Raw genomic sequence first — 42,302 nt, forward strand, 5'->3', positions numbered from 1 at the left:
GGTCTTAGCCGATTCCGGGGCGATTGGCGGGAAGGACACGCAGGAATTCATGGTACTTTCAGAGATTGGTGAGGATACCATTGCCTATTCTGATTCCTCATCCTATGCTGCAAACATAGAAATGGCAGAAATAAACCAGGAGTATGTGAAGCCTGACGCCCCTCCAAAGGACTTGGAAAAAGTCGAAACACCTGATCAAAAAACTATAGCTGAAGTATCAGAGTTTCTTCAAGTATCAGCCTCAGATGTTATAAAGTCATTGGTCTTGCTTGTCGATGAAGAACCTGTGATGGTGCTCGTCAGAGGTGACCACGAAGCCAATGAGGTGAAAGTAAAAAATGCTCTGGATGCCAAGGCTGTTGAATTTGCAGACGAAGAAAAAACGAAGGAGCTGCTGAATTGCTCATTTGGATCAATCGGTCCCGTTAATCTTCCGGATAATGTAAAGATCATTGCCGATCAAGCGGTTGAATACATGATAAATGCGGTGTGCGGAGCAAATGAAGACGGCTTTCATTATAAGAACGTGGTTCCGGGGCGCGATTTCCAAGTGGAAACCTATGCCGACCTGCGATTTATTCAGGAAGGGGATCCTTCGCCGGACGGGAAAGGAACAATTAAATTTGCCCGTGGTATTGAAGTCGGGCACATCTTTAAACTGGGCACGACATACAGTGAAGCAATGTCTGCCAAGTATTTGGATGAAAATGGCAAGGCTCACCCCTATATCATGGGCTGTTACGGCATCGGTGTATCCAGGACGCTGGCTGCCATTGCCGAACAATTTAACGATGAAAACGGATTGATATGGCCTGCCAACATTGCACCATATGATATTCACCTGATACCGGTAAATATGAAAAATGAAGATCAGAAAAACCTTGCTGAGAAACTATACAGCAGCCTCCAAGAACATCAATATGACGTACTGTTTGATGATCGGAACGAGCGTCCGGGCGTTAAATTCAATGATTCCGATTTAATCGGTTTGCCTGTGCGTGTAACGGTGGGCAAGAAAGCAGCCGAGGGGATCGTGGAAGTTAAAATCCGTAAGACCGGTGAAATGATAGAAGCGAAAGCTGAGGAACTGAATGGCGTATTGGAGCGCATTTTTAAAGAACTTGAATGAATAGGAAAAAAGGTACCTTGATTTAAAGGTGCCTTCCTTATTTCCTATCGACTAGATGAGGGGGAGAATCAAATGACGTCCAGGACGGATCATCCCGCCGAAAAAAAAGAACGCTTTTTACTTTTACTCCAGCAGATCGGTTTAACTGATGATGCATATATAGTGCATTTACGGTCCGGGCAAATTGAAAAGCTGGTGGTTGATAAAACGAATAAAAAATGGCATTTTTATTTTTCATTAGACAAGCTGATTCCCAGCAGCATCTATACAATGTTTTCCAAAAAGCTCCAGCAGGCCTTCCAGCATATTGCCCAAGTGAACTTTTCTCTATCTTATGCCGATCCAACGTTTAACGAGGAACTCGTTATTGATTACTGGCGGGACTGTCTAAAAGAGATTGAGGGTATGTCTCCCATGCTGCTCGGTTTATTGAAAGGCCAACTGCCAAGAGTTCAAGGGAATAAATTGGTCGTTACGGTCAGAAATGACATGGAGGCAAGAACCCTGCAGGAAAAATACGGAAGGTTTATTTCTGAAATCTATCAAAAGTTTGGTTTTCCTTCTATGATGTTGACAGCTGAAATTGGCAATGCGGAACAATCACAAGAAGAATATGAAAGATTTATGGAAGAAAAGCAAAAAGAAGATGAAGAACGAGCTCGTCAAGCCGTAGCAGAAATGAAGAAATTGGAAGAAGAGAAGAAAAACAGCAGCGATGTTGAATTAAACGGTCCACTGACCATTGGTTATGCTATTAAAAACGATGAAGACATTCGGAAGTTGGAAGATATTGTAGATGAAGAGCGCCGGATTACAGTGGAAGGATATATCTTTTCCGCCGAAACCAGAGAACTGCGAAGCGGACGAACACTCCTGTTGTTTAAACTGACCGATTACACCGACTCTATCTCCGTGAAAATGTTCTCAAAAGATCAAGAGGATGCGGCCATGATGAATTTGGTTAAAAAAGGCATGTGGGCAAGAGTACGGGGAAGTGTTCAAAATGACACCTTTGCCAGGGAACTTGTCCTCATGGCACAGGATATCAATGAAGTGAAGGCAAAGGAAAGAATGGATCATGCTGATGGAGAGAAACGTGTTGAACTTCATTTACATTCACCCATGAGCCAAATGGATGCAGTGACCTCTATCAGCAGTTATGTAGCCCAGGCGAAAAAGTGGGGCCATACCGCGTTGGCTCTTACAGATCATGCAGTTGTACAGTCTTTTCCTGAAGCCTACAGTGCGGGAAAAAAGAACGATATGAAAATGATCTATGGACTCGAAGCCAATCTGGTCGATGATGGAGTTCCGATTGCTTATAATAGCGCCCATCGGTTTTTGGAGGAAGAGACATATATTGTGTTTGACGTAGAAACGACAGGGCTATCAGCAATCTATGACAAAATTATTGAATTGGCAGCAGTTAAAATCCGGAACGGTGAAGAGGTTGACCGTTTCGAGCGATTTGCCAATCCTCATCATCCGCTGTCAGCAACAACCATAGAATTAACCGGTATTACAGATGATATGGTTGAGAATGCTCCGGAAATAGAAGAGGTGCTGCAGGATTTCCATCATTGGATAGGTGATGGGATCCTGGTCGCCCATAATGCTTCGTTTGACATTGGATTTTTAAACACAGGCAATCAGAGGGCTGGTTTGCCTAAAATTGATAATCCGGTAATTGATACATTGGAGCTGGGAAGATTCTTGTATCCGGAATTTAAAAACCACAGGCTGAATACTTTGGCTAAGAGATTCGACATTGAACTCGTTCAGCACCACCGGGCGATTTATGATGCGGAGGCTACCGGGAAAATCCTATTAAAAATGCTTGCAGATGCAAGAAAAAGAGAAATCCTATACCATGATCAATTGAATGATAACATGGGACAAGGTGATGCCTATAAACGGGCAAGGCCCTCACACTGTACACTGCTTGCACAAAATGATGAAGGTTTAAAAAACCTTTATAAATTGGTTTCCTATTCCCATTTAAATTACTTTTATCGCGTTCCCCGGATTCCGCGATCACTTTTGGAGAAACACCGGGAAGGAATTTTGGTTGGTTCCGGGTGTGATAAAGGTGAAGTCTTTGAAGCCATGATGCAAAAAGGACGGGCAGAAGCCGAAAAAGCTGCTTCTTTTTATGATTACCTGGAAATTCATCCAAAAGCGGTGTATGCTCCTCTCATTGAGATGGAATTGGTCAATGATGAGAAAAACCTTGAAGACATTATTAAAAATATTGTAAGCATGGGAGAGGACCTCAACATTCCGGTTGTCGCTACCGGAAATGTTCATTATATGAACAAGGAGGATAAAATTTACCGTGAAATTCTCATCCGCTCCCAAGGCGGTGCGAATCCGATGAACCGGCATCATCTGCCGGATGTTCATTTTAGAACAACCGATGAGATGCTGGAAGAGTTTTCCTTTTTGGGGGATGAAAAAGCATACGAAGTCGTTGTGCGCAACAGCAATTTAATTGCTGGAAAGATCAGTGATGTCAAACCGATTAAGGATGATTTGTATACTCCGAAAATTGATGGAGCCGAGGAAGAAATCCGGTCCATGAGCTACGAAAGGGCGAAATCAATCTATGGGGAGGAACTTCCGGAAATCGTGGAAGCGCGTCTTGAAAAAGAATTGGCCAGTATTATCGGACATGGGTTTGCAGTTATTTATCTGATCTCTCATAAACTAGTAAAAAAATCATTAACAGATGGGTACTTGGTAGGTTCCAGAGGATCCGTGGGTTCTTCATTTGTAGCGACCATGACCGAAATTACCGAGGTTAATCCGCTTCCGCCGCACTATGTCTGTCCGGAATGCAAGCATTCCGAGTTTTTTGATGACGGGTCCGTTGGTTCAGGTTTTGACCTTCCGGACAAAAATTGTGAAAAATGCGGAGTGGAATATAAAAAGGATGGCCATGACATCCCGTTTGAAACATTCCTTGGGTTTAAGGGAGACAAAGTTCCGGATATTGACCTGAACTTCTCTGGGGATTATCAGCCGATTGCCCATAATTATACAAAAGAATTGTTTGGTGAAGATTATGTGTATCGTGCAGGTACAATCGGTACTGTAGCTGAAAAAACAGCATACGGATATGTCAGAGGATATGAACAGGACCACAATCTCATGATGCGCAATGCGGAAGTGGACCGGCTTGTACAGGGATGTACAGGAGTTAAAAGAACAACCGGGCAACATCCCGGCGGTATTATTGTTGTACCGTCCCATATGGAGATATTTGATTTTACTCCGATACAGTATCCTGCTGATGATACGTCTTCTGAATGGAGGACAACACATTTTGATTTCCATTCCATCGATAGCAATCTGTTAAAATTAGATATTCTCGGCCACGATGATCCGACAGTTATACGCATGCTGCAAGAATTGAGCGGAATCGACCCTAAAACCCTTCCGATCGATGACCCTGAAGTTATGAAGATTTTTAGCGGTACAGAGTCCCTTGGTGTAACGGAAGAGCAAATAATGTGTAAAACCGGAACACTGGGAATACCTGAATTCGGTACTCGATTTGTCAGGCAAATGCTGGAAGATACGAAGCCTACGACGTTTTCCGAGCTTGTCCAAATTTCCGGCCTTTCACACGGGACGGATGTATGGCTCGGAAATGCGCAGGAACTGATCCGTTCGGGAACCTGTACATTGTCGGAAGTGATCGGATGCCGGGATGATATTATGGTATATTTGATTTACCAGGGGATTGAACCATCTCTTTCCTTTAAAATTATGGAATCTGTCAGGAAAGGAAGAGGCCTGACGCCTGAATGGGAGGAAGAGATGCGCAGGAACAATGTGCCGGAATGGTATATCGATTCATGTAAAAAAATAAAGTACATGTTTCCTAAGGCGCACGCTACAGCGTATGTACTTATGGCAGTGCGTATAGCTTATTTTAAGGTGCACCATCCGCTTTTGTACTATGCGTCTTACTTTACAGTCAGAGCCGAAGATTTTGATCTGGAAACGATGGTTCGGGGATCACAGGCCATCCGGTCCAAAATTGAAGAAATTAATGCCAAAGGCCTGGATGCCACACCGAAGGAGAAAAATCTATTGACTGTGTTGGAACTGGCTTTGGAAATGTGCGAGCGAAAATATAAATTTCAGCGTGTAGATTTGTACCGTTCCAGTGCCACTGAATTCCTTATTGACGGTGACTCTTTGATTCCGCCGTTTAATGCCATACCCGGCCTGGGCACCAATGCTGCAATCAATATCGTTAAAGCGCGGGAAGAGGGAGAATTCCTTTCCAAAGAAGACCTCCAAAAACGGGGGAAAGTATCTAAGACGGTAATTGAGTATTTGGATCAGCAGGGCTGTCTCGAGTCACTTCCTGAACAAAACCAGCTGTCTCTCTTTTAAGACATCTTCACCTTCTCACGCTGCCAGTGATTTGCAAACAATAAATGGTTATGGTATATTTTTATTGGAAATACTATGAATAACCTCTGCGCAAAAAGAGTGGGTGCCCCCCACTCTTTCGTATTGTTGCGGATAAATATACGGAAATGAACAAGAAACTCTATATTTTGGAGGTTTTTATGAGTAAAGTGACAGACATTGTGGAAGAGCTGGCAGTTCCGATCCTCGATGATTTGCAGTTGGAGCTAGTGGACATTGAATATGTAAAAGAGGGGAAAAACTGGTATCTTCGGCTTTTCATCGATAAGGAAAACGGTGTAGATATCGAGGAGTGCGGCATTGTCAGTGAACGGCTTGGAGAGAAGCTCGATGAAATGGATCCCATTCCACACAATTACTTTCTTGAAGTCTCATCACCTGGTGCCGAAAGGCCATTGAAAAAAGCTCAGGATTTTACAAAAGCTGTTGGAAAGCAAGTGAATATTAAAACATATGAGCCGGTCGAAGGCGAGAAAGAATTTGAAGGCAAACTGACAGAGTTTAATGGAGAAACGTTAAAAATCGACGTGAAGATCAAAACCCGGACCAAAACAATTGAAATTCCATATAACAAAGTGGCAAAAGCCCGTTTAGCCGTCGTTTTTTAAACAGTACAGGAGAATGATTGAAAAAGGGGAGGACATGGTCATGAGCTCAGAATTATTGGATGCTCTCGTTTTATTGGAAAAGGAAAAAGGAATTTCCCGGGATGTATTGATTGAAGCGATTGAAGCTGCACTTGTTTCTGCATATAAAAGAAACTTTAATCAAGCGCAGAATGTACGTGTGGATATGAATTTGGAAACCGGGACGATGAGGGTTTTTGCCAGAAAAGAAGTGGTTGATGAAGTATTTGACTCCAGATTGGAAATTTCAATTGATGAAGCAAGATCCATCAACCCTTCCTATGAGCCTGGTGATATGGTCGAGCTGGAAGTTACTCCGAAGGAGTTTGGGAGGATTGCGGCCCAAACGGCCAAACAAGTGGTAACCCAGCGTGTAAGAGAGGCGGAACGCGGGATTATTTATTCAGAATTTATCGATCGGGAAGATGATATCATGACAGGTATTGTTCAACGGCAGGATTCCCGCTTCATTTATGTAAGCCTGGGTAAAATCGAGGCGCTTCTCCCTCAAAGTGAACAAATGTCCACTGAAACCTACAAGCCGCATGACAGAATTAAAGTATACTTGACAAAAGTGGAAAAAACCACAAAGGGCCCGCAAATATTTGTTTCAAGAACCCATCCGGGGCTGTTAAAGAGATTATTTGAAATAGAGGTTCCTGAAATATACGATGGGACAGTTGAAATCAAATCGGTTGCAAGAGAAGCCGGTGACCGCTCCAAAATATCTGTTTTCACCGACCATGAGGATATTGATCCGGTCGGTGCATGTGTCGGGCCAAAAGGGGCAAGAGTTCAGGCAGTTGTCGATGAACTTAAAGGTGAAAAAATTGATATTGTTGAATGGTCTTCGGATCCGGTTGAATTTGTCGCCAATGCTTTAAGCCCCTCAAAAGTTCTGGATGTGATCGTCAGTGAAGAGGAGAAAGCGACGACGGTCGTTGTCCCGGATTACCAGCTTTCTCTTGCCATTGGAAAGCGGGGACAAAATGCTCGCCTGGCAGCAAAGTTGACCGGCTGGAAAATTGATATCAAAAGTGAAACGGATGCCCGTGAAGCCGGACTTTATCCAAGAGATGAGCTTTTTGATTTTAATGAAGATGAAATGGATGAAACATTCGATTTAACAGAAGAAGAAATCGAATAGGGGTGAAGCAGATGGCAAAACAAAGAAAAATTCCAATGCGAAAGTGTGTAGCCACCGGTGAAATGAAGCCTAAGAAAGAAATGATCCGGATTGTCCGTTCCAAAGAGGGAGAAGTCTCGGTAGACTTGACCGGGAAGAAATCCGGTCGGGGCGCTTACCTTTCCATAGATAAGGATGCCATCTTAGCGGCAAAAAATAAAAAAGTACTCGAAAATCATTTGCAGGCCGAGATACATGATAACATTTATGATGAATTGCTGGCACTGGTGGAAACGAATAAAAATGACAAATGAAAAGTGGGTGTCGCTGCTCGGCCTGGCCAATCGTGCGCGCAAGGTTATTTCCGGTGAAGAATTGGTTATCAAAGAAGTGAGAAACGGGAGAGCGAAACTTGTGATACTTGCCAAAGATGCATCCAAAAACACGTCCAAAAAAGTTCTGGATAAATGTAAATATTATCGGGTCCCTGTTGTTTATTCAGAGACCAGGGAGCAGCTGGGACGGGCCATTGGAAAAGAGTCAAGAGTGGCAGCGGCTGTTATCGATAGTGGATTTGCAAAAAAATTGGCAACGATGTTTTACGATTAATTGCGGGGGTGAACATATGAGTAAAATGCGAGTATATGAATATGCGAAAAAGCACAATACTTCAAGCAAGGAAGTTATAGAAAAGTTGAAAAGCATGAATATTGAAGTGACCAATCATATGTCAGCGATTGACAGCCATGCAATCGGCAGGCTGGATCATGCTTTTAACAATCAACCTAAGGAAAAAGGACATTCACAGCGTAGGGGACAGCAAAACCGGGGTCCGAAACAGGAGAACCGTTTGCCCAAAAACACAGAGAATGAAAATAACCGGTCAGCACAAAGTAAGAATGGATCCAACAAAAACAGTAAGCCAAAAGGAAATCAAAATAATACGGGCGTACGAAACCAAAAAACAAACAATCACCGGAATGACGGCGGACAACATAAGCCAAACGGAAAGGGAGGCCGCGGCGCCGCCGGAAATAAAGGTCAAAATAAAGGGCCCAACCGTAATCGGAAACAGAACCAAAATCGCCAGCGGCAGAAACCGCAGCACCATCAGCCTGCTCCTCCCAAGCAAAAAGAGCTTCCGGAAAAAATCACATTTACAGAATCCTTAACTGTAGCGGAACTTGCTAAAAAGCTCCACAGAGAACCATCCGAAATTATTAAAAAACTCTTTATGCTCGGTGTGATTGCCACAATCAATCAGGAGTTGGATAAAGATGCGATCGAATTAATTTGTGCAGAATATGGTGTGGAAGTTGAAGAAGAGATTCAAATTGATAAAACAGACCTGGAAATCTATTTTGAGCAGGAAGTCAATGAGGAAGAGCTTGTAGAAAGACCTGCTGTAGTAACAATCATGGGCCACGTGGACCATGGTAAAACCACTCTTCTCGATTCTTTAAGACATACGAAAGTGACAGCTGGCGAGGCCGGCGGAATCACTCAGCACATTGGTGCTTATCAAATTGAAGCAAGCGGCAAAAAAATTACATTTCTGGACACCCCTGGGCACGCGGCATTTACGACAATGCGTGCAAGAGGAGCCAAGGTAACGGATATCACAATCCTTGTTGTAGCCGCTGATGATGGTGTAATGCCACAAACGGTTGAAGCCATTAACCATGCCAAGGCTGCTGAAGTACCAATCATTGTAGCAGTAAATAAAATTGATAAACCGACAGCGAATCCGGATCGAGTCATGCAGGAACTGACAGAGCATGGGCTTGTACCCGAAGATTGGGGCGGAGACACAATATTCGTACCTATCTCAGCGCTGCAGGGAGAAGGAATAGATCAACTGCTCGAAATGATACTTCTCGTGAGTGAAGTGGAAGAGCTAAAGGCGAGCCCTAATAGGCAGGCTTTGGGAACAGTGATCGAAGCCCAGTTGGATAAAGGCCGCGGGTCAGTCGCTACACTGCTCGTTCAGGATGGAACTTTAAGGGTGGGAGACCCCATTGTGGCAGGAAATACCTTTGGCCGTGTGCGTGCAATGGTCAATGACATGGGCCGCCGTGTAAAAGAGGCGCCTCCTTCCACGCCAGTTGAAATTACCGGTTTAAGCGATGTGCCTCAGGCAGGAGATCGGTTTGTCGTATTTGAGGATGAAAAAACTGCACGGCAAGTTGGTGAATCACGTGCCCAACAGGCGTTGCAGGCGCTAAGGAACGAAAACTCCAAAGTTACTCTGGATAATCTTTTTGAACAGATGAAACAGGGTGAAATGAAAGAACTGAATATCATCATTAAAGCTGATGTTCAGGGGTCAGCTGAAGCACTTGCGGCATCTCTAAGAAAAATTGATGTAGATGGAGTGAACATTAAAATCATTCACTCCGGCGTTGGAGCAATTAATGAGTCTGATATTACATTGGCTGCTGCTTCCAATGCGATCATAATCGGCTTTAACGTACGCCCTGATGTAAATGCCAAGCGGGCAGCCGAGTCTGAAGGGGTAGATATTCGCCTTCACCGCATTATCTACAAAGCCATCGAAGAGATTGAAGCAGCCATGAAGGGGATGCTGGATCCTGAATATGAGGAAAAAGTCATCGGCCAGGCTGAAGTAAGACAGACATTTAAAGTGTCCAGAATCGGAACGATTGCCGGCTCCTATGTAACAGACGGAAAAATAACACGCGACAGCGGAGTTCGCCTGATCAGAGACGGAATCGTCATTTATGAGGGTGAAATCGATGATTTAAAACGATTCAAGGACGATGTCAAAGAAGTGAGCCAGGGATATGAGTGTGGCATTACCATTAAGAATTTCAATGACGTAAAAGAAGGAGATGTCATTGAGGCATTTGTCATGGAAGAAGTGGAGCGCAGTTGATCGGATTCGCTCAATGTGAATTTCGGATCTATCATTCCCAATCGTTAAAAGATAAGCGCTCAGTCGTCAAACGGGTGTTGACGAGAGCAAAGCAAAAATTTAATGTTTCTATTGCCGAGGTTGCTCACCAAGATGTTTGGCAGCGTACCGGTATCGCGATTGTAACAGTTGCTGCAGCACGGAAACGAGCTGAGCGTGAGCTTGAGGAGACAATTGAATTCCTTGATTCTTTTCCGGAATGGGAAAGAATCGGGGGAACCCATTATGAGTGGCTGTAATGTGAGGTGTCATACATGAGTTTACGGGCCAACCGCGTCGGAGAACAGATGAAGAAGGAACTGGGAGATATCATCTCCAGGAAAATTAAAGATCCGAGAGTAGGATTTGTAACTGTAACGGATGTGGAAGTCACGGGGGACCTGCAGCAGGCAACCGTATTTATATCAGTTCTGGGCACAGACCAGGAGAAAGAAGACACGCTAAAGGGTCTAACAAAAGCCACCGGGTTTATCCGGTCGGAAATCGGCCATCGAATCCGATTGCGTAAGACTCCTGAAATCAGTTTTGAATTTGATGAATCTGTAGAATATGGAGACAGAATCGAGAAACTTTTAAAAGACATTCACGAAAATGAGGATAGACAGTAGAGTCTATCCTTTTTTAAGGTAAATGTAAATGACAATGTTTATCGCCAGGATTTCATCTCGTCATTTCGGCCTCCTTGGAAACCACAAGCTTTACCATAGGACGAGAAGCGTTTTTGCATTCAAAGGAGGAGATAGCCTGTGGAAGGAATATTACCACTATGGAAACCGAAAGGCCTGACATCCCATGACTGTGTTTTTAAAATCAGAAGGCTCCTCGGCATGAAAAAAGTCGGGCATACGGGCACGCTGGATCCTGAAGTAACAGGCGTGCTGCCCATTTGTCTGGGACGGGCTACAAAAATTGCACAATATATCACAGATGCAGGAAAAGAGTACGAAGGTGAAGTAACGATCGGGTTTTCCACGACAACGGAAGATGCTTCCGGTGAAATTGTAAAAGAAAAGCACGTTCCTGCTGCATTTCATATACACGATATACAACAAGTGCTGGACTCTTTAACTGGTGAAATCCGGCAAACACCGCCGATGTACTCTGCCGTTAAAATAAAAGGAAAACGTCTCTATGAGTACGCCAGGGCTGGTATTGAGGTAGAGAGACCTACAAGGACTGTACACATTTATCAGCTGACTTTGCATGAAGATACCATTTCCTTCCATGAGGGGCTTTATTCTTTCCGATTCTCAGTACGTTGCAGCAAAGGAACGTACATTCGGACATTGGCTGTCATGATAGGGGAAAAGCTAGGTTTTCCTGCACATATGTCTGACTTGGTTCGGACGGCCTCCGCCACATTTACAAAAGAAGATTGTGTGACTTTTGACCAGCTCCATCATATGTTGGATCAAGGAGAGATTGTAGAAGCGATATTACCTTTGGAGGACGGGCTTTTACATTTGCCCTCCATAGAGATTAGTGATACATTAGCGATGAAAGTCCGAAATGGTGCCGTCATAAATAAGCCTGAATATTGGAAAGACGGCGAAACCGTTCTTTTATATAAAGGAAAAGCGATGGCCATTTATCGGGAACATCCGGTTAAAAACTGGTTGATCAAGCCGGTGAAGGTATTAAGAAACGTATGAAACAGGTGACATATCTTGAAAGTAATCAATATACAGCACCCGCATTCTTATAAAAAACATGATTTTCCGCCTCTGGCTGCGGCCCTGGGTTTTTTTGACGGAGTTCACAAAGGACACAAAAAAGTGATTATGGCTGCTAAAAGAGCTGCGGATGAGCATGGAATCAAAAGCGCAGTAATGACATTTGATCCACACCCCTCTGTCGTATTATCCCAGGAGGCAGGTTCTGTTAACTATATTACTCCATTGGAGGATAAAATAAAGTATATTTCAGAACTTGGTATCGACTATATGCTGATCATCAGATTTACATCCGCTTTCGCCAATTTATTGCCAGAACAATTCGTACAAACATACCTTGTTGATTTAAACGTTCGATATGTATCGGCGGGTTTTGATTTTACATATGGTAAATTTGGAAAAGGTAAAGTATCCACCATCTCTGAGCATTCACAGGGAACTCTCCAAGTGATGACCGTCCCCAAGCTTGAAAAGGACGGGGAAAAAGTCAGCTCGACTTTGATTAGGGAACTTTTGGCAGAGGGCCGGGTACATGAGGTGTCCAGTCTGCTGGGAAGATTTTACACAACCAACGGAACAGTTATTCACGGTGAAAAACGAGGACGACTGCTGGGGTTTCCCACCGCTAATGTTCATTTGGGTCATGATTACATCGTCCCGAAAAAAGGGGTTTATGCCGTTCGTTTGCTTGTCAATCAACAATGGGAAAATGGAGTGTGCAATGTGGGCTATAAACCGACATTCCATGACCCCGAAAAGGTGGAAATGTCAGTGGAAGTTCATTTAATGGACTTTGACCGTTCCATATATGGGGAAAAAGTTATAATAGAGTGGCACTTGAGAATAAGGGATGAACAGAAATTTAACGGTTTAGATCAGCTGAAAGAGCAAATTCTAAAGGACAAAGAGACTTCCCTCAAATATTTTCAGCGGGATATAAAATTACTTGATTTTTCCTAAGCAAAGTTGTATTCTATAACAGTATTAAGGAACCTTTGCTTGGCAGTGCGATTCACCAACGACTGCTCGGTAACAGGGGATGAAAAATAGGAGGTGACGGACAAATGTCCATTTCGCAAGAACGAAAAAACGAAATTATCAATGAGTACAAAATTCATGAGACTGACACAGGTTCTCCTGAAGTTCAAATTGCTGTATTGACCGAAGAAATCAACAATTTGAACGGCCATCTTCGCGTTCATAAAAAAGACCATCACTCCAGACGCGGATTGATGAAAATGGTTGGACGCCGCAGAAATTTACTGACTTACCTGCGTAATAAAGATGTACAACGCTATCGTGTATTGATTGATAAACTTGGCCTGCGTCGATAAGATGAAAAGGTACAATGAAAAGCGGGATACATTCCCGCTTTTTTGTTAGGGTGAAAAGCGCAGGCAGCCTGTGCACAGTTCAATGAAAATGCGTCGGCAGTGTTTGCCGTGCATATTCGAACTGAACATTGGACATGGATAGGAAAAGCTCCTGTCTATGTCTAATGTTCAGTTACGTAACAGGCAGCGCTTTTCACCCTTCAACGACTAGCTAAATGAATAACATGATCAAGAAAGAGAGGCGTAATGTAATGGACCATGAGAAAAACATATTTTCCATGGACTGGGCAGGCCGTAAGTTGACCGTTGAGATCGGTCAACTGGCAAAGCAAGCAAATGGTTCTGCACTTATCCGATATGGAGATACAGCTGTTTTATCTACAGCAACTGCTTCCAAGGAAGCAAAGTCAGTTGATTTTTTTCCGCTGACTGTAAACTATGAAGAAAGACTATATGCAGTGGGTAAAATCCCCGGCGGTTTTATTAAAAGAGAAGGCCGTCCAAGTGAAAAGGCTATTTTGGCCAGCAGGCTGATTGACCGTCCAATACGTCCGCTGTTTCCGGATGGCTTTCGAAACGAGGTGCAAGTAGTCAGCATGGTCATGAGTGTGGACCAGGACTGCTCATCGGAGATGGCAGCCATGTTTGGATCATCTTTGGCACTGTCTGTGTCTGATATTCCGTTTGCCGGACCAATTGCGGGTGTCATTGTCGGCCGCGTGGACGGAGAGTTTATTATTAATCCAACCGTTGAACAAATGGAAAAAAGCGATATTCACTTAACCGTTGCCGGCACGAAGGATGCTGTAAACATGGTGGAAGCAGGCGCAGAAGAAGTATCTGAAGAGGATATGCTGGAAGCCATCATTTATGGTCATGAGGAGATCAAGCGGCTGATTGCCTTCCAAGAAGAAATTGTCGGGAAAATTGGTAAAGACAACATAGAAGTGGAATTGTTTGAGATTGATGCTGATTTGGAGCAGGAAGTCCGTTCAATGTGTGAACAGGCACTCATTGCAGCCATTCAAGTGGAAGAAAAGCATGCGCGAGAAGATGCCATCCAAGAGGTAAAAGCCGAAGTGATTGAACGGTTTTCCGAACGTGAAGAGTCGGATGATGATTTGATTAAACAAGTGAAACAAATTTTGGACAGCCTTGTTAAAGAAGAAGTCCGCCGATTAATCACAGTAGAAAAAATCCGCCCCGATGGAAGAAAGCCCGATGAAATCAGGCCCATCGATTCTGAAATCAACTTACTGCCAAGAACCCATGGGTCTGGTTTATTTACCAGAGGCCAAACACAGGCTCTCAGTATTTGTACACTGGGTGCCCTTGGAGATGTTCAAATCTTGGATGGCCTGGGAATCGAGGAATCCAAGAGGTTCATGCATCATTATAACTTCCCGCATTTCAGCGTGGGGGAAACCGGTCCAATCCGGGGACCCGGACGAAGAGAAATCGGACATGGCGCACTTGGTGAGCGGGCACTGGAGCCGGTCATTCCAAGCGAGGCAGAATTCCCGTATACCATTCGATTAGTATCGGAGGTATTGGAATCCAACGGATCAACTTCCCAGGCAAGTATATGCGCAAGTACGCTGGCCATGATGGATGCAGGTGTACCGATTAAAGCACCTGTTGCCGGTATTGCGATGGGATTAGTTAAATCCGGAGAACATTACACAATTTTAACGGATATTCAAGGCATGGAAGACCATCTGGGAGACATGGACTTTAAAGTGGCTGGAACGACGAATGGAATTACAGCCCTTCAGATGGATATCAAAATTGAGGGACTATCCCGTGAAATACTCGAAGAAGCTTTGTATCAGGCAAAAGAAGGCCGTATGTATATACTTGAAAAAATGAGTGAAGCTATTTCCAAGCCAAGGAAACAACTGTCACCTTATGCGCCCAAAATTCTTACGATGCATATCAATCCGGATAAGATTAGAGATGTTATTGGGCCGAGCGGAAAACAAATCAATAAAATTATTGAGGAAACTGGCGTAAAAATTGATATTGAACAAGACGGCACTGTATTCATTGCATCTGCTGACGAAAAGATGAATGATCAGGCCAAGAAGATCATTGAAGATTTGGTACGTGAAGTGGAAGCCGGTCAAATGTATCTGGGCAAAGTAAAGCGCATTGAAAAGTTTGGTGCTTTTGTTGAGATTTTCCCAGGAAAAGATGGTCTTGTGCACATTTCTCAATTGGCTGAGGAAAGAGTAAATAAGGTCGAAGATGTAGTTTCGATCGGTGATGAAATACTTGTAAAAGTGGTTGAAATTGATAATCAGGGAAGGGTAAATCTTTCCAGAAAAGCTGTACTGAAAGAACAAAAGGATAAAGAAAAACAGGGCCAAGAAAAGAAATAATGCCCAAAAGCCAGGTAACCCTGGCTTTTTTCATGTATACATGAACCAGTGTACGTTTCAGTGCAGTTCTACCATGCCCGCTCGTTTCATAGAATCATGTGAAGGGGGAATGGACGGGCATGAAAACAAAACACTTGCTAGGAATGGGGCTTATTGCTATTCTAGCAATATTGATTGTCAACAATCCCTATACAACAACTTATTTAAATGATTTAGTGCATGATTCATTTCCAGTGAATGCCAAACCTGATGATCTATATGAGCAAATATTGGAGGCCGCAAAACATTATGACGCGCCTCCTCAAGATGCAAAAATAGACAGAGTATGGAAGGCAATGCCGGGATATAATGGAATTAAAGTAGATGTCAAGGCTTCCTATAACAAAATGAAGGACGGAAAATTTGACAGCCGCAAGCTTGTTTTTAAGCAAATTCCGCCAAGTACTCATTTGAAAGACTTGCCCCCGGCTCCCATCTATCGCGGTCATCCTGACAAGCCGATGATCGGTTTCTTAATCAATGTAGCGTGGGGAAACGAATACTTACCAGATATGCTGGCCACATTGAAGAAGCATCATGTACAGGCGACTTTCTTTTTAGAAGGCCGCTGGGTAAAGGAAAATCCCGATCTTGCCCAAATGATAGCTTCAGACGGTCATGAGCTGGGAAATCATTCATACAGCCACCCGAAAATGGAAAGGCTTGGAGCGGCCCAAGCGCGTGAAGAACTCGTAAAGACCAATGAAATTATTGAGGCAACAACAGGAGAAAAGCCGGTCTGGTTTGGACCTCCGAGCGGCGGCTTTAATGATCAAACTGTCTTTGTTGCCAGTGAGTTAGGGATGAGTACCGTTTTGTGGACTGTAGATACAATTGATTGGCAAAAGCCTTCACCTGAAACAATTTTGGAACGGGTAATGTCAAAAATTCATCCCGGTGCAATGATCTTAATGCACCCGACGGATTCAACCGAAAAAGCACTTGATTCACTTATTGGACAAATAAAGGAAAGAAATTTAAAAATCGGCTCAGTTTCCAAGCTAATGGATGAAGAGTACATGATTAAATTGGAACCATAGGCCGTTTTCCAGAATTAGCAGTTTTCAGCAATCAAAGGTTAGGGCAGGGACTCGAGGCCGCTTCAAAAAATTCACTGAAGGCAAACCCGCCTTCACTGATTTTGTCTCCGGCGCTTAGTCGCCCGTAGCAGCCGACCAGCCGCTTCTGAAGGCAACCTGTGCCTTCGTCAGCACCCGTCTTATGCTTCGGGGCTGAGCAAGACGCCTGCGCTTTTCTGTTTTTCTGTTGTCCAGCTACGGGCTTCAGCAACTAGCAGACTTCGCGCTTCCTCCTGCGATAAGTCAACATCGGCTCCTTTCGTCGCCGAGTTTCTTTTATCCCGTCGGAGGCACTACAGTCTGTACGTCGCTAAACGTCGCCCTGCGCTTTTCTTTTCACCATGAACAGGAGGAACTTCAGTGATAAAAAAATATACTTGCCAAAATGGAGTTAGAGTTGTACTTGAGAAAATCCCTTCTGTCCGCTCAGTTGCTATCGGCATCTGGGTGGGAACCGGCTCACGTGATGAAAATCCGGTGAATAACGGTATTTCACATTTTCTCGAGCATATGTTTTTTAAAGGAACAGAGACACGTAACGCCAAGGAGCTTGCTGAAGCCTTTGATTCGATCGGCGGGCAGGTGAATGCTTTTACATCGAAAGAATATACTTGTTACTATGCCAAGGTTCTTGATAACCACTCCACCTATGCTTTGGAAACATTGGCCGATATGTTCTTTCATTCCACCTTTGCAGAAGAAGAACTAAACAAAGAAAAAAATGTTGTCTTTGAAGAAATTAAAATGTATGAAGATACACCAGATGATATTGTTCACGACTTGCTCAGTAAGGCAGCATATGAAAAACATCCCCTTGGTTATCCCATACTTGGGACAGAAGAAACATTGTCATCCTTTACAGGAGATCTGCTTCGTGAATATGTAGAAGACATGTACACACCTGATAAAGTTGTTGTTTCTATTGCAGGTAATTTAGAAGAATCTATTCTTCATGAAGTAGAACGTCTTTTTGGCTCTTTTGAAAGAAAAGGGAGACCGCAGGCCGAATCAAAACCCGTCTTTCAAAAAAACCATATTTCCAGGCAAAAAGATACGGAGCAAGCTCATTTGTGTATGGGCTTCGAGGGGTTGCCTATCGGAAATTCTGATATATACAGTTTGATTGTCATGAATAATATTTTTGGCGGCAGTATGTCGTCGCGGCTCTTTCAAGAAGTCCGGGAGGAAAGAGGGTTGGCCTACTCCGTATTTTCTTACCATTCCTCCTATAAGGACAGCGGCATGGTAACCGTATACGGCGGGACTGGGGCGGAACAGGTCGATGACCTGTTTGAAACCATTCAACAAACCCTTGAACAATTAAAGCAAGATGGAATTTCAGAAAAAGAATTAAAAAATAGCAAAGAACAGCTTAAAGGAAATTTAATGCTGGGCCTGGAAAGCACGAACAGCCGTATGAGCAGAAACGGAAGAAACGAGCTGTTGTTAAAAAAGCATAAAACGCTGGATGAAATCTTGGACGACATTGACCGGGTCGATATTCACAGTGTAAATAATATGGCTCTTCGTATTTTCACTAAGGATTATACACTTGCTTTAATCAGCCCCAAGGAAAAAATGTTATTGCAGACCAGTTGACCAAGCTCTCCATTTCTCCCTTCTAAAAATGGAAACGCCCATATATATTGTAATAATAGTGGGAGAAGGGGGAGAAACATGAGATTAAGCGAACTGGGTGGAAAAGAAATTGTTGATTTCAAAAAAGCTGAAAGAATGGGTGTTTTGGGCCAGACAGATTTGGAGATTAATACCCATACGGGTGAAATCCATCATTTGATTATCCCGACTGGTAAATGGATCCGAAAGAACAGCGGGGAAATCAGGGTTCCCTGGAGAAATATTCGTACCGTTGGAGCAGATATGATTATATTGGAGGTCCCAGAACGCTAAAGTTTACGATCCGGTTCTTGTCTAAAAGACAAGAACCGGATTTTTTTGTTTGATCCCTTAGAGATACAAATAAAGTATGAAATCTCTTTTACCATTGGAGCCTCAGATCGCTTCGATTTTAATAATTCACGGCTTTTTCCGTTTCATCAGGTTATCAGATCCCTTTCAATGGTTGGAGCTCCCTATTTTTACTGTTGGACAAATGAAATTTGTTATAGTGCCGGGCCATTAATTTTAAGTCCTGAAGAGGCAGGGGTTACATTTAAGAGATACCCATTGTTCCTTCATTCAGAAAATATCTTTGAATTGAAATAGGCTTTTACATCAGTAACAGCCACCTAAATCGATCATATTGTGTTGAGGAGAGCTGACGTTTTTAATGACAAAGAATTCAACTCTCTTATCGGGTGTCAGTTTGCCCTGTTGAACAAATACAAAGGGGAGGACCAAAGTGCAATACTTTCAAAACGACTTACAAGGGTTGGAAATGGATGATTATCATGTAGGTGAGCTAATTCCTATGAATTATCAGAGCCAAGTTCCGGTTGAGTTTGACAGCAGGCGTTGTGGCCGTTGTGGTGGCTGTTTCCATTGTGGCGGGTGTTTCCGTTGTGGCGGCTGTTTCCGCTGTGGCGGTTGTTTTAGTTGTTTTGGCGGTTTTGGAGGATTCTTTATTTAAAAAAGAGAAAAATGGCTGGTTTGAAAAGAAATGGCTCTGCATGATCTGGTGCAGGGCGTTTCTTTTCTTGTTTATCATACTGGACAGCCAAGAGTACATAAAATGATTAGGGGAAATCGGAATGATGAGAAATAAGGAGGAGCTGAATGTCTATACTTAACCCGTCCACACGTCTGAAGGTAAAAAGGGATACATTTTTCCTCCCGGACTCAAAGGGTGGTGTGTATTTTCGGAATAATTCGAGTTCATTTCGAATGGAAGGCAGTACGATTTATCAATGGATTGAAAGATTGATACCGATGTTTGACGGCGAGAATACAATGGAAGATTTGACAAAGGGATTAACGGCACCATACAGGAAGAGAGTGTATGAAATTGGAGAAACACTTTACGAAAATGGCTTCGTCCGGGACATCAGCAAAGACACTCCCCATCAATTAAATCGTTCCGTTCTTAAACAATATGCCTCGCAAATTGAATTTATAGAAAATTTTGCGAATTCCGGTGCGTATCGTTTTCAACTATTTCGTCAGGCTAATGTTCTTGCCGTAGGTTCGGGACCCTTTCTCCTTTCATTGGCTTCGGCATTCATCGAATCAGGACTGACCAGAATACATGTGATGATAACAGATTCCATTCCTACGAATCGCCCGCGCCTGAGTGAACTCGTGCAGAATGCCAGCAAGTCGGATCCAGATGTAGAGTTAACTGAGATCCAATTTCGAAAAGGGGAGGGAAGAAGTTTTTGGAAAGAAGCTGTGCACCCCTATGATTGGATTTTGTATGTCTCACAGGATGGCCATATACATGAGTTAAAGATGCTTAACCAAGTTTGTAAAGAAGAAAGGAAGTCATTTATACCCGCCATATGTTTCCAGCAAGTGGGGATTGCCGGTCCCTTATTTCATCCAGAATCAGAAGGGTGCTGGGAATCTGCATGGCGCAGGATCCATCGGTCTGCATTGCAATCGAAAAAGCGGCCTCAGCCTTACTCTTCAACATCAGGATCGATTCTGGCGAATGTCGCCGCCTTTGAATTGTTTAAAAATGCAACGGGGATTGCCGATTCAAATCAAAGTAATCAAATATATCTGCTTGATCTTGAAACGCTGGAGGGTGATTGGTTTTCATTCATTACACATCCGCTGGTCACTTCAACAAGTTTTACACCCAATCTGGTTAAGAATCTTGATGTAAGGCTTAAACAGGATTCCCCAAGCGGTAACCGGCCTAAACACCCGAGAATCCTCCTGGAATATTTCAGTCGTTTAACTTCCGATAAAACTGGCATTTTTCATACATGGGAGGAACGAAATTTGATACAGCTGCCGCTTGCACAGTGCTTTGTTCAAGCGGTTGACCCACTGTCCGAAGGACCGGCAGAGCTGTTGCCGGAAGTTGTTTGTGCAGGTTTGACACATGAGGAAGCAAAAAGAGAGGCGGGTCTGACCGGAATTGAAATGTATGTTTCACAAATGATTCATTCTCAGATCAGCGTGAACCATATGGAGGGATTTATAGGAATCGGTGCCGGGGAAACAATCGAAGAGGCGGTTTGTCGGGGACTGCAAGTTTATTTAAATGAAAAATTAAGAAAAAGAAATATGGAACAACCCAATACGATCATTCCTATGCAGATAGGATCTGTTAAGGACAAATCATGCAGATTTTATATAGATGCCCTGACCGCCTTGAACGGTATACCGGCGATTGGCCGGCAAGAGGGGATTTTTGGTTTCCCTGTGGCAGGAGTAAGAACGAATGGAAGTTGGTATTTAAGTACAGGTTTAAATGCAACGTTGGCCCTTCAAAATGCATTGAAGCAAGCCCTTTTAGATTCTCAAAGCGATGAGAATTCTATCATAAAACTAGAGATGGAGTCTGCAGTTTTTCTCAAAAATACCGAAAGCAAACTGGATGTTCCCTCTTCTGATGAATGGACACCATTTGACCTGTTACAATCTTCCTTTCAAATCTTGAAACAAAACCATAAACGGATGTTCGTTTATGACCTTTCATTCGAACCTTTTTTAAAACAGGAGATGGCTGGGGTGTTTGGTGTACAGGTACGAGAGGGGGAATGGTCGTGACTGCTCACATACTCATTGCCGGACAGGGATTATTAGCAGATTTTGTCCATGATCAATTGTCCACCAGTTATGCCGTGAAGCGTCAAAGTTTATTAGAAGGGGTTTCCGAAAATTCAAAACTTGCTCTGGTACTGCACGACGGCTGGCATCCGTCGGTCCATCAAAAAGCGGAAGAAAGATTTAGAACCACAGGCATCCCGTGGCTCCGCGGTTTCGTATCGTTTGGGGAAGGAATTGTTGGTCCATTCGTAAGACCCAATACCACGGGATGTTCTCACTGTGCTGACCTGCGGCGAATAATAGCTGGAACAGACAGCAGGGAAATGTGGGAGTTTCAAATAAGATTGGCGGAAGGAGAAGGGGTTAGGCGGGATGCATGGGCGTCACGACCGGGACTGTCGCAAATGGCAGCATTCATATGCAACGAAGTGCACAGGATTCTGCAGGGACACCCCAGTAACCTGGAAGAAAAGCTTTTTATTACTAACCTGAAAACGCTGACGAATTCAAGTCACGTTTTCTTGCCTGTCCCTCATTGTCCAATATGCAGTGATTTACCTGATGACGCGCCTGATTTAGCTCACATTCGGTTAGAATCAAGTCCTAAACTGACTGCTGATAGCTATCGCTGCCGTTCAATGAACGATTTAAAAACAGTGTTAGCCAAAGATTATCTTGATGAACGTACAGGGGTCATGAATGGAAAAGTACAGGATTACACGCTGCCGTTTGCTGATATTATCGTCAACATGCCGCTGTTTGGAGCAGATGAAGGAGTGGCAGGAAGGTCTAATTCTTATGAGATGAGTGAGTTGACCGCCATTCTGGAAGGTTTGGAAAGATATTGCGGGATCGGGCCACGAGGTAAAAAGACCATAGTCCGTGACAGCTATCATCGGTTAGAAAGCCAGGCATTACATCCGGCAAGGGTTGGTTTACACGACAAGGAGCAATATAAAAAGCCGCATTTTCCGTTTAAACCATTTCATCCCGATACCCCAATGAATTGGGTGTGGGGTTACTCGTTTTTACACGAACGGCCCGTTTTGGTTCCAGAGTTACTCGCCTATTATAGTTTGGGACACGGAGAGGGTTTTGTTTATGAAACCTCAAATGGATGTGCATTGGGGGGAAGTATAGAGGAAGCGATTTTCCATGCCATTCTGGAAGTTGTCGAGAGAGACTCATTTTTGTTAACCTGGTATGCTCAGCTGCCGCTTCCCGGCCTTGACCTAAGCTCTGCCGGCGACAAGGAATTACAGTTGATGGTGGATCGGGTACGTGAGGTAATGGGATATGATCTTTATCTTTATAATTCAACGATGGAACATGGGATTCCAAGTATTTGGGGAGTGGCCAAAAACAGAAGATCCAAGGGATTAAATCTTATTTGTGCAGCCGGAGCAAACCCTGACCCTGTAAGTGCAGTAAAAAGTACGATTTACGAGCTCGCCGGAATGATGTCCGGGCAAGACGAAAAACTGGAGGAAAACAGGCAGAAATACGCAGGGATGCTGAAGGATCCTTTCGCTGTTCGTAATATGGAGGACCATGGCCTGTTGTACGGTCTTCAGGAAGCAGAGGAACGTCTGAACTTTTTATTGCATCATGAACGTCCTTTACGTACATTCGCCGAGGAATTTAAGCAGCCGCCGGTACATACCGATTTGAAGGATGACCTGCAGGATATTCTTGAACGGTTCCGGCGGTTAAACCTGGAAATAATTGTCGTGGACCAAACATCACCTATTACGAAACGAAACGGGTTATTTTGTGTAAAGGTATTGATTCCCGGCATGTTGCCAATGACCTTTGGCCATCACCTTACGCGTGTGAAAGGGCTGGAGAGGGTACTCACTGTACCAAAACAACTGGGATTTGCAAAAACACCGTTATCATACGAACAGCTGAATCCGCATCCTCATCCGTTCCCATAACGTCAGAGTAGGAGGCTAAAGAGTGGAGCTGGAAACATTTCTGCACGATCTGCATTTTAACACGGAAAAAATCTCTCCGCCTGATTGGCAGGTGGACTGGGAAGATGCACCGCTGCCCTATAAACTGTACAGGGGACTGCCGGAAATTCCGCTAAATGCAGATGTGCCATTCACACTTGAGAGAAGGGAAGAACATCTTAAGCCCAGCCTGGAGGAGCTGGGACATTTCCTTTGGTTCGTATACGGGCTTACTCAATACTCCCATTCCGCTTTTGATGAAGAAAGAGCACAGTTGATGCGCAGGTTTGTCCCCTCTGGAGGGGCACTGTATCCCAATGAATTATACGTGTATATAAAGCTGGAAGAAGCTCCGGACGGAATTTACCATTATGATGCCGCGCACCACCGGCTCATATTGGTACGAGAAGGAAACTACGATACCTACTTATCCAGAAGTCTTAAAACTGGCTATCCTATGTCTGACTATGATTGCGCTGTTTTTGTCTCGACGGTTTTTTGGAAAAATTTTTATAAATACAATAACTTTTCATACAGGCTTCAAGGGCTTGACGCTGGTGTGGTCATCGGGCAATCGTTGGAAGTGGGCAATCGGATGGGATTCTCTGCACAGGTGTGCTACCAGTTTCTTGATCGGGCGGTCAACCATTTGCTGGGGTTGTCTGAGCAAGATGAAAGTGTGTATGCGGTAATCCCATTATCTGTGAATCAATCGAGCGATTGTGCCGAACCCGATTATCGCATAGTGGAATGTACTTCTTCCGACGAACTGTGCCAGGAAGTTCCAATATTGAAACATGGTACCTATAACCGTTCAAAGAGAGTTATTGATTATCCGATGCTGAGGAAATTGAATGAAGCATCCTTGATCGAAACAACAAAGTCATTCGTGAAGGTTAGAAAAAATAAAAAGCCTGCAGTTTCAGGTCCGGAAATAATCTTTCTGCCATTTACGGAAAGCTTTTCGTATGATCTTGCATCCGTTTGTAGAGAACGGCATTCACCTGATATAGATTTTGTAATAGACAAAGTGAGTCAAGCACAACTCTCCACATTGTTGAAAGAAACATTTTCTTTCCGGTATTGGAATGACCTCGACGAAACTGATGGGAATATCGAGACCCGTGTTTCTTTGTATGGCAGTTTTTATCACGCAGAGGGAGTTCCGGATGGTGCATACTCTTACAGCAATAGCACGCATACACTGCATAGGATAAACAAAGGGGATTACCGGGAGTTTTTACAAAATGGACTAACAATGCCTACTGTGAATATGTATCAGGTTCCTATTTGTATGCATGTCGCTGGAGAAAGGGACCACCTTAAAGAAGCATTAGGATATAGGGGTTATCGCATTCAACAAATGGAAGCGGGTATTCTTGTACAGCGTATGCTCTTGGCCGCATGTGCCTTGGGGATGGGAGGGCACCCGCTGCTGGGCTTTGATGCGGTCCATTGCGATGAATTTTACAGGATTGCTTTGCAGGGAAGAACCTGCTTAATTCAAGTCCCGATAGGGCCATACCGGCCGCGTGCCTGGTTAAAAGGGAGTTTGCATAGTTAGAAGGAACAGAGCAGTTTTTTCATAGCATGCCCGCTCCTTTCAAAGGAGGAATGCAATGCAGGCATTTATTTGCGGATAAGGGTAACGGACAGTTTAACATTGCTACGGCATGTTAAACTGTTTTTTTATGATAAACGCGGAGTTTTTGTCCAACTTTTCGAGTGTATGCCATCGTCCAAGCACTCTATTTTTTATGCAAACATACAATATGGTTGCGTATGGTTTGAGCAAGAGTGAAAGAAGGTGACGGACTTTGATGTTGACAGATATGCAGATTGTCGCCATGGGCGGAGATGCCAGACAATTAGAGATTATAAAAAAACTGACAGAACTGGATGCAAAAATATTACTGGCCGGATTTGAACAACTGGATCAGCCTTTTTCCGGAGCAGTAAAAGAAAAAGTACAAGACATCGATTTTTCAGAAATCGATGCAATTATTCTCCCGGTGCCAGGTACAGATCCGGAGGGTGCTGTAGAAACGATTTTTTCGAACGAAAAAATAGTACTTACTGAAAAAATACTTCATCGGACGCCTTCTCATTGCACAGTCTATTCCGGTATCAGTAACAGTTACTTGGATCAGATTACTGAAAAAACGCAGCGGAAACTAGTCAAACTGTTTGAAAGAGACGATGTCGCTATTTATAATTCCATTCCCACAGTAGAAGGTACAATCATGATGGCCATTCAAAATACGGATATCACTATACACCGATCTTCCATTGCTGTATTGGGGTTGGGGAGAGTCGGAATGAGTGTAGCGCGATCATTTTCATTGCTGGGGGCCAAAGTAAAAGTGGGAGCTAGAAAAAGTGAACATATTGCAAGAATTACCGAAATGGGCCTCGAACCTTTTCATTTGAGCGATTTGAGAAATGAAGTGAAAGATATTGATATTTGTATTAATACCGTCCCTCATCTGATTGTCAATGCAGCTGTGATTGCACAAATGCCATCTCATACTTTGATTATCGATTTGGCTTCCAAACCAGGGGGCACTGATTTCCGCTATGCTGAAAAGCGCGGAATTAAGGCACTCCTGGCTCCCGGACTGCCGGGAATTGTTGCTCCTAAGACAGCCGGACAAATATTGGCAAATGTACTTTCTCAATTATTGAGTGAAGATCTTGCCAGCCGAAAGGGGAATGAAGCATGAGCTTAAAAGGAAAACGCATTGGTTTTGGTTTGACAGGTTCCCATTGTACGTACGACCAGGTGCTTCCTGAAATTGTGAAGCTTGTAAATGCAGGAGCAGAAGTCGTGCCGGTTGTAACTTATACAGTCAAAAGTACCGATACAAAATTTGGGGACAGTGAAGATTGGCTTGCAAAAATTGAAAGTGCTGCAGGAAGAAAAGTCATTGCCTCAATAGTAGATGCTGAACCTCTGGGACCGAAAGAACCGCTGGATTGCATGGTTATTGCTCCGCTTACCGGTAATTCAATGAGCAAATTTGCCAACGCATTGACCGACAGTCCTGTGTTAATGGCTGCTAAAGCCACATTAAGAAATAGAAAACCTGTAGTGTTAGGCATTTCAACAAATGATGCTTTAGGTTTAAATGGTGTTAATTTAATGAAGCTCATGGCTGCCAAAAATATTTACTTCATCCCATACGGCCAGGATGACCCGGAGAAAAAGCCAACTTCCATGGTAGCACGGATGGAATTGCTCCCGGCTACTGTAGAAGCAGCCATTAACGGGTATCAGCTTCAACCTGTCATTATCGAACGTTTTAGGGATTTTGCCTGACCCTATGCCGGGAAAAGAATGTCCATAAACATTCTTTTCCCTCCCATTTAATCTTTTGCTTAAAAATCATTCAAATAGCAGGCTAAAGTGTGATAGAATGATAATTATTGAATTAATCCTTATAACCATTGTGCAGGTAAGCCAGGATTAGGAGGAGAGTCTTCAAATGGAGAAAACTACAGGATATCATGTCGCCGTTATGGGTGCGACAGGAGCAGTAGGACAACAGATCTTGAAAACGTTGGAGAGAAGGGACTTTCCAATAAAGAAGTTAACGTTGCTGTCATCTGCTCGTTCAGCAGGAAAACAAGTGCATTTTAAAGGGGAAACCCTCACGGTTGAGGAAGCTGTCCCTGAATCATTCGAAGGAGTAGACATTGCACTATTCAGTGCCGGGGGAAGCGTGTCCAAGAAGTTTGCGCCGGAAGCCGTTAAACGCGGGGCGATTGTTATAGATAATACAAGTGCATTCCGTATGGATCCGGAAGTGCCGCTTGTAGTACCGGAAGTAAATGAAGAAGCGATAAATAATCATAAAGGGCTTATTGCCAATCCGAACTGCTCAACCATTCAAATGGTTGCCGCACTTGAACCGATCAGAAAGGCGTTTGGATTAAATAAGGTAATTGTTTCAACATACCAGGCAGTATCAGGGGCTGGAGCCCAAGCAATTGATGAGATGAACAATCAATCAAAGGCCATCCTTGATGAAGAAGAATTTACGCCTGAAATTTTGCCGGTTGGCGGGGCAGACAAACATTATCAAATAGCCTTTAATGTTATACCCCAAATTGACCAATTTGCAGACAATGGCTATACCTTGGAAGAAATGAAAATGATTAATGAAACGAAAAAAATCATGAATCATCCATCATTGAAGGTTGCAGCTACATGTGTACGCCTTCCGGTTGAAACTGGCCATTCAGAATCTGTATATATCGAAGTTGGACAAAATGATGTAACAGTTGAGGATATTCAGGAAATCCTATCTCAAGCACCAGGAATAACACTTCAAGATGATCCAAACGAGCAACTCTATCCGATGCCGGCATTTGCAGCGGGTAAAGACGATGTATTCGTAGGAAGAATTCGCCGCGATTTGGATGAAGAAAATGGATTTCACCTATGGATCGTATCAGACAATCTGTTAAAAGGAGCAGCTCTCAATACGGTCCAAATTGCTGAAAGCCTTGTGAAATTAGGTTTGGTTACAGCGCCGCAGCACAGTTAAATTTATATATTGGGGTGTTAGAATGAAGGTTGTTGTTCAGAAGTTTGGCGGAACGTCTGTAAGAAACAGTGAAACTCGTGCACAAGCCAAAAGCCATATTCAAAAAGCGATTGACAATGGCTATAAAGTGGTTGTAGTTGTGTCTGCTATGGGGCGCAAAGGAGATCCATATGCGACAGATACTTTGCTTGGTTTAATCGGTGACAAGCAAACCACTGTTACAAATAGAGAAAAGGATATGCTTGTATCTTGCGGGGAGACAATCTCAAGCGTTGTTTTTGCACATATGCTGAATGAAAGTGGTATTCGTGCAACAGCAATGTCTGGTGCTCAAGCCGGATTTGTAACCAATGCCGAATACACAAATGCAAAAATTCTAAGAATGAACTGTGAACGCCTGGAGCAAACGCTCCAATCACATGATGCCATAGTTGTTGCCGGTTTCCAGGGAGCAGCGGAGAATGGAGATATGACTACAATCGGACGCGGCGGCAGCGATACTTCGGCTGCAGCCTTGGGAGCCGCTTTAAATGCAGAGTTTATCGATATCTTTACGGATGTTGAGGGCATGATGACGGCGGACCCGAGAATTGTAAAAAAAGCACGCCCATTGCCGGTTGTCACATATGATGAAGTATGTAACATGGCGTATCAAGGTGCAAAAGTCATACATCCGCGTGCCGTAGAGATTGCCATGCAAGCTAAAATTCCTTTAAGAATCAGGTCAACGTATTCTGACTCCCCGGGCACACTGGTAACCACCTTGGACCGAAAGAGGCAGCAGCCGGAAGTACGTGAACAACTTGTAACCGGGATTGCCCATGTGGAAAATATTTCTCAAATTAAAGTATCCGCCAAAAAAGGGCAATACAACTTTCAGGCTGAAGTTTTTAAAGCGATGGCTAATGAAAAGATCAGTGTAGATTTTATTAACATATCACCCAACGGAGTTGTTTACACAATCCCTGAGCATACTGTGGAACGGGCTGTTGCTGCTTTGCAGGAAGCCGGGTATGATCCCGCCGTCGAACCCCAATGTGCTAAAGTCTCTATTGTCGGTGCCGGGATTGCCGGTGTCCCTGGTGTAACTGCAAAAATCGTTACAGCGCTGGCTGAACAAGAAATACGGATTTTGCAATCGGCTGACAGCCATACAACAATTTGGGTCCTTGTGGAAGGAAAAGATTTGGCCAATGCAGTCAATGCATTGCACGATGTATTTGAATTACAGAATGAAAAAATTGAATATGAATTATATGATTGAGGTGTAGGGTATGGCTCAATTTGGCAGGGTATCCACAGCAATGGTGACCCCTTTTGACAACAAGGGAAATATTGATTTCCAAAAAACAACAAAACTTGTAGACCATCTGATCAGCCGTGGTACGGATTCTTTGGTTGTTGCTGGTACTACAGGTGAATCTCCTACTTTGACAACAGAGGAAAAGCTGGCGCTTTTTGAGCATGTTGTTAAAGTAGCAGCAGGACGGATTCCTGTCATTGCTGGAACAGGCAGCAATAATACGTATGCATCCATTGAATTCACAAAAAAAGCTGAAGATCTCGGTGTCGATGCAATCATGCTTGTCGCGCCTTATTATAATAAACCGAACCAAGCAGGTTTATATAAACATTTCGAGGCAATTGCACAATCTACCAAATTGCCTGTAATGCTCTATAATATACCTGGAAGATCTTCGGTCAATGTTATGCCTGAGACGATTATTGAGCTGTCAAAAATTGATAACATTGTTGCTGTGAAAGAGGCGAGCGGCGACCTTGACGCCATGGCCAAAATTATAGCCCATACGGATAAAGACTTCTTGCTGTACAGTGGTGATGATTCTTTTACATTGCCGATACTTTCCATTGGCGGTGTTGGTGTAGTTTCAGTTGCCAGCCATGTAATCGGTGACGAGCTGCAAGACATGGTTCAATCCTTCTTTAATGGAGATCATGCAAGAGCAGCGGCGATACACAGGAAGCTTCTTCCGTTCATGCGGGGGATTTTTCGAGCCCCAAGTCCCGGGCCTATCAAAACGGCTATGCAGATGTCCGGATTTGATGTCGGGTCAGTACGCCTGCCTTTGGTCCCTCTGACAGAGGAAGAAAGATTGGAATTGCAATCAGTCATGCTTTCAACCAAGTTAATAAGCAGCTAATGAGATCCCCCTCTGGCACAATGAGGAAATTCCTTCGTGCCGGAGGGGTTTTTAGGCTTTCATTTTCTTGTGTTCATGTGTATATGAAGGGAAACAAACATGTATCGTTGTTCCCGCACCTGCTGTACTTTCTATTTTCATTTTACCATTGTGATTTTTTATAATACGATTGCAGATCATTAACCCCAAGCCAGTCCCCTGTTCTTTCGTACTATAAAAAGGTTCTCCCAGTTTGGATAATCGCTCATCTGGAATTCCTATCCCGGAATCTTTGATTTGTGTAATAATTTTCCCGTTTTCGGGGTAAGCGGAAATTTCAATGGTTCCGCCATCAGGCATGGCCTCAATGGCATTTTTTATTAAATTAATATAGACCTGTTTTAACTTGTCAGCCTCACCCTCAATACATTGATGGGTCAATTGGATGTGTGAGTGGATTTCCACATTTCGAAGAAGAGCTTCGGATTTGAATAAATCAATTGTATCTTCTATTAAAGCTCCGATATGGACCTTTTCTGTTTTGGAAGGCTGCGGCTTGGCAAGAATTAATAAATCGCTTACAATTTCCTCAATCCGTTCTAATTCGCTTAGCATCACCTCAAAATAATCATTATGAGATTCTTTTCTTAATAATTGTGTAAAACCTTTAATAGCCGTCAAAGGGTTACGGATTTCATGCGCGATTCCAGCGGCCAGCTGACCGACTACAGACAATTTCTCTGTTCGGTGAATCAGTTCTTCGGTTTTTTTCTGCTCGGTTAAATCTCTGATTACAATATGAAATGATTCCCTTTCTTTATAAATGGTGGGAATAAGCTTAATTCCTACATGCTTCTTTATTCCGTCATGCCTGGAAAAGGTTAGCTCCGAAGGATGGTTGGCCAATTGATCTTTCATTTGGTGATTGATTACATCATGGGCTTCAGAGGAGACAAAATCAAAGATGGACTTGCCGATCACTTCTTCCTTGCTGGTTACCCCAAATAATTTTTTGCCGGAATCATTTATATAAAGGCAACTTCCGTCCCTTGTAATGATTCCGACGGTATCCTGGAAGTTTTCTACTAATTGGCGATACATATCTTTTTGTTCTTCCAATTCTGCCTCGGCTGTCAGCTGAGCAGTTACATCCCTGGTAATACATGAAAATCCTGTTTGCTCAGGATGTTGTGAATAGGGGATCATTGTTGTTTCGAGCCATATATAATCGCCTTCCTTTTTGCAAAAGCGATAGGTAATCCTTTCATAATCTGAGTTTGTCCATTCAGCAGGAAGCCTTTCCCGATCACTGGGATGGATGAAGTCGATAAGGCAAGTATCCATCAGCTCATTTTGCTCGTATCCAAGTAAAGGCTTGCAGGTGGGGGATACATAGATAAATTCTCCGTTACTCGCGTGAAATGAAAATAGAAAGTCCGAATATTGCACAATGGACCGGTAAATCTCAAGTTCTTGCAGCAAAGTGCCTTGCTTCATGTCACATCTCCTTTTTCATTCAAATACTAAATGACATAATTATGGCAATTGTAACATATTTTCGAGAATATTTTACCGGTTCTATAGACTCAAATTACTGTATACGATCTATTTTCCGTATTGGTTGATCATGGAATTCACAATCAAGTATAATAAACGTTAACTGATGAAGATCGGGAATATTTCACCATGGGAGGAAGAAATAATTTGAACAAAGTACAAAATGACAGCATAAAAATCATCCCGCTGGGAGGAGTAGGCGAAATTGGAAAAAATATGTATGTCATCGAAATCGATCAAGACATTTTTATTATTGATGCCGGGCTGAAATTTCCGGAAAACGAGATGCTTGGAATCGACATAGTAATTCCGGAAACCACATGGCTGGAAGAGCAAAAAGACCGTGTAAAGGCTATCTTCCTGACACATGGCCATGAAGATGCCATCGGAGCCCTTCCGTATGTTTTACAGAAAGTACACGCACCGGTATATGGTACGAAATTGACGGTGGCGCTTGCTAAAGAAAAAGTGAAAGAATTTGGTTTGAAAACGGCAAACCGATTCCATACCATCAAATCGACTTCGAGAATAAAATTCGACCGTACGGTGGCAACTTTTTTTCATACGACGCACAGCATTCCGGATTCCATTGGCATCTGCCTGCAAACCTCTGAAGGAAAGATCGTCCATACCGGGGATTTTAAATTTGACCAGGCAGCTCCAAAAGGGTACCGTGCTGAAATCGGCAAGATGGCAAGTATCGGAGATTCCGGCGTACTTGCGTTGTTATCCGATAGTACCGAAGCGGAAAATCCCGGATTTACAACTTCAGAGGCTGTTACGGAACGGGAGCTTTCAAATACATTTCATTCTGCTCAAGGAAGGATTATTATTGCCAGTTTTGCATCTAATTTTATTCGTATTCAACAGGCTCTTGATGCGGCATATGAAAATGGAAGAAAAGTGGCTGTTGTAGGCAAAAGCATTGAACGCAGCCTGCAAGTGGCCCTAAAATTAAATTATTTATCGTTGGCATCAGATGACCTAGTCATACCCGTTACAGATCTTCCAAAGTATGAAGATCATGAAATTGTTATTATTTCGACCGGAATGATGGGCGAGCCTTTAGAAGCTCTGCAAAAAATGGCCAAGCAAAACCATAAGCAGATTAATATTAAAAAAGGGGATACTGTGCTGATTACTGCCACTCCTTCACCCGGCCTTGAAACATTTATGTATAAAACAATCGATTTGTTATACCGTGCAGGCGCATCGGTAAGCACTCCATATTTTAAGATTCATGTTTCGGGACATGGCAGCCAGGAAGATCTTAAAATGATGCTGAATCTGATGAAACCGAAATTTTTCATCCCCATCCAGGGTGAATACCGCATGCTGTTTTCTCACGCAAAATTGGCTGAACATACGGGTGTACAAAAGAATCACATCTTAATACCTGTTAATGGTGAAGTGATAGAATATAAAAATGGGCGTATGACAGCCGGGGGCAAAGTACCAGCAGGGAATGTGCTGATTGACGGAATTGGAGTAGGAGATGTAGGCAATATTGTACTGAGAGACCGAAAATTGCTTTCGCAAGACGGAATTTTTACAGTCGTAGTAACACTTGATAAAAAGAACAAAAGAATCGCGTCCGGTCCTGAAATAATCTCTCGTGGTTTTGTATATGTCAGAGAGTCGGAAAAGTTAATTGAAGAATCCACAAAAATGGTTCAATCTATTGTTGAACAAGCCATTTCGGTAGGGTCTTTTGACTGGTCGGGGATCAAGCAAGATATTCGTGACCGTTTAAATCAATTTTTATTTGAACAGACAAAACGTAAACCGATGATATTGCCAATTATCATGGAGATCTGATAGGCATAGGCAATCGATACAGGAATGGCTTGAATGTACACAATAACCAATTGATCACATACTGTGGCAGTCCCGTTTGTACATAAGGGGCTGCTTTTTTTATGATTGAGGATATTTATAAACGAGCTATCATCTTATCACGAACTATTTCTGATTGACGGTGAACAGGCGGGGGAAACACAGTTCGGGTAAATGAGCAAAGTGAGTCCGAATCCATCATTTTTTCGGGAATCAGATGAATGGCTGAATTTATTCGTATGAAAATCTCCAAGCCGTTACATACTATCGTCAACGATCTATTCTCTTGGGAGGAGTTCCATGCAGAGCAATTATTCATCTAATCCTGGATTTGCGGGTGCGCAGCCGCAGCAGCCCGAGCAAAACCCCGAATCAAAGCCATCGAGCAGCCTAGTGGAGAAAATCCAGCAACTGGGGCAAACCAATGTACCTGATATGGGACAGGATGCAAACATTCACTGTCTTACTATCATTGGGCAAATTGAGGGACATATGCAGCTTCCTCCGCAAAATAAAACAACAAAATACGAACACCTGATTCCACAACTTGTAGCAATAGAGCAAAATCCCAAAATTGAAGGCCTCCTAGTCATTCTAAATACAGTAGGCGGTGACGTGGAGGCCGGACTGGCCATATCTGAAATGATATCCACTTTATCCAAGCCTTCCGTATCCATTGTTTTGGGGGGAGGCCACTCAATCGGTGTTCCGATTGCTGTATCTTGTTCTCATTCATTCATTGCAGAAACGGCGACCATGACCATTCATCCCATTCGTTTAACCGGACTGGTGATCGGTGTTCCGCAATCGTTTGAATATATGGATAAAATGCAGGAACGGGTCATTAATTTTGTTACGAAGCATTCCGGCATTACCGAGGAGACGTTCAAAGACCTGATGTTTGCCAAAGGGAATTTAACACGTGATATTGGTACTAATGTCATCGGTGCAGATGCTGTGAAATATGGGCTCATTGATGAGGTCGGCGGGTTAGGAGAGGCCATGAAAAAATTAAATGAAATGATTGTAGCCAATAGAGCAAAGGAAGACGAAGGTGAGATGCTGCAATGATTATCCACTCCATTGTACCTCCTGAACACATTTTCCCTGTCGATGACGCAGCTTTTTCCAATCGGACACACTGTCTGTGGAATAATATACCTTTGCTGGTCGAGCAATCAGGACAGTCTTGCAAAGTAGTCCGGATTATAAGCAGTAATCCCTCTGATTATTTGCGAACCGAGATTCAACCGGGAACCAATCTTCACATAAATGACATTCAATTTAATTAACACGCAAGAGGTATTCAAAGCTAAAGATTAGCAGGATACTGCATTTATACAGGAAAGAAGATGACGAAGACTCCTGCGTGACTACAGGCCTCGGTGAGTCCCTCGCTGTACGACGGCACAAGGAGGCTCACCGGACCCTCGCGAAAAAGCGGAGGATATTTTGGGGACGGGTTATAAATTGTTCGGATTTTCTTTGACATTAACTCATCAAGCCCCTTTGTATTAGCCAGTTGCTGTGAAATATGAAATTCTATATCATCACGTGCCGGCAAGCCTCGCGCCCCTTTATTCCATCCAATTCTCTTAAAGATTCAAATTCTCCAGTGATTGTCATCTCATCGATCAAAGGGTCTAGCCAATCATGTAAGTTTTGTTCGTCTGTTCCAATAGCCCTTTGACTGGCTGGTAATGGGTCCATTGCAAATTGCCGCAAATAAACGCTCATCTTCTTTTGCAAATATCATGGCCCGTAATCATCGTTTCGAATTCAACCCTCAGCCCATACTTGAAGGTATCTCCAAAGTTTCTACATATATGCGGTATGATCTGCCGGGAGTCAATGCAGCATTTTGTTCCTCCTGGATTCCCGCCAATTCTAACATTACTTGATACATGTCCTCCAATAATTTAAATTTATCCGAATCATCCCTACGAATAAGCAACTTTTCAAAGTATCTTTAATCAGGCGATTTAGGCCTTCCGGCGTCCTGGTAACATTGTTATAGTAAATTGACCCGCAAGCAAATCTTCCATCAGGCATGGCCATGTTGAGTGAATGAATTCCGCCTTTTAAAGCCTCCCCCAGTTTTGTGGCTGTATCGAAATCATCACCTTCAATCTTTTCGTTTTTGATATAAATTATAAAAGGCTTATAATTCCCCGTTGTTCTTCGAATTTACTCTTTTTCAGTGTGGGTTTTCTTATATTTCACTGCTGCTGTTGGCTGACGGTATCTTCTGCAGGGCTGGAGCCTGCCAGCAGTACTTTCAACAAGGAAAAGCAAGCAGCTATTCCCTTTTAACAACCATAAACGTGAATGGGGATCTCAAGCGCCCGAATGAGACGAAGTCCTCCACAATGGTTACTGGAAAAAACCTTGTTCAAATATAGAAAAACAGGAAAAACTTCCTAAAGTGTCCAAGTTATATGTGTTATAATGGGAGGATAAACAGCTCATATGTTCTTGTTTGAGCAGTATGTGAAAGTCATTCTTAAAGATCAAAATGATCGATGAGGCAAGGTGATACATATGGCGAAAAAGAAAAAAAGAAGAAGCCGCAAGTCTGACCAGAAACTGAAAAAGATTTTGAAATTCGAACTTGCGGGTATTATATTAATAGCATTAACGTTAATTTCGATTATTGAACTTGGGGCTGTGGGACGGGGAATTTCTCACTTTTTCTATTTTTTGCTTGGTGAATGGTATATGGCAGGATTGCTGGCGACATTATGGATTGCCGGTTTTTTCATTATTAAAAGAGAGTGGCCGCCCTTTTTCAAAGGAAGAATCATCGGACTTTATTTTATTATGGCCAGCTTGCTGCTGCTGGCGCATATGCGGCTTTTTGGTCTGATGAATCAGGAAGGAATGCTTACAAACACCAGTGTGATTAAAAGTACATACAGTTTGTTTATTCAAATCATGAATGGGGAAGCATCTACACATGATTTGGGCGGAGGAATCATTGGTGCTATTTTGTTTTCAGCGTTTCATCTGCTGTTTGATACAGCAGGCACAAAAATCGTCAGCTTTTTTCTCATTTTGATCGGGCTTATTTTAATGACGGGAAAAACCATGGGCGAGTATGTAGAAAAAGCAGGGAAAAAATCAGGAGCATTCATAAAAGCCCAGTGGTCCGGTTTCATAGAAGATATCAAAGAGTGGAACAAAGAAAGATTATCCAAAAAAGAGGCCAAAAAGCAAGAAAAAGAAGATGCAAGAGACTCAGATGACCAGCCCCCGCTCATTGTTGAACACCAAGCGGAGCTTATTTATCCTGAAGAACCTGCAGAATCGGCAGAACCACTTATTTCGAGCTTCTCAGAAAAAAATGTTTCGGTTCAAAACGCAGATGTGGACGAGCCGGAAGAAATAAAAGAAGAACAACCGGATCTGCCAGCGAATCTGACATTTACAGAGGTGGAAAATAAGGACTATCAATTGCCGCCATCCAGTCTGCTATCCAAGCCAAAAGCAGCTGACCAGAGCAATGAATACAAACTGATTCATGCCAACGCGGCGAAGCTTGAGAAAACCTTTCAAAGTTTTGGTGTAAAGGCTCGCGTAACACAGGTTCACTTAGGGCCAGCCGTGACAAAATATGAGGTTCATCCCGATGCAGGTGTAAAGGTAAGCCGCATCGTCAGTCTCAGTGACGATCTGGCACTGGCATTGGCGGCAAAGGATATTAGAATTGAAGCCCCAATCCCCGGGAAGTCGGCCATTGGCATAGAAGTTCCGAACTCTGAAATAGCGGTAGTTTCTTTGCGAGAAGTGTTGGAAGCGAAAGAACACCAAAAGCCGGAAGCTAAGCTCCAGATAGGTCTTGGCCGTGATATAACAGGCGAAGCAGTGGTAGCTGAATTAAATAAAATGCCCCACCTGTTGGTTGCGGGTGCCACAGGAAGCGGAAAAAGCGTCTGTATCAACGGAATTATTACAAGTATTTTAATGAGAGCCAAGCCTCATGAGGTTAAAATGATGATGATTGACCCCAAAATGGTGGAGTTAAATGTCTATAACGGAATACCGCATTTACTTGCGCCGGTTGTAACCGATCCGAAAAAAGCTTCCCAAGCTCTCAAAAAAGTGGTCAACGAGATGGAAAGGCGCTATGAATTATTTTCACATACAGGTACAAGAAATATTGAGGGATACAATGATTATATCCGCCGGGAAAATGCTGAAGAAGAGGATCAGCAGCCGCTTTTGCCCTATATTGTTGTCATTGTAGATGAATTAGCGGACTTGATGATGGTAGCATCCAACGATGTCGAAGACGCAATTACAAGACTGGCACAAATGGCACGGGCTGCAGGCATTCATTTGATCATTGCGACTCAACGGCCTTCCGTGGATGTCATCACAGGTGTGATCAAAGCGAATATTCCTTCGCGAATTGCCTTTGCAGTATCATCTCAAACAGATTCCAGAACAATCCTGGACAGTGGAGGAGCTGAGAAACTACTCGGAAGAGGTGATATGCTGTTTCTGCCTGTAGGTGCGTCCAAGCCCGTCCGTATACAAGGTGCGTTTTTGTCAGACCAGGAAGTGGAAGATGTCGTTCAGTTTGTCATTTCCCAGCAAAAAGCACAATATCAGGAGGATATGATCCCTGATGATATTCCGGAAACCACTTCCGATGTCGAGGACGAACTGTATGAGGAGGCCGTACAGCTGATCGTGGAAATGCAGACGGCATCCGTTTCTATGCTGCAAAGACGATTCAGAATTGGGTATACAAGGGCGGCGAGGCTGATTGATGAAATGGAAGCACGTGGAGTCGTGGGTCCTTACGAAGGCAGCAAACCAAGGACGGTGTTAATTTCTCGAACCGAAGAACAAACCTCATAGATTGGAATAACGGTAGGGACCGTTGTATATAATGATAAGATTGGACATACGATAATGATAGCCGGTAAACTGGCTTTAAGAAAAAGGAGGCGTAAAAGATGCCGCTGCTTTATGAGAAAACTTTACCTATGCAAGGGTATACCCTGCACATGATACAAACGGATAAATATAAAACAAATACGTTGATATGGAAAATGAAAGCACCGCTAAAAAAAGAAACTGTCACCTACAGAGCTCTGCTCCCTCACGTGTTACAGAGCAGTACAAAAAAACATCCATCAACGGCCAAGCTGCGCACTTATCTGGATCATTTATACGGTGCTGCCCTTCAGACGGATCTCAGTAAAAAAGGGGACTATCATATTATTACGATCACGATCGAGATAGCCAATGAAGCTTTTCTAAAAGATTCCACTCCTTTGCTTGAAAAGGCGTTCCATCTGCTTAAGGAAGTTCTGCTCGATCCTCATGCAGATAACGGCGCATTCGACAAAGAGACTGTTGAACAGGAAAAAAGATCATTAAAACAGCGGATTCAATCTGTATATGATGATAAGATGCGCTATGCAACTCATCGTGTGACAGAGGAAATGTGCAAAGGTGAACCATATGCTTTATATGTTCACGGAGAGTATGACCAGGTAGGCGACATCACTCCGGCTTCTCTTTACTCGTATTATGAGCAGGCGCTGCAGGAAGATGAGATGGACTTATATATAATCGGTGATGTTGATTCAGCCGAAGTCGAAAGGTATTGCCAAACCATAGAATTGAAAAACCGTACACCTCAACAAGTATCAAAACAAATGAGAGCAGAATCATCGGAAACAAAAGAGATTATTGAAAGGCAAGATTTAAAGCAGGGTAAGTTAAACATCGGTTATCGAACAAATATTTTTTATGGCGACCCGGATTATTTTTCTTTACAGGTCCTAAATGGGCTTTTTGGAGGATTTCCACATTCCAAACTGTTTATTAACGTACGGGAAAAAGCGAATCTTGCCTATTATGCAGCAAGCCGGCTTGAAAGCCATAAAGGGTTACTGATGGTCATGTCAGGTATAGATAATAAAAATTACGATCAGGCGGTCCGTATTATTAAAGAGCAGATGGAAGCCATGAAGAACGGTGATTTCTCTGATCAGGAAATTGAACAGACAAAAGCAGTCATTCAAAATCAATTCCTGGAAACCATCGATACAACACGGGGGTTGACAGAGCTGCTTTATCATAATGTCGTGGCAGACCAAAATATCACCCTGGAAGAATGGCAAAGTGCGATTGCAAACATAACAAAAGACCAAATCATGGAGGCAGCCCGTAAAATTGAACTGGACACCATATACTTTTTAACCGGAGTAAAGGAGGGGCCCCAATCATGAACACTATATACTTCGACCAATTAAAAGAAACGGTTTATCATGAAACATTGCCGAATGGACTGCAAGTATATGTATTGCCAAAGAAAGGGTTTAACAAGACATACGCCACTTTTACAACAAAATATGGCTCTGTAGATAATACCTTTATTCCTTTACATGATACGGAACTCCATACAGTTCCTGATGGAATTGCCCATTTTCTTGAACATAAAATGTTTGAGAAAAAAGACGGGGATGTCTTTCAATTGTTCAGCAAACAGGGGGCCTCTGCCAATGCATTTACATCATTTACAAGAACGGCTTATTTGTTCTCCAGTACCTCCAATGTTGAACAGAATTTAAGTACACTGATACAGATGGTTCAAGAGCCCTATTTTACGGAGCAGACCGTAGAGAAAGAAAAAGGAATTATCGGGCAGGAGATCACCATGTATGATGATAATCCGGATTGGAGACTGTATTTTGGGCTGATTGAAAATCTGTTCCATCGCCATCCGGTAAAAATTGATATTGCCGGGACCATTGAGTCTATTTCGCATATTACAGCCGATCTGCTCTATCTTTGCTACAATACGTTCTACCATCCAAGCAATATGATATTTTTTGTTACAGGACCCGTCGACCCCGATAAAATCATAGAGTTTGTCAAGGAAGATCAAAAGAGCAGAAAATTTGATCCTGCACCTCAAATAACCAGGCATTTTGAAGAGGAGCCCGAGAATGCTGCAAAGAAAAAGCAAGTCATTCTCATGGATGTGCAAACGCCAAAGTGTATGGTCGGCGTAAAAGCTCCTCATTTTGAGGGTACTGGGGAGGACATGTTAAGAAAAGAATTGACCATTCAAATATTGCTCGATATCCTCTTTGGCAAAAGTTCAACAAATTACGAAAAGCTGTATAAGGAAGGTCTGATCGATGAAACTTTTCAATTTGATTATACACAGGAAGAAGGTTTTGGATTCGCTGTAATGGGCAGTGATACAAGTGAGCCGGATCTCCTTGCAGAGCGCCTGCAGAACATGGTATTGAATACCGAAGAACAATTGAGTGAAGAAGAGCTTGAACGAGCCAAAAAAAAGCGAATTGGAAACTTTTTAAGGGCGTTTAATTCCCCTGAATTTATTGCAAATCAGTTTACCCGGTATAAATTAAATGATATGAACTTATTTGATGTTGTGCCGGTCATTGAAAATATTGCATTTACTGATATAAAGTCAGCGGCGCATCAGTTTTTTTCCGAGGAACGAATGTCTGTTTGTCAAGTGGTGCCAAAGAAATAGTAAAACCCGGCCTATTTGCCGGGATTTTTTTATGGGAAAGAGGAAAAATGAGTATGAAACGTTTTGCATTAATTACCGGAGCAAGTGGAGGAATAGGTGCAGCGACAGCAAAGATTTTGGCAAAAGAAAATTGGAATCTTTATTTACATTACCATTCCAACGGCAAAAGAATTTCAGAGCTGATGAATGAGTTAAAAGGATATCCGATCGAAGTGATCCCCATTCAGGCTGATTTATCGGTTGAGGACGGGTGCAGACAACTGCTTCAAAACATCTTTCAACTGGATGCCATAGTTTATTCGAGCGGTAATGCACCTTTTGGGCTCTTCTCGGATTTGGAAGATGAAACGATGGAGACCGCCATTCAGCTGCATGTGAAAAGCCCGCTGATCTTGGTCAGAAACCTGCTCCCCAAGCTAATGAGGAATCCCAGGTCTCATATTATAATGATCAGTTCTGTTTGGGGACAGACCGGTGCTGCCTGTGAAGTGATCTATTCCACTGTGAAAGGGGCTCAAATTTCTTTTACAAAAGCATTAAGCAAAGAGGTGGCCGGTTCAGGGGTCAGGGTAAACTGTGTGGCACCCGGCGCTGTGGAAACGGGAATGCTGAACCGGTTCACGGAAGAAGAGCTGGAACAGCTGCAAGATGAAATCCCTCTGGGCCGGCTGGCAGCTCCTGAAGAAATTGCTGACACGGTATCCTTTTTAATGTCTCCAAAAGCAGCCTATATTACGGGACAAGTGATTGCTGTTAATGGGGGATGGTATACATAATATATGAAATGTAAACCTGAAAAATAATATGCATATTCCCTTCATTCATGCAGATAATAAAATTGTAAGAAAATGTGAAGGAGGCATACTATCATGTCAGTACTTGATAACTGGGAGCAATGGAAAAACTTTCTTGGTGATCGTTTGGACCAGGCTCAACAGCAAGGCATGTCGCAGGATATCATTAATCAAATGGCCCATCAAGTCGGTGATTATCTTGCACAGCAGGTAGATCCGAAAAACGAGCAAGAGCGGGTGCTTGCTGATTTATGGTCTGTTGCTTCTGAAGAAGAACAGCAGGCAATTGCCAGTGTAATGGTCAAACTTGTTGAAAATAACAGCTCTAACTAATAATGAATGATGAAATAGAGAGGAGGTTTCCTCTCTCAGGCTGTCGAGAAACCCTCGACAGCCTTTTTAATTATTTATAATATTTGTTCTTTCACCGTTTTAATTTGTTAAAATAAAAATAACAAAATATGGCGGTGATAAAGTTGCTCCATACAAAATC

35 protein-coding genes (1 of these 35 only partly in view) are annotated in these 42,302 nt (G+C 43.1%); 33 read left to right on the forward strand and 2 right to left on the reverse strand.

What is annotated here, in order from left to right:
- From ACFSCZ_RS03980 to dapA, 25 genes are all read left to right on the forward strand, one after another.
- A protein-coding gene (locus ACFSCZ_RS03980) for a proline--tRNA ligase (protein WP_380772446.1) crosses the window boundary here: on the forward strand, window positions 1-1,129 show its 3' portion. Its footprint begins 581 nt before the window's first position; the window shows 1,129 of its 1,710 coding nt (coding positions 582-1,710); its start codon lies beyond the left edge, outside the window; its stop codon occupies window positions 1,127-1,129.
- Between the two features lie 72 nt (window positions 1,130-1,201).
- A complete protein-coding gene (locus tag ACFSCZ_RS03985) occupies window positions 1,202-5,536 on the forward strand; it encodes a PolC-type DNA polymerase III (protein WP_380772447.1) in 4,335 nt (1,444 codons plus the stop codon).
- Window positions 5,537-5,715: 179 nt separating this feature from the next.
- On the forward strand, window positions 5,716-6,183 hold the full coding sequence (gene rimP / locus ACFSCZ_RS03990; protein WP_380772448.1) for a ribosome maturation factor RimP: 468 nt from the start codon (window positions 5,716-5,718) through the stop codon (window positions 6,181-6,183).
- Window positions 6,184-6,223: 40 nt separating this feature from the next.
- A complete protein-coding gene (gene nusA, locus ACFSCZ_RS03995; protein WP_380772449.1) occupies window positions 6,224-7,348 on the forward strand; it encodes a transcription termination factor NusA in 1,125 nt (374 codons plus the stop codon).
- 11 nt (window positions 7,349-7,359) lie between these two features.
- Window positions 7,360-7,641: an RNase P modulator RnpM gene (rnpM, locus tag ACFSCZ_RS04000; protein ID WP_380772450.1), complete on the forward strand. Its 282-nt coding sequence runs from the start codon at window positions 7,360-7,362 to the stop codon at window positions 7,639-7,641.
- Window positions 7,631-7,936 carry a YlxQ family RNA-binding protein gene (locus tag ACFSCZ_RS04005; RefSeq protein WP_380772451.1) on the forward strand — a complete coding sequence of 102 codons (306 nt, stop codon included), beginning with the start codon at window positions 7,631-7,633 and terminating at the stop codon, window positions 7,934-7,936. The genes rnpM and ACFSCZ_RS04005 overlap by 11 nt, the downstream gene beginning before the upstream one ends.
- 16 nt (window positions 7,937-7,952) lie before the next feature.
- The gene (gene infB / locus ACFSCZ_RS04010) at window positions 7,953-10,223 is read left to right on the forward strand and encodes a translation initiation factor IF-2 (protein ID WP_380772452.1); all 2,271 of its coding nucleotides are present in this window, start codon (window positions 7,953-7,955) and stop codon (window positions 10,221-10,223) included.
- Window positions 10,220-10,501: a DUF503 domain-containing protein gene (locus tag ACFSCZ_RS04015; protein ID WP_380772453.1), complete on the forward strand. Its 282-nt coding sequence runs from the start codon at window positions 10,220-10,222 to the stop codon at window positions 10,499-10,501. The genes infB and ACFSCZ_RS04015 overlap by 4 nt, the downstream gene beginning before the upstream one ends.
- Window positions 10,502-10,516: 15 nt before the next feature.
- Window positions 10,517-10,870: a 30S ribosome-binding factor RbfA gene (rbfA, locus tag ACFSCZ_RS04020; RefSeq protein ID WP_380772454.1), complete on the forward strand. Its 354-nt coding sequence runs from the start codon at window positions 10,517-10,519 to the stop codon at window positions 10,868-10,870.
- A gap of 138 nt (window positions 10,871-11,008) precedes the next feature.
- Window positions 11,009-11,914 (forward strand): tRNA pseudouridine(55) synthase TruB, encoded by a 906-nt coding sequence (gene truB / locus ACFSCZ_RS04025; RefSeq protein WP_380772455.1) that lies wholly within the window; start codon window positions 11,009-11,011, stop codon window positions 11,912-11,914.
- Between the two features lie 15 nt (window positions 11,915-11,929).
- A complete protein-coding gene (ribF, locus tag ACFSCZ_RS04030) occupies window positions 11,930-12,895 on the forward strand; it encodes a riboflavin biosynthesis protein RibF (RefSeq protein ID WP_380772456.1) in 966 nt (321 codons plus the stop codon).
- Between the two features lie 104 nt (window positions 12,896-12,999).
- On the forward strand, window positions 13,000-13,269 hold the full coding sequence (gene rpsO, locus ACFSCZ_RS04035; protein ID WP_380772457.1) for a 30S ribosomal protein S15: 270 nt from the start codon (window positions 13,000-13,002) through the stop codon (window positions 13,267-13,269).
- 251 nt (window positions 13,270-13,520) lie between these two features.
- Complete coding sequence (pnp, locus tag ACFSCZ_RS04040; protein ID WP_380772458.1) at window positions 13,521-15,650, forward strand: polyribonucleotide nucleotidyltransferase; 2,130 nt, start codon at window positions 13,521-13,523, stop codon at window positions 15,648-15,650.
- 119 nt (window positions 15,651-15,769) lie between these two features.
- The gene (locus ACFSCZ_RS04045) at window positions 15,770-16,729 is read left to right on the forward strand and encodes a polysaccharide deacetylase family protein (RefSeq protein ID WP_380772459.1); all 960 of its coding nucleotides are present in this window, start codon (window positions 15,770-15,772) and stop codon (window positions 16,727-16,729) included.
- Window positions 16,730-17,128: 399 nt separating this feature from the next.
- Window positions 17,129-18,367 carry a M16 family metallopeptidase gene (locus tag ACFSCZ_RS04050; RefSeq protein WP_380772460.1) on the forward strand — a complete coding sequence of 413 codons (1,239 nt, stop codon included), beginning with the start codon at window positions 17,129-17,131 and terminating at the stop codon, window positions 18,365-18,367.
- Window positions 18,368-18,445: 78 nt separating this feature from the next.
- Window positions 18,446-18,679, forward strand: a complete 234-nt coding sequence (locus ACFSCZ_RS04055; RefSeq protein ID WP_380772461.1) for a YlmC/YmxH family sporulation protein — start codon at window positions 18,446-18,448, stop codon at window positions 18,677-18,679.
- Window positions 18,680-19,166: 487 nt separating this feature from the next.
- Window positions 19,167-19,358 carry a heterocycloanthracin/sonorensin family bacteriocin gene (locus ACFSCZ_RS04060; protein ID WP_380772498.1) on the forward strand — a complete coding sequence of 64 codons (192 nt, stop codon included), beginning with the start codon at window positions 19,167-19,169 and terminating at the stop codon, window positions 19,356-19,358.
- Between the two features lie 146 nt (window positions 19,359-19,504).
- Window positions 19,505-21,448 (forward strand): putative thiazole-containing bacteriocin maturation protein, encoded by a 1,944-nt coding sequence (locus ACFSCZ_RS04065; protein ID WP_380772462.1) that lies wholly within the window; start codon window positions 19,505-19,507, stop codon window positions 21,446-21,448.
- Complete coding sequence (locus ACFSCZ_RS04070; protein ID WP_380772463.1) at window positions 21,439-23,385, forward strand: TOMM precursor leader peptide-binding protein; 1,947 nt, start codon at window positions 21,439-21,441, stop codon at window positions 23,383-23,385. The genes ACFSCZ_RS04065 and ACFSCZ_RS04070 overlap by 10 nt, the downstream gene beginning before the upstream one ends.
- Window positions 23,386-23,407: 22 nt before the next feature.
- Complete coding sequence (locus ACFSCZ_RS04075; RefSeq protein WP_380772464.1) at window positions 23,408-24,967, forward strand: SagB family peptide dehydrogenase; 1,560 nt, start codon at window positions 23,408-23,410, stop codon at window positions 24,965-24,967.
- A 256-nt stretch (window positions 24,968-25,223) separates the two neighbouring features.
- Window positions 25,224-26,126, forward strand: a complete 903-nt coding sequence (gene dpaA / locus ACFSCZ_RS04080) for a dipicolinic acid synthetase subunit A (protein WP_380772465.1) — start codon at window positions 25,224-25,226, stop codon at window positions 26,124-26,126.
- On the forward strand, window positions 26,123-26,722 hold the full coding sequence (dpaB, locus tag ACFSCZ_RS04085) for a dipicolinate synthase subunit B (RefSeq protein WP_380772466.1): 600 nt from the start codon (window positions 26,123-26,125) through the stop codon (window positions 26,720-26,722). Before dpaA ends, dpaB begins: the two co-directional genes overlap by 4 nt.
- Window positions 26,723-26,888: 166 nt before the next feature.
- Entirely contained in the window at window positions 26,889-27,953 is a 1,065-nt protein-coding gene (gene asd / locus ACFSCZ_RS04090) for an aspartate-semialdehyde dehydrogenase (protein WP_380772467.1), read from the forward strand.
- 22 nt (window positions 27,954-27,975) lie between these two features.
- Window positions 27,976-29,217 carry an aspartate kinase gene (gene dapG, locus ACFSCZ_RS04095; protein WP_380772468.1) on the forward strand — a complete coding sequence of 414 codons (1,242 nt, stop codon included), beginning with the start codon at window positions 27,976-27,978 and terminating at the stop codon, window positions 29,215-29,217.
- Window positions 29,218-29,227: 10 nt separating this feature from the next.
- Window positions 29,228-30,115 carry a 4-hydroxy-tetrahydrodipicolinate synthase gene (gene dapA / locus ACFSCZ_RS04100; RefSeq protein WP_380772469.1) on the forward strand — a complete coding sequence of 296 codons (888 nt, stop codon included), beginning with the start codon at window positions 29,228-29,230 and terminating at the stop codon, window positions 30,113-30,115.
- 51 nt (window positions 30,116-30,166) lie between these two features.
- Here the strand turns inward: dapA and ACFSCZ_RS04105 are convergent, their stop codons facing one another.
- Window positions 30,167-31,591, reverse strand: coding sequence for a PAS domain S-box protein (locus ACFSCZ_RS04105; protein WP_380772470.1), 1,425 nt, complete (start codon window positions 31,589-31,591; stop codon window positions 30,167-30,169).
- 207 nt (window positions 31,592-31,798) lie between these two features.
- Here ACFSCZ_RS04105 and ACFSCZ_RS04110 point away from each other — a divergent pair, with 207 nt between their 5' ends.
- The 3 genes from ACFSCZ_RS04110 to ACFSCZ_RS04120 all read left to right on the forward strand — a co-directional run bounded on the left by ACFSCZ_RS04110 (window position 31,799) and on the right by ACFSCZ_RS04120 (window position 34,779).
- Entirely contained in the window at window positions 31,799-33,469 is a 1,671-nt protein-coding gene (locus tag ACFSCZ_RS04110; RefSeq protein ID WP_380772471.1) for a ribonuclease J, read from the forward strand.
- Between the two features lie 318 nt (window positions 33,470-33,787).
- Entirely contained in the window at window positions 33,788-34,558 is a 771-nt protein-coding gene (locus tag ACFSCZ_RS04115; protein ID WP_380772472.1) for a ClpP family protease, read from the forward strand.
- Window positions 34,555-34,779 (forward strand): YlzJ-like family protein, encoded by a 225-nt coding sequence (locus ACFSCZ_RS04120; RefSeq protein ID WP_380772473.1) that lies wholly within the window; start codon window positions 34,555-34,557, stop codon window positions 34,777-34,779. Before ACFSCZ_RS04115 ends, ACFSCZ_RS04120 begins: the two co-directional genes overlap by 4 nt.
- Before the next feature lie 250 nt (window positions 34,780-35,029).
- Here the strand turns inward: ACFSCZ_RS04120 and ACFSCZ_RS04125 are convergent, their stop codons facing one another.
- Entirely contained in the window at window positions 35,030-35,197 is a 168-nt protein-coding gene (locus ACFSCZ_RS04125) for a hypothetical protein (protein ID WP_380772474.1), read from the reverse strand.
- Window positions 35,198-36,028: 831 nt separating this feature from the next.
- On the opposite strand from ACFSCZ_RS04125, the gene ACFSCZ_RS04130 reads away from it, so the two are divergent.
- The 5 genes from ACFSCZ_RS04130 (at window position 36,029) to ACFSCZ_RS04150 (ending at window position 42,142) form a co-directional block, all read left to right on the forward strand.
- Window positions 36,029-38,353, forward strand: coding sequence for an FtsK/SpoIIIE family DNA translocase (locus ACFSCZ_RS04130; protein WP_380772476.1), 2,325 nt, complete (start codon window positions 36,029-36,031; stop codon window positions 38,351-38,353).
- Between the two features lie 98 nt (window positions 38,354-38,451).
- Complete coding sequence (gene yfmF, locus ACFSCZ_RS04135) at window positions 38,452-39,735, forward strand: EF-P 5-aminopentanol modification-associated protein YfmF (RefSeq protein WP_380772477.1); 1,284 nt, start codon at window positions 38,452-38,454, stop codon at window positions 39,733-39,735.
- Window positions 39,732-41,015, forward strand: a complete 1,284-nt coding sequence (yfmH, locus tag ACFSCZ_RS04140; protein WP_380772479.1) for an EF-P 5-aminopentanol modification-associated protein YfmH — start codon at window positions 39,732-39,734, stop codon at window positions 41,013-41,015. The genes yfmF and yfmH overlap by 4 nt, the downstream gene beginning before the upstream one ends.
- Window positions 41,016-41,068: 53 nt before the next feature.
- Window positions 41,069-41,791, forward strand: a complete 723-nt coding sequence (ymfI, locus tag ACFSCZ_RS04145) for an elongation factor P 5-aminopentanone reductase (protein WP_380772481.1) — start codon at window positions 41,069-41,071, stop codon at window positions 41,789-41,791.
- A gap of 93 nt (window positions 41,792-41,884) precedes the next feature.
- Window positions 41,885-42,142, forward strand: coding sequence for a DUF3243 domain-containing protein (locus ACFSCZ_RS04150; RefSeq protein ID WP_380772483.1), 258 nt, complete (start codon window positions 41,885-41,887; stop codon window positions 42,140-42,142).
- Window positions 42,143-42,302: the final 160 nt, after the last annotated feature.

The sequence above is a fragment of the Siminovitchia sediminis genome (assembly GCF_042680885.1).
GTDB classification, from domain to species: domain Bacteria; phylum Bacillota; class Bacilli; order Bacillales; family Bacillaceae_C; genus Siminovitchia; species Siminovitchia sediminis.

Excerpts from the sequence above, each read along its gene's own strand:
- rpsO (WP_380772457.1), top strand. The coding sequence starts at position 13,000 with ATGTCCATTTCGCAAGAACGAAAAAACGAAATTATCAATGAGTACAAA.
- ACFSCZ_RS04150 (WP_380772483.1), top strand. The coding sequence starts at position 41,885 with ATGTCAGTACTTGATAACTGGGAGCAATGGAAAAACTTTCTTGGTGAT.
- nusA (WP_380772449.1), top strand. The coding sequence starts at position 6,224 with ATGAGCTCAGAATTATTGGATGCTCTCGTTTTATTGGAAAAGGAAAAA.
- dpaB (WP_380772466.1), top strand. The coding sequence starts at position 26,123 with ATGAGCTTAAAAGGAAAACGCATTGGTTTTGGTTTGACAGGTTCCCAT.
- ymfI (WP_380772481.1), top strand. The coding sequence starts at position 41,069 with ATGAAACGTTTTGCATTAATTACCGGAGCAAGTGGAGGAATAGGTGCA.
- rbfA (WP_380772454.1), top strand. The coding sequence starts at position 10,517 with ATGAGTTTACGGGCCAACCGCGTCGGAGAACAGATGAAGAAGGAACTG.
- infB (WP_380772452.1), top strand. The coding sequence starts at position 7,953 with ATGAGTAAAATGCGAGTATATGAATATGCGAAAAAGCACAATACTTCA.
- yfmF (WP_380772477.1), top strand. The coding sequence starts at position 38,452 with ATGCCGCTGCTTTATGAGAAAACTTTACCTATGCAAGGGTATACCCTG.
- yfmH (WP_380772479.1), top strand. The coding sequence starts at position 39,732 with ATGAACACTATATACTTCGACCAATTAAAAGAAACGGTTTATCATGAA.
- ACFSCZ_RS04105 (WP_380772470.1), bottom strand. The coding sequence starts at position 31,591 with ATGAAGCAAGGCACTTTGCTGCAAGAACTTGAGATTTACCGGTCCATT.
- ACFSCZ_RS04045 (WP_380772459.1), top strand. The coding sequence starts at position 15,770 with ATGAAAACAAAACACTTGCTAGGAATGGGGCTTATTGCTATTCTAGCA.
- pnp (WP_380772458.1), top strand. The coding sequence starts at position 13,521 with ATGGACCATGAGAAAAACATATTTTCCATGGACTGGGCAGGCCGTAAG.
- ACFSCZ_RS04125 (WP_380772474.1), bottom strand. The coding sequence starts at position 35,197 with ATGGACCCATTACCAGCCAGTCAAAGGGCTATTGGAACAGACGAACAA.
- rimP (WP_380772448.1), top strand. The coding sequence starts at position 5,716 with ATGAGTAAAGTGACAGACATTGTGGAAGAGCTGGCAGTTCCGATCCTC.
- asd (WP_380772467.1), top strand. The coding sequence starts at position 26,889 with ATGGAGAAAACTACAGGATATCATGTCGCCGTTATGGGTGCGACAGGA.
- dapA (WP_380772469.1), top strand. The coding sequence starts at position 29,228 with ATGGCTCAATTTGGCAGGGTATCCACAGCAATGGTGACCCCTTTTGAC.
- ACFSCZ_RS04070 (WP_380772463.1), top strand. The coding sequence starts at position 21,439 with ATGGTCGTGACTGCTCACATACTCATTGCCGGACAGGGATTATTAGCA.
- ACFSCZ_RS04130 (WP_380772476.1), top strand. The coding sequence starts at position 36,029 with ATGGCGAAAAAGAAAAAAAGAAGAAGCCGCAAGTCTGACCAGAAACTG.
- ACFSCZ_RS04055 (WP_380772461.1), top strand. The coding sequence starts at position 18,446 with ATGAGATTAAGCGAACTGGGTGGAAAAGAAATTGTTGATTTCAAAAAA.
- ACFSCZ_RS04005 (WP_380772451.1), top strand. The coding sequence starts at position 7,631 with ATGACAAATGAAAAGTGGGTGTCGCTGCTCGGCCTGGCCAATCGTGCG.
- ACFSCZ_RS03985 (WP_380772447.1), top strand. The coding sequence starts at position 1,202 with ATGACGTCCAGGACGGATCATCCCGCCGAAAAAAAAGAACGCTTTTTA.
- ACFSCZ_RS04120 (WP_380772473.1), top strand. The coding sequence starts at position 34,555 with ATGATTATCCACTCCATTGTACCTCCTGAACACATTTTCCCTGTCGAT.
- dapG (WP_380772468.1), top strand. The coding sequence starts at position 27,976 with ATGAAGGTTGTTGTTCAGAAGTTTGGCGGAACGTCTGTAAGAAACAGT.
- rnpM (WP_380772450.1), top strand. The coding sequence starts at position 7,360 with ATGGCAAAACAAAGAAAAATTCCAATGCGAAAGTGTGTAGCCACCGGT.
- ACFSCZ_RS04065 (WP_380772462.1), top strand. The coding sequence starts at position 19,505 with ATGTCTATACTTAACCCGTCCACACGTCTGAAGGTAAAAAGGGATACA.
- dpaA (WP_380772465.1), top strand. The coding sequence starts at position 25,224 with ATGTTGACAGATATGCAGATTGTCGCCATGGGCGGAGATGCCAGACAA.
- ACFSCZ_RS04060 (WP_380772498.1), top strand. The coding sequence starts at position 19,167 with ATGGATGATTATCATGTAGGTGAGCTAATTCCTATGAATTATCAGAGC.
- ACFSCZ_RS04115 (WP_380772472.1), top strand. The coding sequence starts at position 33,788 with ATGCAGAGCAATTATTCATCTAATCCTGGATTTGCGGGTGCGCAGCCG.